This window comes from Sedimentitalea todarodis (assembly GCF_032595355.1).
Classification (GTDB): domain Bacteria; phylum Pseudomonadota; class Alphaproteobacteria; order Rhodobacterales; family Rhodobacteraceae; genus Sedimentitalea; species Sedimentitalea todarodis.
The window spans coordinates 1-56,082 of the sequence record NZ_JASMWN010000026.1 but is presented as its reverse complement, the minus strand read 5'-3'; the positions used below and the strand labels follow the sequence as shown (position 1 = coordinate 56,082).

60 protein-coding genes (1 of these 60 only partly in view) are annotated in these 56,082 nt (G+C 59.2%); 32 read left to right on the top strand and 28 right to left on the bottom strand.

Annotated elements, in window-relative coordinates:
- The 4 genes from QO231_RS22565 to QO231_RS22550 all read left to right on the top strand — a co-directional run.
- A protein-coding gene (locus QO231_RS22565; protein WP_316781842.1) for a methanol/ethanol family PQQ-dependent dehydrogenase crosses the window boundary here: on the top strand, positions 1-1,447 show its 3' portion. The gene continues 356 nt to the left of window position 1, outside the view; only the last 1,447 of its 1,803 coding nucleotides appear in the window; its start codon lies beyond the left edge, outside the window; it ends in the stop codon at positions 1,445-1,447.
- A 73-nt stretch (positions 1,448-1,520) separates the two neighbouring features.
- The gene (locus QO231_RS22560) at positions 1,521-2,027 is read left to right on the top strand and encodes a c-type cytochrome, methanol metabolism-related (protein WP_316781839.1); all 507 of its coding nucleotides are present in this window, start codon (positions 1,521-1,523) and stop codon (positions 2,025-2,027) included.
- A complete protein-coding gene (locus QO231_RS22555) occupies positions 2,020-2,844 on the top strand; it encodes a substrate-binding domain-containing protein (protein WP_316781837.1) in 825 nt (274 codons plus the stop codon). Before QO231_RS22560 ends, QO231_RS22555 begins: the two co-directional genes overlap by 8 nt.
- Positions 2,841-3,380: a PQQ-dependent catabolism-associated CXXCW motif protein gene (locus QO231_RS22550; protein ID WP_316781835.1), complete on the top strand. Its 540-nt coding sequence runs from the start codon at positions 2,841-2,843 to the stop codon at positions 3,378-3,380. Before QO231_RS22555 ends, QO231_RS22550 begins: the two co-directional genes overlap by 4 nt.
- A 102-nt stretch (positions 3,381-3,482) precedes the next feature.
- Here QO231_RS22550 and QO231_RS22545 read toward each other — a convergent pair whose 3' ends face one another.
- Genes QO231_RS22545 through QO231_RS22535 form a run of 3 tightly spaced genes read right to left on the bottom strand, consistent with a single transcriptional unit; the run spans position 3,483 to position 5,777 of the window.
- Positions 3,483-4,301 (bottom strand): quinoprotein dehydrogenase-associated SoxYZ-like carrier, encoded by an 819-nt coding sequence (locus QO231_RS22545; RefSeq protein WP_316781833.1) that lies wholly within the window; start codon positions 4,299-4,301, stop codon positions 3,483-3,485.
- 2 nt (positions 4,302-4,303) lie between these two features.
- Positions 4,304-5,272, bottom strand: a complete 969-nt coding sequence (locus tag QO231_RS22540) for a YVTN family beta-propeller repeat protein (protein ID WP_316781831.1) — start codon at positions 5,270-5,272, stop codon at positions 4,304-4,306.
- The gene (locus tag QO231_RS22535; RefSeq protein WP_316781830.1) at positions 5,238-5,777 is read right to left on the bottom strand and encodes an SRPBCC family protein; all 540 of its coding nucleotides are present in this window, start codon (positions 5,775-5,777) and stop codon (positions 5,238-5,240) included. The genes QO231_RS22540 and QO231_RS22535 overlap by 35 nt, the downstream gene beginning before the upstream one ends.
- 264 nt (positions 5,778-6,041) lie before the next feature.
- Between QO231_RS22535 and QO231_RS22530 the strand changes: the two genes are divergently transcribed.
- Positions 6,042-7,223: an ABC transporter substrate-binding protein gene (locus QO231_RS22530; RefSeq protein ID WP_394356677.1), complete on the top strand. Its 1,182-nt coding sequence runs from the start codon at positions 6,042-6,044 to the stop codon at positions 7,221-7,223.
- Between the two features lie 15 nt (positions 7,224-7,238).
- Positions 7,239-8,219 (top strand): YVTN family beta-propeller repeat protein, encoded by a 981-nt coding sequence (locus QO231_RS22525; protein ID WP_316781828.1) that lies wholly within the window; start codon positions 7,239-7,241, stop codon positions 8,217-8,219.
- 77 nt (positions 8,220-8,296) lie between these two features.
- Here the strand turns inward: QO231_RS22525 and QO231_RS22520 are convergent, their stop codons facing one another.
- Genes QO231_RS22520 through QO231_RS22510 form a run of 3 tightly spaced genes read right to left on the bottom strand, consistent with a single transcriptional unit; the run spans position 8,297 to position 10,774 of the window.
- Complete coding sequence (locus tag QO231_RS22520; protein ID WP_316781826.1) at positions 8,297-8,695, bottom strand: (deoxy)nucleoside triphosphate pyrophosphohydrolase; 399 nt, start codon at positions 8,693-8,695, stop codon at positions 8,297-8,299.
- The gene (argJ, locus tag QO231_RS22515; RefSeq protein WP_316781824.1) at positions 8,692-9,918 is read right to left on the bottom strand and encodes a bifunctional glutamate N-acetyltransferase/amino-acid acetyltransferase ArgJ; all 1,227 of its coding nucleotides are present in this window, start codon (positions 9,916-9,918) and stop codon (positions 8,692-8,694) included. The genes QO231_RS22520 and argJ overlap by 4 nt, the downstream gene beginning before the upstream one ends.
- A gap of 4 nt (positions 9,919-9,922) precedes the next feature.
- Positions 9,923-10,774, bottom strand: a complete 852-nt coding sequence (locus tag QO231_RS22510; RefSeq protein ID WP_316781822.1) for a foldase protein PrsA — start codon at positions 10,772-10,774, stop codon at positions 9,923-9,925.
- A gap of 173 nt (positions 10,775-10,947) precedes the next feature.
- On the opposite strand from QO231_RS22510, the gene secA reads away from it, so the two are divergent.
- Entirely contained in the window at positions 10,948-13,656 is a 2,709-nt protein-coding gene (secA, locus tag QO231_RS22505; RefSeq protein WP_316781820.1) for a preprotein translocase subunit SecA, read from the top strand.
- A gap of 10 nt (positions 13,657-13,666) precedes the next feature.
- Here the strand turns inward: secA and radC are convergent, their stop codons facing one another.
- The 3 genes from radC to dnaK form a co-directional block, all read right to left on the bottom strand.
- A complete protein-coding gene (radC, locus tag QO231_RS22500) occupies positions 13,667-14,425 on the bottom strand; it encodes a RadC family protein (protein WP_316781818.1) in 759 nt (252 codons plus the stop codon).
- Positions 14,426-14,581: 156 nt separating this feature from the next.
- Positions 14,582-15,733 (bottom strand): molecular chaperone DnaJ, encoded by a 1,152-nt coding sequence (gene dnaJ, locus QO231_RS22495; RefSeq protein ID WP_316781817.1) that lies wholly within the window; start codon positions 15,731-15,733, stop codon positions 14,582-14,584.
- A 76-nt stretch (positions 15,734-15,809) separates the two neighbouring features.
- Entirely contained in the window at positions 15,810-17,717 is a 1,908-nt protein-coding gene (gene dnaK, locus QO231_RS22490; protein ID WP_316781815.1) for a molecular chaperone DnaK, read from the bottom strand.
- Between the two features lie 215 nt (positions 17,718-17,932).
- Between dnaK and QO231_RS22485 the strand changes: the two genes are divergently transcribed.
- A complete protein-coding gene (locus tag QO231_RS22485; protein ID WP_316781814.1) occupies positions 17,933-18,535 on the top strand; it encodes an alpha-ketoglutarate-dependent dioxygenase AlkB family protein in 603 nt (200 codons plus the stop codon).
- A 112-nt stretch (positions 18,536-18,647) separates the two neighbouring features.
- Here QO231_RS22485 and QO231_RS22480 read toward each other — a convergent pair whose 3' ends face one another.
- Positions 18,648-19,469: an ABC transporter permease gene (locus QO231_RS22480; RefSeq protein ID WP_316781812.1), complete on the bottom strand. Its 822-nt coding sequence runs from the start codon at positions 19,467-19,469 to the stop codon at positions 18,648-18,650.
- Positions 19,470-19,585: 116 nt separating this feature from the next.
- Between QO231_RS22480 and cysQ the strand changes: the two genes are divergently transcribed.
- From cysQ to QO231_RS22440, 8 genes are all read left to right on the top strand, one after another.
- Positions 19,586-20,383, top strand: coding sequence for a 3'(2'),5'-bisphosphate nucleotidase CysQ (gene cysQ, locus QO231_RS22475; RefSeq protein ID WP_316781810.1), 798 nt, complete (start codon positions 19,586-19,588; stop codon positions 20,381-20,383).
- Entirely contained in the window at positions 20,383-21,183 is an 801-nt protein-coding gene (locus QO231_RS22470) for a 3-deoxy-manno-octulosonate cytidylyltransferase (protein ID WP_316781808.1), read from the top strand. Before cysQ ends, QO231_RS22470 begins: the two co-directional genes overlap by 1 nt.
- Positions 21,184-21,622: 439 nt before the next feature.
- Positions 21,623-22,516 (top strand): UTP--glucose-1-phosphate uridylyltransferase GalU, encoded by an 894-nt coding sequence (gene galU, locus QO231_RS22465; RefSeq protein ID WP_316781806.1) that lies wholly within the window; start codon positions 21,623-21,625, stop codon positions 22,514-22,516.
- Between the two features lie 19 nt (positions 22,517-22,535).
- Entirely contained in the window at positions 22,536-23,519 is a 984-nt protein-coding gene (gene galE, locus QO231_RS22460; RefSeq protein WP_316781803.1) for a UDP-glucose 4-epimerase GalE, read from the top strand.
- 4 nt (positions 23,520-23,523) lie between these two features.
- Entirely contained in the window at positions 23,524-24,552 is a 1,029-nt protein-coding gene (locus tag QO231_RS22455; RefSeq protein WP_316781801.1) for a glycosyltransferase family 2 protein, read from the top strand.
- Between the two features lie 189 nt (positions 24,553-24,741).
- Positions 24,742-25,728, top strand: coding sequence for a glycosyltransferase family 2 protein (locus tag QO231_RS22450; protein WP_316781799.1), 987 nt, complete (start codon positions 24,742-24,744; stop codon positions 25,726-25,728).
- A complete protein-coding gene (locus tag QO231_RS22445; RefSeq protein WP_316781797.1) occupies positions 25,725-27,419 on the top strand; it encodes a DUF5927 domain-containing protein in 1,695 nt (564 codons plus the stop codon). Before QO231_RS22450 ends, QO231_RS22445 begins: the two co-directional genes overlap by 4 nt.
- Positions 27,420-27,425: 6 nt before the next feature.
- Positions 27,426-28,862: a nodulation protein NodH gene (locus QO231_RS22440; protein WP_316781794.1), complete on the top strand. Its 1,437-nt coding sequence runs from the start codon at positions 27,426-27,428 to the stop codon at positions 28,860-28,862.
- Here the strand turns inward: QO231_RS22440 and QO231_RS22435 are convergent.
- The 7 genes from QO231_RS22435 to QO231_RS22405 form a co-directional block, all read right to left on the bottom strand.
- A complete protein-coding gene (locus QO231_RS22435; protein ID WP_316781793.1) occupies positions 28,850-29,314 on the bottom strand; it encodes a PTS sugar transporter subunit IIA in 465 nt (154 codons plus the stop codon). The genes QO231_RS22440 and QO231_RS22435 overlap by 13 nt on opposite strands.
- 53 nt (positions 29,315-29,367) lie before the next feature.
- Entirely contained in the window at positions 29,368-29,931 is a 564-nt protein-coding gene (hpf, locus tag QO231_RS22430) for a ribosome hibernation-promoting factor, HPF/YfiA family (RefSeq protein WP_316781791.1), read from the bottom strand.
- A 256-nt stretch (positions 29,932-30,187) separates the two neighbouring features.
- Entirely contained in the window at positions 30,188-30,946 is a 759-nt protein-coding gene (gene lptB, locus QO231_RS22425) for an LPS export ABC transporter ATP-binding protein (protein ID WP_316781789.1), read from the bottom strand.
- Positions 30,943-31,383 carry an LptA/OstA family protein gene (locus tag QO231_RS22420; protein ID WP_316781786.1) on the bottom strand — a complete coding sequence of 147 codons (441 nt, stop codon included), beginning with the start codon at positions 31,381-31,383 and terminating at the stop codon, positions 30,943-30,945. Before QO231_RS22420 ends, lptB begins: the two co-directional genes overlap by 4 nt.
- Before the next feature lie 57 nt (positions 31,384-31,440).
- The gene (locus tag QO231_RS22415; protein ID WP_316781784.1) at positions 31,441-32,040 is read right to left on the bottom strand and encodes a hypothetical protein; all 600 of its coding nucleotides are present in this window, start codon (positions 32,038-32,040) and stop codon (positions 31,441-31,443) included.
- Between the two features lie 13 nt (positions 32,041-32,053).
- Entirely contained in the window at positions 32,054-33,016 is a 963-nt protein-coding gene (locus QO231_RS22410; protein WP_316781782.1) for a KpsF/GutQ family sugar-phosphate isomerase, read from the bottom strand.
- A complete protein-coding gene (locus QO231_RS22405) occupies positions 33,013-33,627 on the bottom strand; it encodes a ribonuclease D (RefSeq protein ID WP_316781780.1) in 615 nt (204 codons plus the stop codon). Before QO231_RS22405 ends, QO231_RS22410 begins: the two co-directional genes overlap by 4 nt.
- Positions 33,628-33,778: 151 nt before the next feature.
- Here QO231_RS22405 and QO231_RS22400 point away from each other — a divergent pair, with 151 nt between their 5' ends.
- On the top strand, positions 33,779-35,515 hold the full coding sequence (locus tag QO231_RS22400) for an acyl-CoA dehydrogenase (RefSeq protein ID WP_316781779.1): 1,737 nt from the start codon (positions 33,779-33,781) through the stop codon (positions 35,513-35,515).
- Here QO231_RS22400 and QO231_RS22395 read toward each other — a convergent pair.
- Positions 35,512-36,855: a FliI/YscN family ATPase gene (locus QO231_RS22395; RefSeq protein ID WP_316781778.1), complete on the bottom strand. Its 1,344-nt coding sequence runs from the start codon at positions 36,853-36,855 to the stop codon at positions 35,512-35,514. The genes QO231_RS22400 and QO231_RS22395 overlap by 4 nt on opposite strands.
- An 88-nt stretch (positions 36,856-36,943) precedes the next feature.
- On the opposite strand from QO231_RS22395, the gene QO231_RS22390 reads away from it, so the two are divergent.
- The 9 genes from QO231_RS22390 to QO231_RS22350 are packed head-to-tail and all read left to right on the top strand — an operon-like array spanning position 36,944 to position 41,458.
- Complete coding sequence (locus QO231_RS22390; protein ID WP_316781777.1) at positions 36,944-37,327, top strand: FlgB family protein; 384 nt, start codon at positions 36,944-36,946, stop codon at positions 37,325-37,327.
- 13 nt (positions 37,328-37,340) lie between these two features.
- Complete coding sequence (gene flgC / locus QO231_RS22385; protein WP_316781776.1) at positions 37,341-37,730, top strand: flagellar basal body rod protein FlgC; 390 nt, start codon at positions 37,341-37,343, stop codon at positions 37,728-37,730.
- Positions 37,731-37,742: 12 nt separating this feature from the next.
- Positions 37,743-38,030 (top strand): flagellar hook-basal body complex protein FliE, encoded by a 288-nt coding sequence (gene fliE / locus QO231_RS22380; protein WP_316781775.1) that lies wholly within the window; start codon positions 37,743-37,745, stop codon positions 38,028-38,030.
- Between the two features lies 1 nt (position 38,031).
- Positions 38,032-38,304, top strand: coding sequence for a flagellar biosynthetic protein FliQ (locus QO231_RS22375; protein ID WP_316781774.1), 273 nt, complete (start codon positions 38,032-38,034; stop codon positions 38,302-38,304).
- On the top strand, positions 38,304-39,017 hold the full coding sequence (locus QO231_RS22370) for a flagellar hook-basal body complex protein (protein ID WP_316781773.1): 714 nt from the start codon (positions 38,304-38,306) through the stop codon (positions 39,015-39,017). Before QO231_RS22375 ends, QO231_RS22370 begins: the two co-directional genes overlap by 1 nt.
- Before the next feature lie 20 nt (positions 39,018-39,037).
- The gene (gene flgG, locus QO231_RS22365) at positions 39,038-39,823 is read left to right on the top strand and encodes a flagellar basal-body rod protein FlgG (protein WP_316781772.1); all 786 of its coding nucleotides are present in this window, start codon (positions 39,038-39,040) and stop codon (positions 39,821-39,823) included.
- Positions 39,823-40,239 (top strand): flagellar basal body P-ring formation chaperone FlgA, encoded by a 417-nt coding sequence (gene flgA, locus QO231_RS22360; RefSeq protein ID WP_316781771.1) that lies wholly within the window; start codon positions 39,823-39,825, stop codon positions 40,237-40,239. Before flgG ends, flgA begins: the two co-directional genes overlap by 1 nt.
- Positions 40,239-40,979 (top strand): flagellar basal body L-ring protein FlgH, encoded by a 741-nt coding sequence (gene flgH / locus QO231_RS22355; RefSeq protein WP_316781770.1) that lies wholly within the window; start codon positions 40,239-40,241, stop codon positions 40,977-40,979. Before flgA ends, flgH begins: the two co-directional genes overlap by 1 nt.
- A gap of 11 nt (positions 40,980-40,990) precedes the next feature.
- Positions 40,991-41,458, top strand: a complete 468-nt coding sequence (locus QO231_RS22350; RefSeq protein WP_316781768.1) for a flagellar basal body-associated FliL family protein — start codon at positions 40,991-40,993, stop codon at positions 41,456-41,458.
- A gap of 108 nt (positions 41,459-41,566) precedes the next feature.
- On the opposite strand, the gene QO231_RS22345 is transcribed toward QO231_RS22350, so the two are convergent.
- From QO231_RS22345 to QO231_RS22320, 6 genes are all read right to left on the bottom strand, one after another.
- The gene (locus tag QO231_RS22345) at positions 41,567-41,977 is read right to left on the bottom strand and encodes a hypothetical protein (protein ID WP_316781766.1); all 411 of its coding nucleotides are present in this window, start codon (positions 41,975-41,977) and stop codon (positions 41,567-41,569) included.
- Positions 41,974-43,065 carry an EscU/YscU/HrcU family type III secretion system export apparatus switch protein gene (locus QO231_RS22340; protein ID WP_316781765.1) on the bottom strand — a complete coding sequence of 364 codons (1,092 nt, stop codon included), beginning with the start codon at positions 43,063-43,065 and terminating at the stop codon, positions 41,974-41,976. The genes QO231_RS22345 and QO231_RS22340 overlap by 4 nt, the downstream gene beginning before the upstream one ends.
- Entirely contained in the window at positions 43,062-43,835 is a 774-nt protein-coding gene (locus QO231_RS22335; RefSeq protein ID WP_316781763.1) for a flagellar biosynthetic protein FliR, read from the bottom strand. Before QO231_RS22335 ends, QO231_RS22340 begins: the two co-directional genes overlap by 4 nt.
- Entirely contained in the window at positions 43,832-45,913 is a 2,082-nt protein-coding gene (gene flhA, locus QO231_RS22330; protein WP_316781761.1) for a flagellar biosynthesis protein FlhA, read from the bottom strand. Before flhA ends, QO231_RS22335 begins: the two co-directional genes overlap by 4 nt.
- 10 nt (positions 45,914-45,923) lie before the next feature.
- Positions 45,924-46,691 carry a transglycosylase SLT domain-containing protein gene (locus QO231_RS22325; protein WP_316781759.1) on the bottom strand — a complete coding sequence of 256 codons (768 nt, stop codon included), beginning with the start codon at positions 46,689-46,691 and terminating at the stop codon, positions 45,924-45,926.
- A gap of 120 nt (positions 46,692-46,811) precedes the next feature.
- The gene (locus tag QO231_RS22320; RefSeq protein WP_316781758.1) at positions 46,812-48,149 is read right to left on the bottom strand and encodes a hypothetical protein; all 1,338 of its coding nucleotides are present in this window, start codon (positions 48,147-48,149) and stop codon (positions 46,812-46,814) included.
- Positions 48,150-48,575: 426 nt separating this feature from the next.
- Between QO231_RS22320 and QO231_RS22315 the strand changes: the two genes are divergently transcribed.
- Positions 48,576-48,914, top strand: a complete 339-nt coding sequence (locus QO231_RS22315; RefSeq protein WP_316781756.1) for a hypothetical protein — start codon at positions 48,576-48,578, stop codon at positions 48,912-48,914.
- 134 nt (positions 48,915-49,048) lie between these two features.
- Here the strand turns inward: QO231_RS22315 and motA are convergent, their stop codons facing one another.
- The 4 genes from motA to QO231_RS22295 form a co-directional block, all read right to left on the bottom strand.
- Positions 49,049-49,918, bottom strand: a complete 870-nt coding sequence (gene motA, locus QO231_RS22310; RefSeq protein WP_316781754.1) for a flagellar motor stator protein MotA — start codon at positions 49,916-49,918, stop codon at positions 49,049-49,051.
- Between the two features lie 72 nt (positions 49,919-49,990).
- Entirely contained in the window at positions 49,991-50,587 is a 597-nt protein-coding gene (locus tag QO231_RS22305) for a MotE family protein (protein ID WP_316781753.1), read from the bottom strand.
- Positions 50,584-50,985 carry a hypothetical protein gene (locus QO231_RS22300; protein WP_316781751.1) on the bottom strand — a complete coding sequence of 134 codons (402 nt, stop codon included), beginning with the start codon at positions 50,983-50,985 and terminating at the stop codon, positions 50,584-50,586. The genes QO231_RS22305 and QO231_RS22300 overlap by 4 nt, the downstream gene beginning before the upstream one ends.
- A gap of 9 nt (positions 50,986-50,994) precedes the next feature.
- Positions 50,995-51,492 (bottom strand): flagellar basal body-associated FliL family protein, encoded by a 498-nt coding sequence (locus QO231_RS22295; RefSeq protein WP_316781750.1) that lies wholly within the window; start codon positions 51,490-51,492, stop codon positions 50,995-50,997.
- A gap of 119 nt (positions 51,493-51,611) precedes the next feature.
- On the opposite strand from QO231_RS22295, the gene fliF reads away from it, so the two are divergent.
- The 5 genes from fliF (at position 51,612) to QO231_RS22270 (ending at position 55,852) form a co-directional block, all read left to right on the top strand.
- Positions 51,612-53,240, top strand: a complete 1,629-nt coding sequence (gene fliF, locus QO231_RS22290) for a flagellar basal-body MS-ring/collar protein FliF (RefSeq protein ID WP_316781748.1) — start codon at positions 51,612-51,614, stop codon at positions 53,238-53,240.
- Positions 53,237-53,839 carry an ABC transporter ATP-binding protein gene (locus tag QO231_RS22285; RefSeq protein WP_316781747.1) on the top strand — a complete coding sequence of 201 codons (603 nt, stop codon included), beginning with the start codon at positions 53,237-53,239 and terminating at the stop codon, positions 53,837-53,839. The genes fliF and QO231_RS22285 overlap by 4 nt, the downstream gene beginning before the upstream one ends.
- The gene (locus QO231_RS22280) at positions 53,832-54,128 is read left to right on the top strand and encodes a FliM/FliN family flagellar motor C-terminal domain-containing protein (RefSeq protein WP_316781746.1); all 297 of its coding nucleotides are present in this window, start codon (positions 53,832-53,834) and stop codon (positions 54,126-54,128) included. Before QO231_RS22285 ends, QO231_RS22280 begins: the two co-directional genes overlap by 8 nt.
- Positions 54,125-54,868 carry a flagellar type III secretion system pore protein FliP gene (gene fliP / locus QO231_RS22275; protein WP_316781744.1) on the top strand — a complete coding sequence of 248 codons (744 nt, stop codon included), beginning with the start codon at positions 54,125-54,127 and terminating at the stop codon, positions 54,866-54,868. Before QO231_RS22280 ends, fliP begins: the two co-directional genes overlap by 4 nt.
- Before the next feature lie 105 nt (positions 54,869-54,973).
- Complete coding sequence (locus tag QO231_RS22270) at positions 54,974-55,852, top strand: LysR family transcriptional regulator (protein WP_316781743.1); 879 nt, start codon at positions 54,974-54,976, stop codon at positions 55,850-55,852.
- Positions 55,853-56,082 lie beyond the last annotated feature (230 nt).

The following is a 56,082-nucleotide window of genomic DNA, read 5'->3' as shown; positions in this document are numbered from 1 at the left end:
CATTCCGGTCATGTGCTGTGATACGGTGAACCGCGGTGTCGCCTATGCAGAAGGCAAGATCTTCCTGCACCAGGCCGACACCACAGTCGTAGCCCTGAATGCGGAGAGCGGCGAAGTCGAATGGTCCGCAGTCAACGGCGATCCGGCCAAGGGTGAAACCAACACGGCCACTGTTCTTCCTGTCAAGGACAAGATCATTGTGGGCATCTCGGGCGGTGAATTCGGCGTCCAGGGCCATGTGACGGCCTACAACATCGAAACCGGCGAACGGGAATGGCGGGCTTACTCGGTCGGCACTGACGACCAACTGCTGGTTGACCCGGAAAAGACCACGCATCTGGGCAAGCCGATCGGCAAGGACAGTTCGATCAAGACCTGGGAAGGCGACCAATGGAAAATTGGCGGCGCTACCACATGGGGCTGGTATTCCTATGACGCGGAGCTTGACCTGATCTACTATGGTTCGGCGAACCCTTCGACCTGGAACCCGGCACAACGGCCCGGCGACAACCGCTGGTCGATGACCATCATGGCACGTGACCCCGATGACGGCATGGCCAAGTGGTTCTACCAGATGACGCCGCATGACGAATGGGACTTTGACGGGATCAACGAAATGATCCTGACAGAACAGGATGTTGACGGTGAAAGCCGCAAGCTTCTGACCCATTTCGACCGCAACGGTTTGGCCTACACACTGGACCGGGCAACCGGCGAATTGCTGGTGGCAGAACCGTTTGATCCGGCGGTGAACTGGACAACCGGCGTCGACATGGACCCGGAATCCGACACCTACGGCCGTCCGGCCGTTGTCGCACAGTACTCCACCGAGCAAAACGGCGAAGACGTCAATTCGACCGGTATCTGCCCGGCGGCCCTCGGGTCCAAGGACCAGCAGCCGGCAGCCTACTCGCCGGAAACACAGCTGTTCTATGTCCCGACCAACCATGTCTGCATGGACTACGAACCGTTCCGCGTCAGCTATACCGCAGGTCAGCCATATGTTGGTGCGACCCTGTCGATGTACCCGGCACCGGACAGCCATGGCGGAATGGGCAACTTCATTGCCTGGGACAACATCGCTGGTGAAATCAAGTGGTCCTTGCCCGAGCAGTTCTCGGTCTGGTCCGGTGCCCTGGCAACGGCTGGCGACATCGTCTTCTACGGCACGCTTGAAGGCTATCTCAAGGCGGTGGATGCACAAACCGGTGAGGAGCTCTACAAGTTCCGGACACCGTCGGGCATCATCGGCAACGTGATGACCTATACCAACGGTGGAAAGCAATACATCGGCATCCTGTCCGGTGTTGGCGGTTGGGCCGGAATCGGTCTTGCAGCCGGTCTGACCAACCCGAATGACGGCCTTGGCGCCGTTGGCGGCTATGCCGCGCTCAGCGACTATACCGCCCTTGGCGGCCAGCTGACCGTGTTTGCGCTGCCCGACTGAACGACATCTGAATGAGACTGGAATTGGCACGGTATCTACCGTGCCAATTTTCCAATAAGAACAGGGGAAAACAATGAAGTTTCTGGGGAGCCTTCTGACAGCGAGCCTTTTCGCCGGGTTGGCAACATTTGTCAGTGCACAGGACAATATCACCGCAGCCTACAGCGAGGATGGTCGCTATTTCACAGAGGATGATATTCCGACCTACAATATCGGCGAAGACGGTGCCGTCGACTGGCTGACCTATTCCGGCTTTCGTCGGTATCACTCCGAATGCCATGTCTGTCACGGACCCGAGGGTGAAGGTTCCAGCTATGCGCCCGCGCTCAAGACATCCGCGATCGACATGGATTATTACGATTTCTATGACGTCGTGGTGAACGGGCGTAAAAAGATCAGCGCCTCGGAAAACTCGGTGATGCCGGCCTTTGGCGATAATCCGAACGTGATGTGCTATCTCAACGATATCTACGTCTACCTCAAAGGCCGCGGCACCGATGCCGTGCCACGCGGACGCCCCCCGAAAAAGGAAGGCAAGAGCGACGTCATCCGTGAGGACGAGGAAGCCTGTCTTGGCTAAGCGCCTCGCCGCATTGATCTGTGCGCTGATCCTGACCGGCAGCGCACAGGCACAGACATCCGATCTGGTTTCCAAGACCGCGCTTCGGGTCTGCGCCGATCCGGCCAACTATCCCATGTCCGACAAGGAGGGTACCGGGTTTGAAAACAAGCTGGCCGATCTGATCGCGGATCGGCTGGGCGTGCCGGTGCAGTACACCTGGTATCCCATGGCCACGGGCTTCATTCGCAACTCCCTGCGCGCCAACAAATGCGATCTCGTCACAGGCTATGCGCAAGGTCATGAACTGGTCCTGAACACCAATCACTACTACACCTCGGCCTATACACTCGTGGTGCCCCAGGATGGTCCGTTGGCCGGTGTCGAAACCCTGTCCGATGCGGCCCTTCAGGACAAGGTCATTGGAATTATCGCTGGCAGCCCGCCTGCAACTCATATGGCCCGCAACGGGCTGCTGCTCAAGGCCAGGGCCTATAACCTCGTTGTCGACCGCCGCCACGAATCTCCGGCGATTGACATGCTGGATGACCTTGCCGCTGGCACCACAGATGCCGCTATTCTCTGGGGGCCCCTCGCCGGCCCGCTTGTGAAACAGGGCTATCCCGGCCTCAAGGTTACGCCCCTGACACAGGAAGACCTGCCCCCGCGCCTGTTCTTCCGCATCACGATGGGCGTGCGCCAGGGCGAAAAGGTGTGGCAGCGCAAGCTGAATTCGCTGATCCGCCGCAATCAGGCCGAGATCAATGTCCTGCTCGACGAGGCCGGTGTCCCGCTGCTCAATGACATGGGCACCGAACCGCTGGATCTGTCAAAATGATCCGCGCCGCAATCCTCGTCGGCCTGCTTCTCGCGCCGGCGATCGCTGCTGCTCAGGTCGCCGAACCCGATGATTACCGCATGGATCACTTCCGCGCACCCGTGCCCGAGACTCTAGCCGGTGCCACGGTTGTGGAGGCCGAGACAGCCTATGAGTTGTGGAACGCAGGCAATGTCGCCTTCATCGACGTTCTTCCACGCCCTCCGAAACCCGCAAACCTGCCGGAAGGCACGATCTGGAGGGAAAAGCCGCGTCATTCCATTCCCGGTGCAATATGGCTACCAAACGTCGGGTATGGCGCGCTCGCCGAGGTGACGCATGACTATTTCCGCGCAGGCCTCAAACAAGCTACCAACGGCGACCTTGGCCACCCTATCCTGATTTTCTGTCTGGATGAATGCTGGATGTCCTGGAACGCCGCCAAGCGGGCGCTCGAATATGGCTACGAAACCGTCTACTGGATGCCGGACGGAACCGATGGCTGGACCTTCTTTGATTTTCCGACCGAAGAACTGATCCCGCAGCCTCTTCCCTGATCCGGCCAGCCTTTCATCTTTGCGAAAATACTCCGGGGAGTTTGAGGGGCAGCGCCCCTCATCCGAAATCCGCCGTGGACCGGGCCAGACAGGCAGTTCGCGCTAGTAGCCGGCCAACGATTTCTGCGCCTTGCTGACCGTTCCATCGGTATCGGTCATCGTGACATCGACGGTTTGCGTCCTTGCCGGAACCGACAGGCTGACGCGCGGGTTTTCCGATAGCGAGATGCTGCCGGTCATGTCGACATAACCCGCCCCGTCAAGATCGATATCGACGTTCTCGACATAGCGCATCGGGAGGAACAGCAGCGAGATCTGATCCATCTGCATCCCCGAATGGCTGGGATGGCTGATATCCACATCCACCTGTTTGTCGCGCAGCGCCGACCCTCCCAACAGGTCCAATGACGTGCCGTTGCCCGGCAGCGCGTCGATCCCGATGGTCATATTGCCAAGCGAGGCAAGCGCCTCCTTGGGGTCCGTGCCCGGCGGTGCCGCACAGGCCCCCTGCCCCGAGGTTTTCACAAAACTCTCGGCGACGAACAGCTGCCCGTCCGTTGTCTCGGCCACCACGTGCAGCGGCGTCGGACCGTTGATCCGCATGGTGGCCTGAAAAAAGAAACGAGGCATCGGCTCGTCAAAACTGAACACTGCGGAAACAGGCATCGGGTTCTCGTCCAGCACCAGGGTGACCTTGCCCAACATCCTGCCACTCGGGGCCTCGATCTGCGCGGCGATCAGGGTGCGCGAATCGTTGTCCGTGCGATAGGGGCTGTCGATGGCGATGATGTCCGAGCCGTCAAACAACGTCCGTTCATCAAAGATACTAGCGGACAGGTCTGACCAGCTCGGTTCTTCTACCGCCTGCGCGGGCACTGCCAATGGCAGCAGCAACAGAACGGACATAACCAAATTCTTCATCGTCATTCTCCCTTTACGACGAACTGGCCAAAGGCGCGCGGACCGTCCCCGGTGCCGATCTCGGAAATGACCTCCAGGTTGGCCGCATCGATCACGCTCACCGAATTCGAGAACCAGTTTGCCACGACAACGCGAGCATCATCTGTCGTGCTGTCGATGCCCTCAGGGTACTCACCGACATCAATCGTGGCAACCGGGCCAAGTGTAGCCAGGTCGATCACACTGACGGTGTCGGCATATTGATTGGTGACAAACGCACGATTCGCAGCAAAGGCAACCCCATAGGGGCGCGCGCCGACGGGGACGGTTGCCAGTACCTTGCCGATCACTGCATCAAGCACGGTCACATCATCCGATCCGACGTTGCCGACGAACAGCCGCCCATCCGGGGCAAACCCCAGCCCGAAAGGGCGCGCGCCGACTGGCACCCGATGCAACAGGGTCAGGGTTTCGAGATCAAAAACCGACACCGCATCTGCATCCCGATCGGCGCAGGCCAACAGTGTTCCATCGGGTGACACCGCCAGCCCCGCAGGCGCGCTCCCGGTTTCAAGTGTACCCTGCTCGCGCAGTGTCAGCACATCCAGAACCCAAACCCGGGCGTTGTACCAGTCGGACACAAAGACATGACCACGTTCCATGTCCAGCGCGATCCCGATCGGCCCGCCATCCAGCGCGACCTCTGCCAGAACCGCGTCCGTGGTCGCATCATACCGGCGCACCATCTTGCTGTCCGGCGACACCGCATAGAAATGCCCCTGCCCGTCCGCCGCGATCCCGGCGGGCTTTCCCGGCACGGATACCCGGCGCAGTTCGACCCTTGCCTCCAGATCCAGCACGCTGACCTCGTCACTGTTCTGATTGGTCACATAGGCTAAATCCCCCGCCGCCACGGACGTGGCAACGAGGGCGGGGAAGATCCAAAGGGCCAGTCGCTTAGTTACTGCTTCCAAAACGGGCAGCCAGCGCATCAAGACCCGCCTGATAGACGCCGGTCACGGCGGCAATCGCGGCCTCGTCATTCAGTTCGGGGGGCGGATCGTTGTTCGGGTATCCGCGATAAAAAGCCCCGCGCCATTCGATCTGCGACCCGCCATCGTCCAGCGGTTTGACCGTCAGGTGCGAAGAATAGTTGGTCACCGGCAGAACTTCGACAAGAACATCGGTGATCCGGTAGGAATAGCTCATCTTTTCGTCGCTGTACTTGTAGAGGATTTCCGAGATCGTCGGTCCACCCTCCTCGCCAAGCGTCAAAACGCGCGTGGCATCGACCTCGTTACCGCCGTCGCCAGTCGAAGAATGGACCGCGGGATGCCAACTCATATCCTGAAAATTGCCGATCACCTCCCAGACCTCTGCCGGGCTCGCCGCGACATCGATGGCCAGCGTCACCTTTTGCCGCGTTGGCCCATGGGCAAGCGCCATGGCGGGGATCAGGACCCCGATCAACACGCCCAGAAATTTCAGATAGCGCATATGTTCCTCGTGCCTCCCTTGATGTGGCGTTCGCTCCGCCACCTGCGCGTCGAAATCAAAATTGGGACCCCGGGGCCGCGTCGATGTGCGCAGACGTATTTCAGCGGCCTAATATTCATTGGTCCAGTGACCTATGGTCACTGTCGATCATATCGTAAATTGAAGCTGCCGTCCTGCAATGAGCCAAAAGTATCGGTTGGGCTGCGCCAAGCGTCTGGCACTATGGCGCGATATACGGCACAACGTCACCCAGGGGAGGACCTCTTGCGTCACATAGCAATCATGCTGCTGGCCTTCATTCTGTTGCTCAGCGCGGGCAAGGGACATGCCGTGGATGTCAGAACGGTGGTCTTTCGCATTGATTATCCGCAGGTTGCACCGATTTCACGCTACGATCTTGTGCCCGACGATCTTGGATTTGCGGGCGCGCTGCTCGCCACCGAAGACAATATGACCACCGGCGGATTTCTGGGACATACATACGCCCTCGAAACCGTCTCCGCATCGCCAGAGGCAGCGGACGCCGCGTTTGATGCCGTTCTGGCGGATGAAATCGACCTCCTTGTGATCCTGGCATCCGCAGATGACCTCTTGCGCCTCGCTGACCGGGCCGGACCGGATCGACTCATCATCAACGCAATGTCTCGCGATACCGCGCTACGAGATAGCGCATGCCGCGCCAACATCCTTCATGTCGCGCCAACCAATGCGATGATGGCGGATGCGATCACACAATTCACCATGTGGAAAAAATGGTCGCGCTGGTTTCTGATCCACGGGTCCAACCCGGCCGATCTGGCGCTTGGCGACGCCTACCGGCGGTCAGCTGCGAAATTCGGCGCAAAGGTCGTCGAGGAGCGCGAAGTTGAAGACACGGGTGGATCCCGGCGCACGGATACAGGTCACGTCCTGGTGCAGCGTCAGTTGCCCGTCTTTACCCAGGATGCCAGCACTCACGATGTGGTCATCGCCGCAGATGCCTCGGACGTCTTTGCCCCCTACCTGCCCTTTCACCTGTGGGACCCGCGCCCGGTCATGGGTTCTGCCGGGTTGCGCCCTGTCACGATTCATGCGGCGCACGAGGCCTGGGGCGCAACACAGTTCCAAAGGCGCTTTGAAAAAATGACCGGTCGCTATGTCCAGGAAGTGGACTACCAGGCGTGGCTCGCCCTGCGCGTTATCGGCGAGGCCGTCACCCGGACCGGCGGGGCCGACACGGCCGCGCTGCGCTCTTACATGCTGAGTGGTGCCTTTGAACTGGCCGCGTTCAAGGGCCAGAAGGTTACATTCCGATCCTGGAACGGGCAGATGCGGCAACCGGTTCTGCTCTATGACGGACGCATCACCGTGAGCGTCTCGCCGCAGGAAGGCTACCTGCACCCAAATTCGCCGCTGGACACACTGGGGCTGGACGCGCCCGAGACCAGCTGCACCGCCTTTAACTGATACGGGAACCTGTAGATGAAGCTTGCCTTAGCCACCTGCCTGTCCGCGCTGATCGCGACCGGTGCAACAGCGAACAACGTCTTTGTCACCAATGAAAAGGGCAATACCGTCACCGTGATTGACAGCGACACCTGGGAAGTCGTCACCGAATTTGCGGCCGGGAACCGACCGCGCGGCATCACCATCAGCCCGGACGGCAGCCTTCTGTATGTCTGTGCTTCGGATGACGACACGGTGCGGGTTTTTGACACCACGACATTCGAGGAGCTGTACACCCTGCCCTCCGGTCCGGATCCCGAACTCTTTGTGCTGCACCCGTCAGGCAACCCGCTTTTCATCGCCAACGAAGACGACAACCTCGTCACGGTGGTCGATACCGAAAGCCATACGGTCCTTGCGGAAATCCCCGTCGGCGTAGAGCCCGAAGGCATGGGCATCAGCCCGGATGCGGCGTTCGTGGTGAACACGTCCGAAACCACCAACATGGCCCATTTCATCGACACGACGGATTACGTGATCAAGCACAATATCCTTGTCGACCAGCGCCCGCGCTATGCCCAATACAATGCTGACGGAACAAAGCTCTATGTCACCTCGGAAATCGGTGGAACCGTCAGCGTGATCGACATCGCCGAAGATGGAACACCGACGCTGAGTACCAAGATCACGTTCGAGGTGCCCGGGGTGCTGCCCGAGTGGCTTCAACCTGTCGGCGCCAAAGTCACGTCGGACGGCAAATGGCTGTTTGTCGCCCTGGGACCGGCCAACCGGATCGCCGTCATCAATGCCGAAACCGACGAGGTTGTCGATTACATCATCGTCGGCCAGCGGGTCTGGCAACTGGCCTTCACGCCTGACGAAAAGTTCCTGATCACCACCAACGGCAATTCAAACGATGTCACGATTATCGACGTCGAAACAAAAAAAGCGCTGAAATCGGTCCCGGTTGGCCAACAACCCTGGGGTGTCGCGGTGACACCGGATCGGGATGGCTAGTCGGCAGAGCGCGCCCGGAACCACACTGCAGATCAGCCAAGAGCCGTTTCCAATGTTCAGCCACCAGTCCCGGTGAGCTACAACCAGTCTCGCAAAATCGAAATCAGCGGAATGTCAGCAGGCGGCATCGGATAGTCCCGCAGGTTTTCGGGCCGCACCCAGGCCAGCGCCTGCCCTTCGACGGATCGCGGAATGCCCTCCCATTTGCGGCAGGCAAAAAGCGGCATGAGCAGATGGAAACTGTCATAGCTGTGGCTGGCAAAGGTCAGCGGCGCGAGGCAAGACGCCCATGTATTGATCCCGATCTCTTCCTCAAGCTCGCGGATCAAGGCCACTTCGGGCGTTTCGCCGGGTTCGACCTTGCCACCGGGAAATTCCCATAGTCCGGCCATGGATTTGCCTTCCGGGCGCTGGCCCAGCAGCACGCGCCCGTCCACGTCGATCAATGCAACCGCGGACACCAGAACGGTTTTCATGACCGGTAATCGGCGTTGATGTCGATGTAGCCATGTGTCAGATCACAGGTCCAGACCGTCGCCTTGCCCTCGCCAAGACCCAGATCGACAGCGATCATTAGCGACTGACCTTTCATATGTGCTGCTGCGTCTTCTTCGCGGTAGTCCGGGCTGACCCACCCGTTCTCTGCAACAAGTGTCTCGCCAAATCGGATGCTCAGCAAATCGCGGTCGGCCGCGGCGCCGGATTTGCCGATGGCCATAACCACCCGACCCCAGTTGGGATCCTCGCCCGCGACGGCTGTCTTGACCAGTGGTGAATTGGCAATCGCCATGCCGTGCGTTTTGGCATCTGCGTCTGAGGCGGCCCCGGTCACGTGGATTTCCACGAACTTGGTCGCCCCTTCGCCGTCGCGCACGACCTGGTGCGCAATATCTAGCATGACATCGTGCAGCGCTTCCGCGAAGGCCGGGCTGTCCCCCGCGTCCACGCCGGATGCCCCGGTCGCGCACAGCATCAGGCTGTCGCTGGTCGAGGTGTCGCTGTCGACGGTGATGCAATTAAACGTCTTGTCGGCAAGTTCCGACAACAGCGCCTGCAGCCGATCCTGTGCCACGATCGCGTCGGTAAAGATATAGACCAGCATCGTTGCCATATCCGGCGCAATCATGCCCGAGCCCTTGGCAATCCCCGCGATGGTAACGGTGTGCCCGTCAAGTTCGATCTGAGCGCCCGAACCCTTGGCGAAGGTATCCGTGGTCATGATCGCCTCAGCTGCATCTTTGATGCGGTCGACATTCAGCCCATCGTTTAACTCGTCAAGCTTTTGAACGATCCGGTCATGTGCCAGCGGCTCGCCGATCACACCGGTTGACGCCGTAAACACCCGTTCGGACGCGACACCGCTGACGCGCGCGACAGCGTCGGTGATTTCCTGCACGGATGTCTGGCCGTAATGCCCTGTAAAGGCATTGGAATTCCCCGAGTTGACAAGGATTGCCGCTGGCCCGTCGGGGGCGCCGCCCAGCTTGGCCTGACAATCCAGAACCGGGGCCGAACGGGTCGCGGATTTGGTAAAGACGCCGGCAACGGATGTACCGTGATCGAGAACCGCCAGCATCACATCGGTGCGTCCCTGATAGCGCACGCCCGCAGCAACCGTCGCAAAGCGGACGCCCTTTACCAGCGGCAGATCGGGAAAACCCTTTGGAGCAAGGGGCGAGCGAGACGTGATCTTTGCCATGCGATCAGTTTCCGATCAGCCCGAGGTCCTTGATCATCTCGGGCTTCAATCCTTCGACGACAGGTCGTTCGATCTTGGCCTTGCTGGTCAATTCTTCAATTCTGTCCTCGATCGCGTTCTGGCGCAGTTCGGCGAGCAGTTCTTCTGTCACCGCTTCCAGTTCGGGGGCTTCCTTGTCGCGTTTGTCGTTCAGGATGATCACATGCCATCCGAATTGCGTCTGCACCGGATCCGATACCTGTCCGGCTTCCAGCGTGCTCACCGCCTCCTGAAATTCCGGAACCATCTGGCCATCGCTGAACCAGCCAAGTTCGCCGCCGTTTGGCCCCGACGGCCCGGTCGACCTGGCCTTGGCTGTTTCGGCAAAATCCGCGCCCTCGTCCAGTTCGGCCTTGATCGCGTCGGCCTGTTCCTTGGTTTCGACCAGGATATGCGATGCATTGAACTCGACTTCGCCGTCACCCTCGGAATATTTTGCATCATAGGCGGCACGAATGTCGGCTTCGCTCCCGATCCCGTCCATTGCGGTTTCGATGGCGTCAGCCGCGAGCAGCGACCGCCGTTCGTTGTCCAGCGAAATTTCGACCACGGCAGGGACATCTCCCTCTCGGGATTGAACCAAGGCGGTCTGCTGGATCAACTGGTCCAAAATCGCGTTGTAGAGAACGTCGGCGGGCACCTGCTGATACTGCTCGGGCAAGGTCGCACCCGCCATGATCACATGTCCCAGCGTGATCTCTTCGCCATTCACGCTTGCGACAACCGTGTCCGCGTCCGGAGCCGAGTCGGCCATGGCGGTGCTCGAAATCACGGCACTCAAGGCCAGCGCAGGCAGAAATGTGAGGTGTTTGGGCATGAAATCTTCCTATTCACGGGCCACGACGGGGCGTGGCGTTGACACTGTTTCACGCGGCCCTTACATCGCCTTGTGGCCTATGCAGCGCCGTCATTCTCTCGTGTATCTATGGGTTGCGGGCAGGACGGGCAAGACTGCACCAAAGAGTAAAAGTCAGATCGGCTGGAGTGATCATGCTGGGATTCGGAACAATCGCCAAAAAGGTATTCGGGACACCGAATGACCGCAAAGTAAAGGCGACACGCCCATTGATCGAACAGATCAACGCACTGGAAACCGAATTCGAAAAACTGACCGATGAAGGGCTCAAGGAAAAGACCGAAGAGTTTGCCAAGCGCGCCATGAGTGGCGAAAGCTTGGACGATCTGCTGCCCGAGGCCTTTGCCAACTGTCGAGAAGCCGCAAGACGGGCGTTGGGCCTGCGCGCATTCGATGTGCAGCTGATGGGCGGCGTGTTTCTGCATCAGGGCAACATTGCCGAAATGAAGACCGGTGAAGGCAAAACGCTCGTAGCGACCTTCCCGGCCTATCTGAACGCATTGACCGGCAAAGGTGTGCATATCGTCACCGTCAATGACTACCTCGCAAAGCGTGACTCGGAATGGATGGGCAAGGTATTTGCGGCCCTGGGTCTGAGCACCGGTGTCGTCTATCCGCAGCAGCCCGAGGCGGAAAAGAAGGCCGCCTATGCTTGTGACGTGACCTACGCCACCAACAACGAGTTGGGCTTTGACTATCTGCGCGACAACATGAAGTCGGATCTGGCCGAGGTGTTTCAGAAGCAACATAACTTTGCCATCGTGGACGAGGTCGACAGCATCCTGATCGACGAAGCGCGGACCCCGCTGATCATTTCCGGCCCGGCCGAAGACCGCTCCGAGCTTTATGTGGCAATCGATGCGGTCATTCCATCGCTGACCGAAGACCACTTCGCGATCGATGAAAAGACCCGGAACGTCACCTTCACCGACGAGGGCAATGAATTCCTGGAACAGCAGTTGCATGCGCGCGGCCTGCTTGAACCGGAGCAATCGCTTTACGATCCAGAAAGCACGACAATCGTGCATCACGTCAATCAGGGCCTGCGCGCGCACAAGCTGTTCCAAAAGGACAAGGACTATATCGTGCGCGACAATCAGGTCGTTCTGATTGATGAATTTACCGGTCGCATGATGGTCGGACGCCGCTTGTCGGAAGGGTTGCACCAAGCCATCGAAGCCAAGGAAGGCGCCAAGATTCAGCCGGAAAACGTGACCTTGGCCAGCGTAACCTTCCAGAACTATTTCCGCCTCTATGACAAGCTGTCCGGCATGACCGGAACCGCGCTCACCGAGGCCGACGAATTCGCGGAAATCTATGGTCTGGGCGTTCTTGAAGTGCCCACCAACAAGCCGATCGCACGGATTGACGAGGATGATCAGGTCTATCGCACCGGGCGCGAGAAACATGAAGCGATCATCAAGGAAATCGAAAAGGCCAATGAAATCGGCCAGCCGGTTCTTGTCGGCACCACGTCGATTGAAAAGTCGGAAGGGCTGTCGCAACTGCTGACCAAGGCCGGGATCAAGCACAATGTCCTGAATGCCCGCCAGCACGAGCAAGAGGCGCAGATCGTCGCCGATGCGGGCCGTCTGGGCGCCGTGACCATCGCCACCAACATGGCCGGCCGAGGCACCGACATCCAGTTGGGTGGCAACGTCGAACTGAAAGTGCTGGCCGCACTGGAAGAGAACCCCGATGCCGATCCGGTCGAACTTCGCGCCGCCGAAGAAGCACGCCATGCCGAAGAGAAACAAAAGGTGCTGGACGCCGGTGGCCTCTATGTCATGGCCTCTGAGCGGCACGAAAGCCGTCGCATCGACAACCAGCTGCGGGGCCGGTCCGGCCGTCAGGGCGACCCGGGGCGCACGGTGTTCTACCTCAGTCTCGAAGACGACCTGATGCGGATATTCGGGTCCGACCGCCTGGACAAGGTGCTGTCGACCCTCGGCATGAAAGAAGGCGAAGCGATTATTCACCCGTGGGTGAACAAATCACTGGAACGGGCGCAAGCCAAGGTTGAAGGCCGCAACTTTGACATGCGCAAGAACGTGTTGAAATTCGACGATGTGATGAACGATCAGCGCAAGGTGATCTTTGGTCAGCGCCGCGAGATCATGGCGGCCAAGGATTTGTCGGAAATCACTGCCGATATGCGGTATCAGGTCATCGATGATCTGATTGACACCTACATGCCGCCGAAATCCTATGCCGATCAATGGGATACGGAACGCCTGTATGGGCAGGTCATCGAGAAACTGGGCGCCGATGTTCCGGTCATGGAATGGGCCGCCGAAGAAGGCGTGGATGACGATGTGATCCGTGAGCGGCTGGTCAAGGCGACCGATGAACTGATGGCAAAGAAGGCCATCGACTTTGGCCCCGAATCGATGCGCAACATCGAAAAACAGATCCTGTTGCAGACCATCGACACCAAGTGGCGCGAGCACCTACTGACACTGGAACATCTGCGTTCGGTTGTGGGCTTTCGCGGGTACGCCCAACGCGACCCATTGAATGAATACAAGACCGAAGCCTTCCAACTCTTTGAGGGTCTTTTGGACGGGCTGCGGGAAACGGTGACAGAGAACCTGGCAAAGATCCGCCCGCTGACCGAGGAAGAGCAGCAGCAGATGATGGCCCAGATCGCTGCTCAGCAAGCCCAGTTGAGCAAGGGAGCGCCGACCCCTGCCGCCGATGAAGATGCGGCCGCCGAGCCAGTCGATGCCGCGCCGGGTTTTGATGAAAACAATCCCGAAACCTGGGGCAATCCGGGGCGCAACGCGAAATGCCCCTGTGGCAGCGGAAAGAAGTTCAAGCATTGCCACGGCAGCGTTCTGTAGCGGCGCGCTTTCAGAGATAGCCTTGTCCGCGAAAACTCAGTTCGCGTGATTTGCCGATGATCAGATGGTCGTGCAACGTCAACCCAAGGGCGGCGCAGGCATTCTGGATCTGTTGTGTCATGTCGATGTCGGCCTGTGACGGTGATGGATCGCCCGACGGGTGATTGTGCACGAGAATGAGCGCAGAGGCGTTCAATTCCAACGCCCGTTTGGCCACCTCACGAGGGTAGACGGGCACGTGATCGACCGTGCCCTTGGCCTGCTCTTCATCCGCGATCAGCACGTTCTTGCGGTCAAGGTAAAGCACGCGAAACTGCTCTGTCTCGCGATGGGCCATGATGGTGTGGCAATAGTCGATGATGGCATCCCAGCTTGAAATGACGTGTTTTTGCAGAACTCTTGCGCGCGCCATCCTGTGCGCTGCTGCTTCGACGATCTTGAGATCGGTGATGACCGCACTCGCAACCCCATCGACCTCGGCGAGCCGTTCGGCAGGGGCCGCCAGAACCCGGTTGAAGTCACCGAATTTTTCCAACAATGCGCGCGCCAACGGCTTTACATCGCGACGCGGGATTGAGCGGAACAGGATCAGCTCCAGCATTTCGTAGTCCGGCATCGCAGCCGCCCCGCCCTGCATGAACCGTGTCCGCAGACGCTTGCGATGATCGGCGATGCAGGAAGGCAGCTTTCCCTCCGGCAACGGCCGTGCCGGGGCCTCATCACTGTCGAACAATGACCGGGTTTCGTGAAAGGCATGACCGTTCTTCATGCCTCGACGATTACCCGGCAAGGTGAATTTTTGGTTAAGCACAGCTGGCAGCGGCGCGGTGAGGCACGCGCAGATATCGAAACGACAAAGGGCGCCAACAACAGGGTTGGCGCCCTTTACCAAGAATGCTCAGCCGCCGCTCGGCAGGAACCGCGATTAGCCCTTCATGCCATCCCAGAAGGATTTGACGGAGGAAAAGAACGATTTTGATTCGGGGTTGTTGTCCTCGCTGAGATCCTCGAATTCGCGCAACAGTTCTTTCTGGCGGCTGGTCAGATTCACCGGTGTCTCCACCGCCAGTTCGATGAACATGTCGCCCGTTCCGCCGCCGCGCAACGCAGGCATACCCTTGCTGCGCAGGCGCATCTGGCGGCCGGACTGGCTGCCCGCGGGGATCTGGACGCGGCCGCGTCCACCGTCGATTGTGGGCACTTCGATGGCACCGCCGAGGGCCGCCTTGGACATGCTGACCGGTACGCGGCAATAGAGGTTGGTGCCGTCACGCTCGAAGAGTTCGTGGGCCTGCACTTCGACAAAGATGTAGAGATCGCCCGGCGGCCCACCACGCATCCCTGCTTCGCCTTCGCCGGCCAGGCGAATGCGGGTTCCCGTCTCGACTCCGGCGGGAATGTTGACGTTCAGTGCGCGGTCCTTTTCGACCCGGCCCTGACCGCCGCAGGATTTGCAGGGGTTCTTGATGATCTGCCCCAGACCGGAACACGTCGGGCAGGTACGTTCGACGGTGAAGAAGCCCTGTTGCGCGCGCACCTTGCCCATGCCCGAACAGGTCGGACAGGTCGAGGGTTCGGCACCGCCTTCGGCTCCATTACCTTCACAGGCCGAGCAGGCGACGGCGGTGGGCACATTGATCGTTTTCTGGAGACCCGAATAGGCGTCTTCCATCGTGATGCGCAGGTTGTAGCGCAGATCGGCACCGCGCGCCGCGCGCCGGCCACCGCCACCACGTTGTCCGCCCATGAAATCGCCGAAAAGGTCATCAAAAACGTCGGAAAATGCCGAAGAGAAATCTCCTCCACCAAAGCCCTGCCCCGGTCGCTGGCCGCCTCCGCCGCCCATACCGCCTTCGAAAGCAGCATGACCAAAGCGGTCATACGCAGCTTTCTTTTCGGCGTCCTTGAGGATTTCGTAAGCCTCGTTGGCTTCCTTGAATTGGCTTTCCGCCTCAGGGTTGTCCGAGTTCCGGTCGGGATGCAGCTCCTTGGCCTTCTTGCGATAGCCCTTCTTGATCTCGTCGGACGAAGCGCCTTTGGACACGCCAAGCACGTCATAAAAGTCGCGTTTTGACATTCTGTTGTCCTCCTGTCTGAACGTCAGAGGGCCGGCGCCGTGATCGGGCCGGCCCGTCCAGGTTCAAACGAGCGCCTTAGGCGCGCTTGTTATCGTCCAGATCTTCGAACTCGGCATCGACGATATCGTCATCTGCCGGGCCCGCATCGGCGGCTGTCGGTTCTTCTTCAGCCTCCTGGCTGGCCTTGTAGATCGCCTCGCCCAGTTTCATCGCCGCCTCGGTCACATTCTGGATGCCCGACTTGATCTTGTCGGCATTTTCGGTTTCCAACTCGTCCTTGAGCGCGGCAATTGCCAGTTCGATCGCTTCGACAGTGGTCGGGTCGACCTTGTCGGAATGCTCTTCCACCGACTTTTCGGTCGAATGGATGAGGCTTTCTGCCTGGTTCTTGGCCTCGATCAGTTCCCGACGTTCCTTGTCTGCCTCGGCGTTTTCCTCGGCGTCCTTGACCATCTTTTCGATATCCGCGTCGGACAGGCCGCCCGATGCCTGGATCGTGATCTTCTGTTCCTTGCCGGTGCCCTTGTCCATGGCGCCAACCGACACGATGCCATTGGCGTCGATGTCGAAGGTCACTTCGATCTGGGGCATGCCACGCGGTGCGGGCGGAATGTTCTCAAGGTTGAACTGGCCAAGGATCTTGTTGTCCTGTGCCATTTCGCGTTCGCCCTGGAATACCCGGATGGTCACGGCGTTCTGGTTGTCCTCGGCGGTCGAGAAAATCTGCGACTTCTTGGTCGGGATCGTTGTGTTGCGGTCGATCAGACGGGTGAATACGCCACCCAACGTTTCGATGCCCAGCGACAGCGGTGTCACGTCGAGCAGAACCACGTCCTTCACGTCACCTTGCAGAACGCCGGCCTGAATCGCGGCCCCCATGGCGACGACTTCGTCCGGGTTCACACCCTTGTGCGGCTCCTTGCCGAAGAACTTGGTGACTTCCTCGACAACTTTTGGCATCCGGGTCATGCCGCCGACCAGCACGATTTCGTCCACGTCGCCTGCAGACATGCCGGCGTCTTTCAGAGCCGCCTGACAAGGTTTCAGCGACGCCTTGATCAGGTCGCCAACGAGGCTTTCGAGCTTGGCGCGGGTCAGTTTCATGACCATGTGCAGCGGCTGGCCGCCCTTGGGATCCATCGAGATGAACGGCTGGTTGATCTCGGTCTGGCTCGAGCTGGACAGTTCGATCTTGGCCTTTTCGGCAGCTTCCTTGAGACGCTGCAGAGCCATCTTGTCCTTGGTCAGGTCGACGCCGTTTTCCTTTTTGAACTCGCCCGCCAGGTAGTTGACGATGCGCATGTCAAAATCTTCACCACCCAGGAACGTGTCGCCATTGGTCGATTTCACTTCGAACAGGCCATCGTCGATTTCCAGGATGGTCACGTCGAACGTACCACCGCCAAGGTCATAGACCGCGATGGTGTGGGTGTTTTCCTTGTCCAGACCATAGGCCAGCGCAGCAGCAGTCGGCTCGTTGATGATCCGCAGCACTTCGAGACCGGCGATCTTGCCGGCATCCTTGGTGGCCTGACGCTGGGCATCGTTGAAATAGGCCGGGACGGTGATGACGGCCTGCGTCACCTCCTCGCCGAGATAGGATTCGGCGGTTTCCTTCATCTTGCCGAGGATGAAGGCCGAGATTTGGCTCGGGCTGTATTTCTCGCCTTTGGCCTCGACCCACGCGTCTCCGTTTCCGCCGTCGATCACGTTGAACGGCAGGTTCTTCTTGTCCTTGGCGAGATCTGTATCGTCATTGCGGCGACCGATCAGGCGCTTGACTCCGAAAATCGTGTTGTCCGGGTTGGTGACGGCCTGACGCTTGGCAGGTTGACCGACCAGCCGTTCATCATCCGTAAAGGCGACAATGGATGGGGTCGTGCGGGCGCCCTCGGCGTTTTCAATAACGCGGGGCTGGCTGCCGTCCATGATGGCCACGCAGCTGTTGGTGGTGCCCAGGTCGATTCCGATTACTTTGCTCATTTTTTTGATCCCTAGCTGTTTCAAGGCGATGACCCGAGGCCTGAACCCTTTATGGCATCCCGACCCCGATTGAGTTGCGCGATAGCGGGTCCCGCCATAGCGCGTCTCGGCGTATATAGGGAGCAGCAATGCAGCCTGCAACCGTCGTTGCATGTCTGAATTCACGAATCTTTGCGGAATTTTGATCGGGTTTGTTAAGGATTGGAGAACAGCCGATGACCTGTCTTGAAATTCGCGGGTTTCAGATATGGAAGGACAATCTGGATGTGGCCGAACAGAAGGTCCTTGTCGCGGCTGTGCGGCGGCTCGTCAAAGTGGCGCCGTTGCGTCAACCGGATACGCCGTACGGCCGGCCAATGTCGGTGCGGATGACCTCGGCCGGCACCTTTGGTTGGCATTCGGATCGGCGTGGATATCGATACACGTCAAGACATCCAGATGGCATGGAGTGGCCCGCGATCCCGCAAGAGATTCTGGCGATCTGGGATCGTGTGACCGGGCTGGCGCGGCGTCCTGATTGCTGTCTTGTCAACTGGTATGACGAAGGGGCCCGAATGGGGTTGCACCAGGATCGGGACGAAGCGGACTTTACCTGGCCGGTGGTTTCGATATCGTTAGGAGATGACGGGCTTTTTCGCATTGGAAATCAAACCCGGGGCGGTACGACCGAGTCGGTCTGGCTGGCATCGGGCGACGTCGTCGTTATGGGCGGCGGAGCACGGCTGACCTATCATGGTATCGACCGGATTCGGTTTGGGTCGTCCCGGTTGCTGTCGCAAGGCGGGCGATTGAACCTGACGCTCCGTGTTGTGACCTAGAGCGTTTCGGGGTGTCTAATGTTGTGCGGATCGCCTGTGTTGACGAGGGGCGCTGCCCCTCAAACGCCCCGGAATATTTGACCAAAGATGAAAGGGCGGCGATTGGGCAGGGTCAGCGCCGGGCTGACCAGCTGACTGAAACGTGGCGGCGGGTATAAAATTCCCCCATGAGGCCAATCACGATAAAGACCACTCCGAGCCACCACGCATAGTGCCAGTTGCTGAAATGCGGGTTGTAGTTGATGAACACGAAACCGCGCGCCTGATCGATCGCGTGGAACAGCGGGTTCCAGTCAAACATTGCAAGCATGTAGCCCGGCAGCGTGTTGGCCAGGAACATCTTGCCCGACGCGATCATGTTGGCGCGCTGATAGATCGTCACCATGATACCGACCGCCAGCGGAAACCACGGCCTGAGAACCAGGAACAACAGACCGACCCCGCAGCCGGTAAACCAGGCCAGCAGCAGCATGCCAAAGGCCGCGGCTGGCTGATCGATTTCGATCGGCGTGAACCCGATGTGGTAAACGAGCAGAATGAGAAACATCGACAGCGTCTGAACATAAAGCGAGCCCAGCGCCGCTGCCGAGATGGTAACGATGGTGTTCATCGGCGCGTGCTGCATCATCGCCGAATTCGGGCCTTCAGCACTGGCCACTGCGCCGACCGCCTTGGTGTGACAGATGAACAGGAAGATGCCTGACATGACATAGAGGAGAAAGTCGCCGCGGACAGCCGAGCCGCGGAGCCCGAGCACGATGAACATGAAGTAGAACACCAGTACGAACACCACGATCTGCACCATGTTCAGCAGGATCGCGACAAGCGCGTTGTTGTGCCGCTTGCGTACGCTGCGCGCGACCGCATGGTAAATCAGTTCGGCGATTTGCGCGGCGCCGGCGAGCCGTGTTTGACGTCTGGGCTGTACGAACATTGACCTGTGATCCTGTGACGCTGGCAAACCTGACACGGAAATCTTGCCGAACCGTTGCCGCCGCATCATAAGGGGTCGGCAATCGCTAATCAACAAAACGGATCGGAGTGAACCGAGTGACCCATGAAGAGCTGATCCCCGTCATCCGCCGACTGTCCATCGAGGCCGGCACCAAGATCATGGAGATCTACAATTCGGATGATTTTGAGATAAAGGTCAAATCCGATGACAGCCCGGTGACCGCAGCCGACGAGGCCGCCGACGCCATCATCTCGGCAGGGCTGCGCGCCGCGTTTCCCGATATGATGCTGGTGACAGAAGAGCAAGCCGATAGCCACAGCGAAAAAGGTGACACCTTTCTGATCGTCGATCCGCTGGATGGCACCAAGGAGTTCATCCATCGTCGTGGTGACTTTACCGTGAACATTGCGCTCGTCGAGAAGGGTGTGCCGACGCGCGGCGTGGTCTATGCACCGGCCAAGGGCCGCATGTTCTATACGAAGGCCAACGGACAGGCGGTCGAAGAAACCGGCGATCTGAGCCCGGAGACCATTGGCCCGATCCGCCCGATCACTGTCGCAACGTCTGACAACAATGCGCTGATGGTCGTGGCGAGCAAATCGCACCGTGATCAGGCCACTGACGACTATATCAACAAGTACAAGGTGCAGGACATGAAGAGCGCCGGATCGTCGCTGAAATTCTGTCTGGTGGCGACGGGCGAGGCCGATCTCTACCCACGCGTGGGGCGCACGATGGAATGGGACACGGCCGCCGGTCACGCTGTCTTGCAGGGTGCCGGCGGCAAGGTCGTGCGCTTTGACGACCATTCACCGCTGACCTATGGCAAGGATGGTTATGCCAACCCCTTCTTTATCGCCTACGCACCCGGCGTTGAGCTGAAGAGCGCCTGATGGCGGTTCTGGTCGCCATCCCCGCACGCTATGCCTCGTCCAGGTATCCGGGCAAACCTCTGGTGCCGCTGACAGGGGCAGGTGGTAGGTCGCGGACCTTGATCGAGCGGTCCTGGCTGGCGGCGCAGGCGGTTGACGGGGTGGATCGTGTCGTGGTGGCGACGGATGATGATCGCATCCGTGACGCCTGCGAGGGATTTGGCGCCGAAGTCGTCATGACGTCTTCGGATTGTTTCAACGGAACGGAGCGCTGTGCCGTGGCGCACGAGGCCCTTGGTGGCGGGTATGAGATCGTCGTCAATCTTCAGGGCGATGCGCCGCTGACACCACATTGGTTCATCGAAGACCTCGTAACCGGGCTGCGCGCGGCACCCGACGCAGGTGTGGCGACGCCGGTCCTGCGCTGCGATGGGGCGGCGCTGAACGGATTTCTTGCGGATCGCAAGGCGGGACGGGTCGGTGGCACAACAGCGGTTTTTGCCGCCGACAAAACCGCGATGTATTTTTCAAAGGAAGTTGTCCCCTTCACCTCGCAAACCTATGCCGACGATGCCGAAACACCCGTGTTTCATCACGTCGGGGTCTACGCCTACCGGCCGGACGCGCTCGCGGCCTACCCCACCTGGCCCACAGGGCCGCTTGAACGCCTGGAGGGGCTTGAACAGCTTCGGTTCATGGAAAATGGGCGCAAGGTCTTGTGCGTGGAGGTGGAGGCCCGGGGCCGGCAATTCTGGGAACTTAACAATCCAGAAGACGTGACGCGATTGGAAACAATGATGAAACAAATGGGCCTGCAATGACCATCTGTTCACATCAAACTAGATGCCGAGGATGGCGATTCTGACGTGGGCGCGGCGATCTCGTGTGTCAGATGCCCGCTCGACTCCGGGTTTGGCAACATGCCGCCCGGTTGTGGCGGATTGTTTGCGATCGCCCCGAAAGCAACCTAAAGTGGACTCAATGAGACCGATTGTTCAGTCCCGAGCAGAAATCGGTTTGGCAGCATGACAGGAGTTGGCGATTTTTCCCCTTTTGACGCTCTGCTATTACATATGTTGTAAGGCAGGCGGTTGTAGGTCGCTTAAGAACGGCATACCGAACCAAGAGAGCATGAATCAGCGATGGCTTCAGGTGTTTGGTAAAACCGGGATGGAGTGCATGTGACACCAGGTTCGAGCCATGTACTATGGCACAGGTGGTGCATTCCAAGTGTAGAAATTTTTGATTTGAGAGAAACCCATGGGCAAGAAAGTAACGAAGGCAATTTTTCCCGTCGCGGGAATGGGGACGCGGTTCCTTCCGGCAACCAAATCAGTGCCAAAAGAAATCATGACGCTGGTCGACCGTCCGTTGGTCCAATACGCCATTGACGAGGCGCGCGCTGCGGGGATCAAGGAATTCATCTTTGTGACGTCCAAGGGCAAGGGTGCTCTGGAAGATTACTTCGATCATTCTCCCATTCTTGAACAAGAGCTGCGTCGGAAGGGGAAAACCGAACTTCTGGAAGTTCTCAAGGCGACCAACATGGAAAGCGGCGCAATTGCATATATTCGCCAGCACCGGGCGTTGGGATTGGGTCACGCGGTCTGGTGCGCGCGGCGGCTGATTGCGAATGAACCCTTTGCGGTCATCCTGCCCGATGACGTGATCGCGGCTGAAACGCCCTGCCTGCAGCAGATGGTAGAGGCCCACGAAGAAACTGGCGGTAACATGGTTGCCGCGATGGAGGTTCCTCCCGAAGCGGCATCTTCCTACGGCGTGCTGGATCTAGAAGAGGACATGGGTTCGATCGTCAAGGTGCGCGGCATGATCGAAAAGCCCAAGCCGACCGAGGCACCGTCGAACCTTGCAGTGATCGGTCGCTATATTCTCAGCCCGTCGATCCTGCGCAACCTGAACAAGATGAAAGAAGGCGCCGGTGGCGAAATCCAGTTGACCGACGCGATTGCACAGGACATCGGCACCGAAAATCCGGTCTATGGGTTCCGTTTCCGGGGGCAGCGGTTCGATTGCGGCTCCAAGGCTGGCTTTCTGCAAGCGACCGTGGCGTTCGCCCTAGAGCGTGACGACCTGCGCGATGATCTTTCGCGGTATTTGCGCGACGTGGTGCAATTGGACAAAGCAGCCGAATAGGGCTGCGCGTGGATCAAACATGATTTCCGTTCTGGTGACCGGCGGTGCCGGCTATATCGGGTCACACGCCTGCAAGGCATTGAGGGCCGCGGGCTATACGCCGGTGACATTCGACAATCTGGAGACCGGCTGGCAAGACGCGGTCAAATTCGGCCCGTTTGAAGAGGGCGAGCTGCTGGATCGGGCACGGCTGGATGAGGTGTTCGCCACCCACAAGCCCGTGGCTGTCATGCATTTCGCCGCACTCAGCCAGGTTGGCAAGGCGATGAGCCAGCCGGGCCGCTACTGGCGCAACAATGTCCAGGGATCACTGACCCTGATCGAGGCAGCCGTGGCGGCGGGCTGTCTGGATTTCGTGTTCTCATCCACCTGTGCCACCTATGGTGAGCATGACAATGTCGTGCTTGACGAAGACACGCCACAGATGCCGCTCAACGCCTATGGCGCGTCCAAGCGTGCGATCGAGGATATTCTGCGCGATTTCGAGGCGGCCCACGGATTGCGCCATGTGATCTTCCGGTATTTCAACGTCGCCGGAGCGGACCCCGACGGAGAAGTGGGAGAACATCATCGCCCCGAAACCCACCTGGTTCCGCTGATGCTCGAGGCGATAGACGGCAAACGCGATGCGTTGACCGTGTTCGGTACGGATTATGACACGCCCGACGGCACCTGTATCCGCGACTATGTGCATGTCAGCGACCTGGTGGATGCTCATGTTCTGGGGCTCAAATGGCTGAAGGACGGCAGGGGCAGCAAGGTTTTCAACCTGGGCACAGGCACAGGCTTCTCCGTGCGTGAAGTGATCGACCATTCCCGCACCGTTACCAATCGCGAGGTGCCGCATGTCATCGGGCCCCGTCGTGCTGGGGATGCGACCAAGCTGGTGTCAGGCTCTGTTCGGGCCGAACGGGAACTCGGCTGGAAACCGGCACGGTCCGATCTGCGCACGATGATCGCGGATGCCTGGCGTTGGCATGAGACGGGTCATTACGACAAGTGACCGCATGAGCGGCGACAGCGCCCAGATCAGCGCCTATGCAGCCTATCGCCTGCGGTGGAGGCGACGAGGTCTGTTATGGCGCTCGTTTCGCAGTCGCCGCCAATTGCGCCCCGTCAAGAATCGTACGGCAGGGATCAGACCTGGCGCCATCCTGGCATTCAGCACCATCCGAAACGAGATCGAGCGCATGCCCTGGTTTCTTGACCATCACCGGAAATTGGGGGTCGACCATTTTCTGATCGTCGAGAATGACAGCGACGATGGCACTGACAGGTATCTCGCCGCGCAGGCGGACGTCTCGCTCTGGACCACCGATCGGAGCTATCGCGATGCCCGCTTCGGATTGGACTGGGTGACATGGCTTCAGATGCGCTACGCGCATGATCATTGGTCCCTGATGGTCGATACCGACGAAATGCTGATCTATGCCCAGCATGAAACACGCCCCCTGCAAGAGTTGACCCGCTGGCTCGAGGCACAGGGTCACAGCGTTTTCGGTGCGCTGATGCTCGATCTGTATCCAAAGGGGCCGCTGGACAGCCAGCAATACGAGTCGGGCGACGACCCGATCTCGGTTCTGCCATGGTTTGATCCCGGACCCTACCGGGTTCAACGACAGCACCCGCTCGGAAACTTGTGGGTGCAGGGCGGTGCGCGCGAGCGCGTGTTCTTTGCCAACAACCCGCAACGATCCCCCACGCTGAACAAGATACCGCTGGTGCGATGGTCGCGCAGATACGCCTATGTCAATTCATGCCATTCGATGTTGCCGCGCCCCTTGAACTTTGGCTATGAAGGGCCCGGCGCGGATGCCCCGTCCGGTGTCCTGCTACACACCAAATTCCTGCCCCAGTCGGTAAAGCGCGCCACGATCGAAAAGGCCCGTGGTCAGCATTTTCATGCGCCGGACTCGTTTGCAGACTACTATGACGATGTCGCTGCGGGGCCGGATATGTGGTCACCAGAATCCATCCGATACGAAGGCTGGCGGCAACTCGAAAGGCTGGGTTTGATGCGCACCGCAGGCTGGTAGCGGCGGCATACGTTTCAAATAGGTAACAATTTTAACAAAGCTCCCCGTAAGTTTTTGAAAATTCTTTGATATGGATAACCAAACGGTGACTATGCGTCAGGTACTTCGGAACCGACAACAGTCAAACGGATAAAACGCGTCGTTCAATCAGGGACTGGCCACGACATGAGCCTGTGGAGTTCTTATCGTATGAGACTGCGGCGCCGGCGCCGGCTGTTTCGCTGCCTTCGCAAGTCCCGCGAATTGTCGTCGGTACAGGACAACACGGCGGCCATCCGCCCCGACGACATCCTCTTGTTCAGCACCTTTCGCAACGAAGGCGCAAGGCTGCCCTACTTTCTGAAATATTACCGTGATCTGGGTGTCGATCACTTCCTGTTCGTTGACAATGACAGCGACGATGACACCCGCGACCTGATTGCAGAGCAACCGGATATCTCCGTCTGGCATACCACGAGCAGTTACAAGACGTCGAACTTCGGAACCGACTGGGTGAATTATCTCTTGCGAACCTATGGGCACGGGCATTGGACCCTGGTCGTGGATCCGGACGAGTTCTTTGTCTATCCCTTCTGCGATACCCGCCCCCTGCGCGCATTGACCGACTGGCTTGCGGCCTCTTCGGTGAAGTCCTTTGGCGCGATGTTGCTCGATATGTATCCGCAGGGTCGGCTGGATGCGCAGCATTACGAGCCCGGCCAGAACCCGATGGAAATCGCGGCATGGTTCGACAGCGGCAACTATACGCTGAAACGAAACCCCGAATTGGGCAACCTCTGGATTCAGGGCGGTCCGCGAAGTCGTATGTTCTTTGCCGACAATCCGGAAAAGGCCCCCGCCCTGAACAAGATACCCCTGGTAAACTGGGATCGGCGGTATACCTACGTCAGTTCGACACATATGTTGCTGCCCCGCGGGCTCAACCTTGTCTACGACGAGACCGGAGGCGAAAAGGCAAGCGGTGTCTTGCTGCATGCCAAATTCCTGGACAATTTCTCGGCAAAGGCATCAGAGGAACTGACCCGCAAGCAACACTTTTATGGCTCGGTGGAGTATCGCGCCTATCTGGACAAGCTCGAAGACGGTGCGGGGCCGTGGAACGAGTGGAGCGAAAAGTACATCAACTGGCGGCAAATCGAGATTCTGGGATTGATGTCCAAGGGTAACTGGGCATGAGCGTTGGTATCGCCATGCTGGTTCATACGGCGTTGGACCGGGTTGAACAGGTGGCCCGGCACTGGGCGGCGGCGGGCTGTCCGGTCGCGCTGCATGTGGATCTGAACGTACCCCAGGATGCTTATGACAGGCTTGAAGCGGCTCTGGCCGATCAGCCGATGATCCGTTTCTGCAAACGGCACCGGTGCGAGTGGGGCCGTTGGGGGATCGTCGCCGCGTCGCAATCGGCCTCCGAACTTTTGCTCGCAACCTTTGATGACATTCATCATGTCTACCTCGTGTCGGGGTCCTGCGTTCCACTGCGCCCGGTGCATGAACTGGTTGACTATCTGGCCGAGCGCCGCCGCACCGACTTTATAGAAAGCGCGACGACGGCCGATGTGCCCTGGGCCAAGGGCGGCCTTCAACAGGAGCGTTTCACCTTGCGGTTTCCCTTTTCGTGGAAACGCCAACGCGCTCTGTTTGACTTCTATGTGCGGTTTCAGCGCCGTCTGGGCCTCAAGAGGACAATCCCCGACGGATTGGTGCCACATATGGGCAGCCAATGGTGGTGCCTGACGCGCCAGACTCTTTCGGCGATCCTTCAGGATCCGAACCGCACCCGGTATGACCGCTATTTCCGCAGGGTCTGGATTCCGGATGAAAGCTATTACCAGACGCTTGCCAGACGATTTTCAAGCAACATCGAGAGCCGCTCTCTGACCCTCTCCAAGTTTGACCATCAGGGAAAACCGCATGTCTTCTATGACGACCATCTGCAGCTGCTTCGCAGGTCCCACTGCTTTGTGGGACGCAAGATCTGGCCACATGCAAACCGGCTGTACGCGGCGTTTCTGAACAACACCGGGGCGATGAACCAGGCAGAACCAAATCCCGCCAAAATTGACCGTGTGTTTGCCCGTGCCGTCGAACAGCGGACACGAGGACGTCCGGGCCTGTACATGCAGAGCCGAATGCCGCGACCGGGCGCTGCCAATGCGCCGACATCGAACCCGTATTCGGTGTTCCAGGGGTTTGCCGACCTGTTTTGCAACTTCGAGGATTGGCTCGCCAGAACCTCGGGGACACAGGTGCATGGTCGCCTGTTTGCACCCGATCGGGTGGAATTCGCGGGGCGGGCATCGTTGGTCAATGGCGGGCTCAGCGACAGCGCGGCCAAGCGTGACTACGCGCCCGAGACCTTTGTCACCAGCCTCATCTGGAACACGCGGGGCGAGCGGCAGTGTTTCCAGTATGGCCCTGCCGACAAACAGAGCGCGGCCGGCTTCATTGCGCGTGATCCGAATGCCCAGATATCAGTCATTGCCGGCGCCTGGGCGATCCCACTGTTTCATTCCAACCGCAATTTCGCCGACCTTCGCAAGCGCGCGGCAAAGCTGCAAAAGATCGAGACCGAGCAACTGAAGTTGCTGAGATCGGGAGAGGCCAAGGCGCAAACGCGGATCTGGTCACTGGCGGAGTTCGTGGACTCTCCGATGGAGGCATTGCAGGAAATCGTCGACGAGATCGGACAGACCAACAGCCGCATTCTGACGGAAGCACCGACAATGGCCGATCTGGCAGGCTTTGGCCAATTCCTGCAAAATCTGAAGAACCAGGGGATGCATCCGCATCTCATGGGTGATTTCCCGCTGGATGAACCACAAGTCGTACTGCCAAAACGACCAAGCAAACCCTACCTGGTTCAATAGATCAGGATGACAGGAAAGTTTGACTATTTCGTTCTGTTTGCCGAGATGCGGACTGGGTCCAACTTTCTGGAGGCGAATCTGAATATCCTCGCCGATGTCCAATGTCATGGCGAGGCGTTCAATCCCAATTTCATCGGCTACCCCAAACGCACGGAACTGATGGGCATGACGCGGGCGGATCGCGAAGACTCGCCCGAAAAGCTGGTCGCCGCCATTCAGTCGGCACCCGGTAGGCTGAACGGATTTCGGTATTTTCACGACCATGATGCTCGAGTATTCGAGCCGGTCATCGACGATCCGCGCTGCGCAAAAATCGTGCTGACCCGCAATCCGCTGGACAGCTATGTTTCATGGAAGATCGCGGCAGATACCGGACAGTGGAAGCTGACAGACGTCAAGCGCCGCAAGGAGGCTATGACCCATTTCGACCCGGCCGAGTTTGCCCGGTACATGGGCGCGATACAGACTTTTCAGGCAAGAATCCTGAACCGCCTTCAAACCAGCGGCCAGACCGCCTTCTACCTGGCCTACGAGGATCTGCGAGATATCGACGTGCTGAACGGTCTGGCCAAATGGCTGGGGGCAAAGGACCGTCTCAAGAAACTGGACCAGAGCCTGAAGCCACAGAACCCCACTGCGCCTATCGAACGTGTTGATAATCCGGCCGAGATGGAACAGGCGCTGGAGAAATTCGACCGGTTCAACCTGTCCCGCACGCCGAATTTCGAGCCACGCCGGGGACCGGCTGTGCCAAGCTATGTCGCCGCGGCCAACGCGCCCCTGCTGTTCATGCCAATTCCCGGCGGACCACAACCAGAGATTGAGAGATGGCTCGCTGCGCTGGATGATGTTTCGGCGGATTCGCTGGAAACAGGCATGAACCAAAAGCGTCTGCGCCAATGGATGCGGGCGCACCCGAACCACCGCTGTTTCACGGTGTTGCGCCATCCGCTGGCCCGCGCGCATTCAGTATTCTGTTCGGCCATCCTGTCAGACGGACCCGATGCCGAACCAAAGATGCGCGAGGGGCTGGAGCGTCAGTTCAAGCTGAAACTCCCTCGCGATCTGCACGCGGCACCGGTGGACGGGCATCGCCACGCCTTTTCTGTCTTTCTCGATTTTGCGAGGGCCAATATCGCCGGGCAAACGGCTCTCGGTCCGCAGGCCGCGCTGTGCAGCCAATCCAGCGCACTCTCCGGGTTTGGAGAATTCGCGCTGCCGGATCTTGCCCTGCGAGAGGAGGAGCTGCCGCGTATGTTGCCACTGCTGGCAGAGCTTGCCGGATACAGGTCCAGCCCGGAACTGCCCGTGCAAGAGGCGGATGCCCCGTTCTCGCTGTCAGAAATCTACGATGAGGACCTGGAGAAGAAAGCCGCGCAGGTCTACCGGCGCGACTATCTGCTTTTTGGCTTTGGATCTTGGCGCGCGCTTCAGGCCGCCTGAACCGACTGCGCCTCTGACAGCAGCGCGTAAAGCGTCGTAGCGTCCAGATTGGCCCGCAGTTTCGAACACAAGGAAGGTTCGCGCAGCGTGCGCGAAACCAATGCCAAGGCCTTCAGGTGTTCAACGCCTGCGTCTTCGGGCGCAAAAAGGGCAAAGGCAATGTCAACCGGCTGGCGGTCCACCGCGCCGAAATCTATCGGCTTTTCCAGCATCACGAAAGCGCCCACAACCTTAATCAACCCTTCCATTCGCGCATGCGGCAGCGCGACGCCATGGCCCACGCCCGTGGGGCCAAGGTTCTCGCGTTCCAACAGGGCGTTCACAGTCACAGAAGCGTCCAGCCCATAGGCACTATGAGCCACGTCGCCGATCTCCTGGAACAATCGCTTCTTGCTGGAAGCGGCCGAGAAGACCTTGACGGCCTCAGGCTTGAGGATGCTGGTCAAGTCCATGTCTTACTGTCTCCGCTTGGGCGCTGCGGCGCGCACAGGGTAAATCGCTCAGGTCAGGGATCTATCCAGCCGATATTGCCGTCTTCGCGGCGATACACGACATTCAGCCCTTCCTTGCCTTCGTTGCGAAAGATCAGCACCGGTGCGCCGGCCAGTTCCATCTGCATCACCGCTTCTCCCACAGACAACGACGGTATCTGGGTTTCCATTTCGGCAACAATGATCGGCTGGAGCGTGTCGGGTTCGGCATCCTCGGCCTGTTCTTTCGAGGCGAGGATATAAGAGGAGGCGCCGAAGAGTTCAACCGGTTGCGATCGGTCGCGGTGATGATCCTTCAACCTCCGCTTGTATCGGCGCAGCTGCTTCTCCAATTTCTCGGAACAGGCCTCAAATGCCGCATAAATCTCGTGGGCATGTGCCTTTGCGGTCGCGTTCAGGCCGGTCGACAGGTGAACCGTTGCTTCGCAGACATACTCGCTCGCTGAGCGGGAAAAGATGACGTTGGCTCCGGTCGGCCGTTCGGCGTATTTCTCAACCACCGTATTCAGGTCCGTCTTGACATGTGTTTGCAAGGCCTCGCCGATGTCGATCTGTTTTCCGCTGATTTGGTAACGCATATGTTCTCCTTCTCTGTTTCAACCGGCAATGCGGCACAAGAACGGCCGCACAGAAGTCAGGTCCGGTTGAGGGGGGTTGGCAATCTGTCTTGCTGTTGAGTTCGCTTTGCACCTTCTAGGAAGGGCGGATCAAAAACTGCATCAAACTGGAGTTTTGCCATGACACCATTTGAGGCGACAGTCGGGGTCGGTGTCAATGCAAAGCCGCGTCAATAATGTCGGAAATTGCGCTTGGCAGAGCAAAAGCGTTGCCACGTCAGTAGATTCTGAAGTTTTCGCCCAGATACACGCGACGCACGTTTTCGTTTTCCACGACTTCGGCGGGCGTGCCCGACATCAAGACCTGGCCATCATGCAGGATATAGGCGCGGTCAACGATCTCCAGCGTCTCACGCACGTTGTGGTCGGTGATGAGCACACCGATTCCCCGCTTCTTCAGGTCGGCGACCAGGTGGCGAATGTCACCGACGGAAATCGGGTCAACGCCTGCAAAAGGTTCATCAAGCAGCAGGTATTTGGGATTTGCGGCCAAACAGCGTGCGATCTCGACCCGTCGGCGCTCGCCGCCCGACAGCGCCAGTGCCGGGGCACGCCGCAAGTGTTCGATCGAAAAGTCCGACAGCAGTTCTTCGAGCCGCTCGCGGCGCTTGTGGTGATGCGTAACCGTGATGTCGAGTACGGCAGAGATGTTGTCTTCGACGCTGAGGCCGCGAAAGATCGACATTTCCTGTGGCAAGTACCCGATACCAAGCCGCGCGCGCCGATACATTGGCAACCCGGTTACGACCTGGCCGTCAATCGCGACGCTGCCGGCTTCGGGTATGACCAGCCCGGCAATCGCGTAGAACGTCGTGGTCTTGCCCGACCCGTTCGGCCCCAACAGTGCAGCAACCTCGCCGCGATTGACGGCCATCGTCACGTCGCGAATGACGAGTTTCTTGCGATAGGACTTGCGCAACCGCTCGATCCGCAGGCCCGATTCCCCGTCGGTGACGGTCAGTTCGGGCGCGCTCATTCCGATTTGTCCGGTTGTAGAATGGTCTTGACCCGTCCAACCATGTTGGCCGTGCCAGTGGTCAGGTTCACGGTCATCTTTTCCGAAGTCAGCGCATTGGTCCCCTGCGTCAGCAGCACGTCGCCCGTCATCACCACGACACCGCTGTTGATCGAATAGTCGGCCCGCTCGGCGCTCGCGGCGTCGGGGCCATTGACAAGAACCACATCACCGACCGCCTCGAGCCGCTCGACCCCGCCTGTTGCCTCTGCGTAGATCACCAGAACCCGCCGTGCGGACAGGCGCATCTCTCCCTGCCCCACCAGCACGTTCCCCTTGAACTCGGCCGAGCCATCAGCCTGGTTGACGTCGAGCGTATCGGACGTCACCTCGACGGGCAGGGTCGGATCGGCCTTGATCGTGCCGAACGCAACCTGGGTACCCTGTGTCTGAGCCATCGTGGCGCCCGGGGCGAGCACGACGCACAAAAGAAGGGCAGCAATACGGTTCACTCGTTATCTTTCTGACTGTTTCGGGTCGTATATCAGCTTTACGCCGTTCTTGAAAAGCATGTGCACATCACCCTCACCGCTTTTTGCTGAAAACTCCATGTTTCCGGCGGTGAAGTCGCCCATCGGGCCAGACCCGGTCACCGTACCCGGCGTGTTCCCCTCGATATCGTCAAGCGCGGTGTTCATCATCTCCGTCAGCACCACCAGGCCGGTTGACGTTTCGATGCGAACATTGCCCTCGAATGTCGCGATATCGCCAACAGGGTTGAGCGAACCCGCATCCGAGCGCAGCTTAATCAGCTGACCGCCAGCAAGCTTGAGGCGGGCGCTCAGATTGTCCGCATCACCGGGCGTCGTATCGTTTCCCGGGCGGGCGCTGTCCGCTGTCACGATGATCTCTTCACCCTTGGTGGTCGTACCGGAAAAAACCGGCCTGGTGACCTGCTGGCCCTTGGTGCGGGCCGAGACATCCGCTTCGGAGAACGGAATTACGGCCACTTGATCCTGGCTGCGCGACAGCAGGAACAGCGTCGCAAGGATTGCCAGCGCCGAGAGGGGCAAGAGCACCCTCAGAAAGGCAACCGTGCGCGAATATCGATCCACCGATACCTCCGGCTCAGCCCAGGCCAACGCGCAGGCAGTCATGAATATGCAAGAGCCCAAGCGGTTTCGCCGGCCTATCGGGATCGACCACGAACAGACAGGTGATCTTGCGGTGATTCATGACGGCCACCGCCTCTTCGGCAAGGGCATCAGGGCCGATCACGGTCGGATCTGCGGTCATGACCTCGCCCGCCGTATGGGAAAGCAGCCCTTCCATCTTGCGACGCAAATCGCCATCCGTGATGATCCCCGCAAGGGTTCCGTCATCGCTTCGGACACCGGCGACCCCAAACCCCTTCTGGCTGATCTCGATCAGCGTATCGCTCATCGGGGCATTGGCATCGACCAAAGGCAGTGCGTCGCCCTTGTGCATCAGGTCGCGCACCTTGGACAGGCGTGCACCCAGCTTGCCGCCGGGATGGAACTCGCGGAAATGTTCGGGCGTGAAGGCGCGATGCTCCATCAAGGCAATGGCCAGCGCATCGCCCAGCGCCAGTGTCATGGTTGTCGAGGTGGTTGGAACAATCCCCGTTCCGCACGCCTCTTCCGCCGTCGGCAGGACCAGCGCCACGTCGGATTGGCGCAGCAATGTCGAATTCTGGCGGCTGGCGACACCAATCAGTGGAATTCCGAAGCGGCGGGTATAGGCTACCAGATCGGCAAGTTCCGGCGTTTCACCCGAGTTCGACAGGACCAGAACGACATCGCCCTGCGCCATCATCCCAAGGTCTCCATGACTGGCCTCGGCCGGATGTACGAAATGGGCGGGCGTTCCGGTGCTGGCAAAGGTCGCGGCAATCTTGCGCGCGATATGGCCAGACTTGCCCATGCCGCTGATGATGACGCGCCCTTTTGCACCCAACAACAACTCGACGGCCCGGTCGAAGTCTTCATTCAGGCTCTGCTCAAGCAGGGTCAGCGCTTCGGCCTCGATGCGGATGACCCGGCGGGCCGTGGTGTGGAATGTGCTGCTCATGAGTGGGCAAAGATGTCGGTTTCGGGCCAGCCTGCAAGGTCCAGCCGCGACCGTGTCGGCAAGAAGTCAAAGCACGCTAGCGCCAAGTCGCTGCGCCCTTCACGCGCCAAGCGCTTGTTCAGTTCCTCGCGCAGCCGGTGCAGGTGCAGGACATCGGATGCGGCATACTCAAGCTGGGCCGCCGTCAGGTCCGTTGCGCCCCAGTCGCTCATTTGCTGCTGTTTCGAAATATCCACGCCGATCAGCTCTTGTGTCAGGTTCCTCAGACCGTGCCGATCGGTATAGGTGCGGATCAGCCGCGAGGCGATCTTGGTGCAATAGACCGGCGCAGCGAGCGCACCAAAGGCGTGGTACATCGCAGCAATGTCAAAACGCCCGAAATGGAAGAGTTTCAACACCTTGGAGTCTTCCAGCATGGCGCAGAGATTCGGGGCTTCGGTCTGCCCCTTGGCGACCTGAACGATATGGGCATCTCCATCGCCACCCGACATCTGAATGACGCAAAGGCGGTCCCGATGCGGGTTCAGCCCCATGGTCTCGCAATCGATGGCGACCACCGGCCCCAAGTCAAGCCCGTCGGGCAGGTCGGTCTGATAGAGATGGTTGGCCAAGCTGAAGTCCTTTGAATTACCACATGTGCTTTCTGGCCGAGATAGGTGGTTTGCGGTGTAAACTCAACTGCCGCAGGGTCATACGCGGCAACAACTGGCCCAAAGGCAGGGTCTTCCGCTAGGGTGACTTCATCAGGGATGGAGGAAACGGATGCGCGCCTATGATCGTGAAGACCTGCAGTTTCAACTGTGGGACGTCGCCGGCCTGTCCGATGTGATCGCGAAGACCGATCTTGATCGGGAAACGGTGAATGGCATTCTGGACACCGCAGACCAGATCGCGGCCGATTTCTTTCTGCCGATCGGGCGCGAAATCGACGAGCAGGAACCAGCGTTCATCGACGGTCGGGCGGTGCTGCCCGACGTGGTGAAGCCAGCAGTGGATGCGTATGTCGATGCCGGGTTCATAGCTGCCGGGTTCTCGCCGGAACACGGTGGTATGGGCCTGCCCGAGACGGTGCATCAGGCGGCGGCCTTTGTCTTTGCGGCATCAAACGTGTCGCTGTCCGGTTATGGGTTTCTGACTGTCGGCGCGGGTCGTTTGATCCAGAGCTTCGGGACCGAAGAACAGAAACGCACCTGGCTCGCACCCATGGTCGAGGGGCGTTTTTTTGGCACCATGTGCCTGAGCGAACCGCAGGCAGGTTCGTCCCTGTCCGACATCACCACCCGCGCCGAACCGATGGACGATGGCCGCTATCGGATCAGCGGACGCAAGATGTGGATATCTGGTGGCGAGCATGGCCTGAGCGAGAACATCGTGCATCTGGTCCTGGCCAAGATTCCGGGCGGGCCGCCGGGTGTCAAAGGCATCTCGCTGTTCATCGTGCCCAAGCTGCGCATCGATGGCAGCCGCAATGACGTGGTGCTGGCAGGTCTCAACCACAAGATGGGATATCGCGCGACCACCAATTGCGCGTTGAATTTCGGGGACTCCGGTGAATGTTCGGGTGAATTGCTCGGCGAGCCACACATGGGGCTTTCCTATATGTTCCAGATGATGAACGAGGCGCGGATCGGTGTGGGCATGGGGGCCACGGCACTTGGTCAGGCAGGGTATCAAGCATCGCTTGCTTATGCGCGCGAACGCCCGCAGGGCCGCGCACCGGGCAGCAAGGATCCAACGGCCCGGCAGGTCGCCATTATCGAACATGCAGACGTGCGGCGCTTGCTGCTGGCGCAAAAGGCAAGCGTCGAGCCTGCGCTGGCTCTCGCTATTCTCTGCGCGACGCTGGTTGACCGTGAACGTCAGGGCGACTGTACGGTCGGCAGCCTGCTTGGCATGCTGACCCCGATCGCGAAATCCTGGGCTTCGGAATTCTGTCTGGAGGCGAACAAGCATGCCATCCAGGTCCTCGGAGGCGCAGGATATACCCGCGACTACCCGGTCGAACGCTATTACCGTGATAACCGGCTGAACCCGATCCACGAGGGCACGCACGGCATTCAGGGCATGGATCTCTTGGGGCGCAAGGTTCTGATTGATGGTGGCGCAGGATTCGCCGCAGTCACGGCCGCGATCCGCGAGGATATCGCCAGCGCCGGAGAGTCAGACCTCGCCGAACCGCTGGAACAGGCGGTGCGCCGGTTGGAACAGGTGACCCGCCATCTGGCCGGGCAAGTTTCCGAGAACCCGGACAAGGGGCTGGCAAACGCGACGCTTTACCTCGACTGTTTCGGCCATGTGGTCATGGGGTGGATGTGGCTACGGATCACGCTAGCTGCCATTCGGGTCGCTGCTCGTGACGGAGACAGCGATTTTCTGCGCGGCAAGCATCAGGCCGCACGCTATTTCTATCAGCGCGAACTGGTGCGAACACAGGGCTGGTCGCAAACGCTGATGTCCGATGAGGCCAGCGCCTATGACATGCAGGACGGGTGGTATTAGGGCGCGCGACCGCCGCCCGGCCCCTGGGCCCGGCGCAGGATGAGCCCCAGCCTGTCAAAGCTGTTGCGCACGCCGTCCGGTTCAGGCTTGGCAAAGAATGCGTCCAGTTCAGGCCAGACCTTCACCGCCTGATCCAGCACAGGATCGGCACCTTCGGCATAGAGGCCGGCCTTGATCATGACCTCGGATTGTTCATAGGTTCCAAGCAGTTTGCGCACCTCGCCTATGATTTCGTTCTCGGCCTCGCTTGCCGCATCCGGCAGGCTGCGCGACACCGATTTTCCGACATCGATCGCCGGGAAACGCCCGCGTTCGGCAATCTCGCGGTTCAGAACGATATGCCCATCCAGCACCCCGCGCATGATGTCGGCCACCGGTTCATCCATGTCCGACCCCGCGACCAGAACGCTGAAGACAGCGGTAATGTGCCCCTGCCCCAGTTTGCCCGGCCCTGCCCGCTCGCAGAGCGCCGTGATCAGCGGTGTGACCGAAGGGGGAAAGCCACGCAAGGCCGGCGCTTCGCCCCCCGCAACCGCAATTTCGCGATGCGCTTCGGCAAATCGTGTCACCGAATCGGCGAGAAACAGGACATTCCGGCCCTGGTCACGGAAATGCTCTGCAACCGACATCGCCGCCCAGGCACAGCGGCGCCGCGTCAACGCGGATTGATCCGAGGTCGCGGCCACAACCACGGCCCGTTTCATCCCTTCGGGACCCAGCACCCGGTCGACAAAATCGTTGACCTCGCGCCCCCGTTCACCGATCAGCGCGATGACCACAATATCGCTGGCCATGTGGCACGCCAACTGCGCCAGCAGCCGTGACTTGCCAACGCCAGAGCCCGCGAACAAGCCAACCCTCTGGCCTTCGACAATCGGCAGCATGGTGTTCAAAACGGACAGCCCGGTCCCGACGCGCGCGCCCAGGGGCAGCCGGTCTACCGCCGGCGGGGGCGCGGCCATGATGTTGCGTGCATCGCTCCCCCGCAACAGCGGCTTGCCATCCAAAGGCGCGCCATAGGGATCGACAACGCGACCGACCCAATGATCTCCGGGCGCAAAGGCCGGCATCGGGTACAGAATCGCGCGATCCCCGATTGCGACCCCGTCGGCAGCGCTGTCAGGCAGCATGTAAACAATATCCTGGTCAATCTGCAGAACCTCTCCGGCAAGTTCAGGACCCGGACGCCGACGCAACGCCAGATGATCGCCGATATGCGCCACATCCGCCAGGCCCGCGATTTGCACCGCTCCGCCTCGGACCCCGACAACCCGTCCGACCGGACGCGCGAGTTCGGCATCTGCAAATGACTCGCCCAGCAATTTCAGATCAATCGTCACGTTGCGATCTCTTTTTGTTCTCCGACAACGCTTTCTTAAAGGAATCAGGGTTAAGCCTTGATTGAAATTGATCGAGGGAGAAGCCCCGATGTTCCAAGGGTTGAACGTCTTTAAAGCAGCGCACGCCATGGCAACACACGCCGGACAGCGTCAGGCACTGGTGGCGCAGAACGTCGCGAATGCCGATACGCCGGGCTACAAGGCGCGCGACATGCACAGCTTTGCCGAGGTGTTTGATGGCGACGCGGCAAGCGGTATGCGGGCCAGCCGTACAGGGCACCTGAACGCCCCGGACAGCGCGGGCAATCTGCCCACGTTTCAGACTGAAACACCAACTGAACCGAACGGCAATTCGGTGTCCGTGGAATTGGAACTGATGAAAGGTGTCGAGATCAAGCGAGAGCACGATCGCGCGCTCGCAATCTACAAATCCTCGCTGTCCGTTCTGCGCACCAGCCTCGGCCGGATCTGAGGAGGATTGCACCATGAGTGAGTTTTCCAATGCCCTTTCGGTGTCGGCCCATGCCCTGCAGGCACAGGCCACGCGGCTGCGCCATGTTTCCGAGAATATTTCCAACGCCGACACGCCCGGCTACCGGCGCAAGTCCGTATCGTTCGAGACGATGCGCGGGCCGGAAGAGACCGAACTGCTCTCGGTCGGGCGCGTTCAGCTTGATAAATCTGCTCTGGATCGTGTGTTTGATCCAGCCCATCCGCTGGCGGATGACAGCGGCCACTACGAGGGCTCAAACGTCGACCTGATGCTCGAGATCGCCGACGCCCGCGAGGCCCAGAGAAGTTACGAGGCAAATCTGAAAATGTTCGATCAGACCCGGCAGATGTCTGCCGGCCTGATGGACCTGTTGCGCAAATAAGGGAGATCCAGAATGGATATTCGCAGCCTATCAGCGGTACAGAATTATGGTGCAGCGCGCCCGGCAACCCAACCTGACCCAGAAGGCGGGGCCGGAGCACAGCTCAAAACCGCTTTCCAGGATTTCGCAGCGACGATGCAGCACGGCGAAAACACCGCCATGGCGGCGATGACGGGCGATGCCGACCCACATGCGCTGGTGCAGGCGCTGGCGCAAACGGAACTGGCCGTGGAAACCGCCATTACCGTGCGCAACAAGGTGGTCGAAGCTTATCAGGAAATCCTGAGAATGCCGGTCTGATATGCTGAGCGAGGGCGTCTTTTACGACACGCTGCGGCAGGGGTTGTGGATCGCCGTGACGATCTCGATCCCGATCCTGACCGTGGCACTGGTCACCGGGCTCGTGATCGGCCTGTTTCAGGCGCTCACGTCGATCCAGGAAATGACCCTGACCTTCGTTCCAAAACTCGCGGCCATCGTTGTCGTGTTCTGGCTGTCGATGGGCTTCATGACCCAGACACTGGTGTCGTTCTTTGACGGGCAAATCATCCCGCTGATTATTGGAGGTAGCTGATGGAAGCCGCCGGATATGTAACCCTGTCTCGTCAGTCCGGGCTGATGAGCGAGATGCGGATCATCGCCAACAACATCGCCAACGCTGCAACCAGCGGATACCGGCAGGAAGGTCTGATCTTCTCGGAATATGTTCAGGCCGCGCAGGACCAGTCGTCGCTGTCGATGAGCCGGGCACGCATACGCAACACGTCGCACGATCAAGGGGCATTGACCCAGACCAACGGCAGCTTTGACTTTGCGATCGAGGGCGATGGCTTCTTTCTCATCGAAACCCCTGCAGGCGAGCGGCTGACCCGCGCGGGCAGCTTTTCCCCGAATGCGGATGGTGATCTGGTCACGATGGACGGATACCGGGTGCTGGATGCGGGCGGCGCGCCCGTTTTCATTCCCCCGGATCAAACCGGCATCAGTGTCGCCGCCGATGGCACGCTCAGCGCGAACGGGCAACTTCTTGGCGAGATAGGTCTTGTTCAGCCCTCCGATCCGTTGGGTCTGGTGCGTGAAGACGGCGTGCGGTTCCGCGCCGATGCCGGGGTCGAACCCGCCGAAAGCGCAACCATCCTGCAAGGCTTTGTCGAGGGCTCCAACGTCAACCCGATCCTGCAGGTGTCGCGGATGATCGAAGTTCAGCGCGCCTATGAGATGGGGCAGAGCTTTCTGGAAACCGAAGATCAGCGGATCCGCAACGCGGTGAAAACGCTGATCAAGTGAACTGAACAAAGGAGAGCCTCATGCGGGCCTTGAAGATTGCAGCAACCGGAATGAGCGCGCAGCAACTGCGTGTCGAGACGATTTCCAACAACCTGGCGAACATGAACACGACCGGCTACAATGCCCGCCGGGCCGAGTTTTCCGATCTCCACTATCAGCAGGTCTCGCGTGCGGGTACGGTGAGCGCATCCGATGGAACCGTGCTGCCCACCGGCATTCAACTGGGCCTGGGAGTACGGCCAAGCTCGGTGACGGTGCATCTGGCACAGGGCGCACTCGAAGCGACCGGCAACGATCTGGACATCGCAATCGAGGGCAAGGGCTATCTTGAACTGGCGCTGCCCAATGGCAATTCCGCCTATACGCGGGACGGCAGCCTGAAGCGGTCTGCAGAGGGCGTGATCGTCACATCCGACGGGCACACGGTCGCACCTGAAATTGTCATTCCGACAGATGCACGCAGCATTTCGATCAACGCGGCGGGCGAGGTTTATGCCTATTTTGATGATTCCGCAGAAGGTCAGTTGCTGGGGCAGCTTTCGATCGCCGGATTTTCAAACGCCAAGGGGCTGGAAGCAATGGGCAGCAACCTCTTTCTTGAAACCGAGGCGTCAGGCCCTGCCCTGACCTCGACCGCAGGCGAAGACGGGCTTGGAACGCTGCGGCAGGGTTACCTCGAGGCGAGCTCGGTCGACGCCGTACGCGAGGTGACCGAACTGATCGAAGCCCAGCGTGGATATGAAATGAACGCCAAGGTCATTTCCGCAGCCGATCAGATGATGGGCGCAACGACACAGGTGCGATGATGAAACGGCTGACCCTCGCAATCCTGATGCTGGCGGCACCCGACCTGGGGGCCGAAATCCTTGTGCCTGTGCGCACGATCCGGGCAAAAGAGATCATCGGCGCCGCAGATTTCGTGACCAAGGACGTTTCGGTGGCCGGTGCCCTGACCGAACCCGATGACTTGATCGGGCAAGAGGCGCGCGTGGCCCTCTATCCGGGGCGCCCGGTACGCGCCGGTGATATCGGCCCGCCGGCCATTGTCGGCCGAAACGACATCGTAACCCTTGTATTTGCACAAGGTCCGCTGCGGATCATGACCGAAGGCCGGTCTCTGGGCCGGGGTGCGGCAGGGGAAACCGTTCGGGCTATGAACCTGTCATCACGAACAACAGTGACCGGTCGCATTCAGAGCGACGGCAGCATCGAGGTATACTGATGAAACGAACGAAACTCGCTGGAATTCTCACATGTTCTGGGCTGCTCCTGGTGTCGGCCTGCGGTCGTATCGATCACCTTGGCAAACCGCCGTCCTTTTCAGCCAACACCGAGACGACGGAACATGTGGCAATGCTGATGCCCGGATTGCCGCTGCAGACAACGCCGCACCGCACCGTTGATCAGTCGTCGCTGTGGAGTGCGACCCCGCAATCTCTGCTGGGCGACCGGCGTGCGGTACGAAAGGGCGATATCATGACCGTGGTTATCGAGATCGACGAAAAGGCTGAAATCAGCAACGATACCGCCCGATCGCGCAGTGGCGAGGAAACCATGGAGGTTCCAAACCTGTTGGGATTGCCGCAAAGGCTGGACGAAAAGCTGCCGGCGGGAGCGTCGATGGCCGATGCAGTCGGGCTGGGTTCTACCAGCTCCACAAAGGGCAAAGGATCGGTCAAGCGAAAGGAAAAACTGACGCTGCGGATCGCCGCGACCATTGTCGACATTCTGCCCAATGGGGTGCTTGCCATTTCAGGGTCGCAGGAGTTGCGAGTGAACTTCGAACTGCGCGAACTGTTGGTGACGGGGTATGTGCGCCCCGAAGATATCTCGCGCCAGAACGAAATCACCTATGACAAGATCGCCTCTGCGCGGGTGTCCTATGGCGGCCGTGGGCAGATCACGGATGTCCAGCAACCTCGCTATGGCCAGCAAATCCTGGACACGATTCTGCCGTTCTGAAAGGGGTCGCAATGCTCAAGATACTTCCCCTGCTGCTGTTGCTCGTTGGGGCCGGTGCCGGAATTGCGGCGGGCCGCTTCATGGCTCACGAACCGGTTTCCGACGAGGCGATGGAGTCGAAAGAGACGCCCGGCCACGAAGAGGAAGAGGCCGGGCAAACCGAATTCGTCAAGCTCAACAACCAGTTCGTCGTACCGGTCGTGCAGGCGGATCGGGTTGCTGCCCTGGTCGTCATGTCGCTCAGCCTGGAAACCAAGACTGGCGCCCGAGAGCGGGTTTTCGAGCGTGAGCCCAAACTGCGTGACCTGTTTCTCCGCGTCCTCTTCGACCACGCCAACATGGGCGGGTTCGACGGATCGTTCACCCGGCCCGGCAAGCTGGACATCCTGCGACAGTCTCTTGCGGATGTCGCCCAGAAGGAGTTGGGCGACGATGTCGAAAGTGTGTTGATCACGGATATCGCTCGCCAGGACAACTGAGGCGATTTGAAACCAGCCGAACGCCGCGGGCGATCGCTCATCGTTCGGGGCGCGCGCATGCTCAAACAGCCGGCCTGCCCGATTAAGGCTGTAGGTTACATCAACGGATCAAACGCCACCGTTGATTTGCAATAGGCGCTCAAGTTGCGCCTTGCGCCGTGTTGTCACGCGGTCTGCGGTGAACTGGTCACTCATGGATTGTACAGCGTTGCGGCGTCCGAACGCATGGCGGACGCCCTCCATAACAGTCGCCTTTTTCGCAAGCACCTGAGACAGTTCTATGTTGAGCTGCCTTTGGCTCCGCACGAGCCAAGCCTGCCACAGCAGGTCCGCGCCAATGGTTTGCATGGGCATATCCATGGACAGCGCCTTTCGTTCGGAATCCGCCTGTTCCTTTAGCTGCGCAAGGGCGCCGCGAAGCCGTGCCTCCTCTTGCAACAGTGCATGAACCTTGCGGAATTCGGCGAGATAGACCGCTTCGGTTACCTGGGACATCTGTGCGAGCTTGTCCTGCTTCATCCAACACCTTCCCGCGCGCGGTGGCGCATTTTCTCCGCAAACTGAATCGCAGCGGCAACGGCCATGTAATGTTCCTCGAGGATCTCTTGCCCCAGATCGACGGTTGCGTGCAGCGCGCGCGCGGTCGGAGGATCCGAGTGAATCGGCACACTTGACGCCTGTGCGGTCTCTCGAATCCGCGCCGCAACTTCATCTACGCCCTTGGCGACGCAAACCGGCGCAGCCCCGGGTTTGCGGTTCCACTTGAGAGCAACGGCATAGTGGGTCGGATTGACGATGACGACATCCGCAGTCGGCACATCGGACATCATCCGGTTCATGGCGATTTCCTGTCCCCGCTGGCGGCGCTGCTGCTTCATATGCGGATCACCTTCGGCTTCCTTGGATTCGTCAGTAATTTCCTTGCGCGACATCATGTTCTTTCGCAGATGTTCCTTGTGCTGCCAGACCGCATCGATTCCGCCGATGACCGTGGCGATCAACAGGACCAGAAACAGGAATTCGATGCACAGATGCAGAAGTTGCGATACCGCGATCATCGCGCTCGTACCGGTGATCGCAACAATGTCGGTAAGTCGCCAGTCAAGAAACAGACCAAGACACACCGAATAGAGAACCAGCTTGCAGAAACTCTTGGTAAATTCGAACAGCCCCGATCGACCGAACTTGTTCTTGGCGTTGGAGATCAGCGAAATGCGCGACAGCTTTGGCTTGATCCGATCCGTCGCCACGACAAAGGCCCGTTGGGCGAAAACGGAAAGCAGGACCAGGACGGCAGGGATGAGAAACCAGGGCGTCAGCGATCGGGTCAGGGCCAACAGCAAACCGCCGACCGGAGCGCTGGCCGGACCCTCCAGCATCAGCACACCGAGACGATCCGGCTGATCGAGCAGGACCATCAGCGCCGTACCAAGCGAATGCAGCGATCCTGCGCCGACTGCCATCGCCGCGAGCAACAGGCCCGCATAGGACGCGGCGACCATCAGGTCATTGGATTTTGCGACTTCGCCCTTTTCCCGCGCCTTCTGGAGCTTTTGTGGCGTTGCCTCGTGGGACTTTTCCGCCTCGTCCTGCTGTTCGCCGCTCATCGTGGAATGGCCAGCGGGTTCGCAAGGAAGGCCATCAACGCCTCTGTCCAGACTGACAACATGAATGGGGCGCAGAGAAACAGCATCAGAATTCCGCCAAGCGTGATGACCGGCGCACCGACAAAGGCAACCATCAACTGAGGCATTGCCCGGTTGATGACGCCGAGTGTCAGGTTGTAGAGGACCGAAGTGATGACGAATGGCGCCGCCAGCATGAATGCAAGCGAGAACGCATGCGCGATACGCCCCACCCCCCAGGCCGATAGGTCCCGCCCAAGGGGAAAGTTGCCGGTCGGGAAAATCTGGTAGGAAAATATCATCAGCTCTGCCGCCCTCACATGCAGCCCGGCCATCACCGCCAAAGCCAGCCCTCCGACGACCAGGACGTAGCCCATTGCCGGGATCGGTTCGACAGCCGCGCCGCCGAGGATCTGCGACAGCGAGGTAGATTGCGCCGCGATCGAGCCTGCGGTTTGCAAGGCCAGCACAAACAGCCGGATACCCAGGCCAAGCGCCAGCCCAACCACAACCTCGGTCAATGCAAGGCGGGCGAGCACCAAGGGGTCAGGTGGCGCGGATTGCAGCGGCAACGCAGGCATGACGACCAGGGTAAAGGCCACCGCGATCCCCAGTTTGACTCGCATAGGCACAGCTCTTTCGCCAAAAGCAGGCATCACTGAAACCATCGCGGACATGCGCAGGAAGACGACGATCCCATGCCAAAGTGTCGCTGACAACAATGGCAGAAGATCGTTCAGCGTTGCGATCACGCCGCAACCATCCCGACCAGCGCGGGACGTGCCTCAAGCCCGATTTCCTCGAAGGAGAGAACAGGATTCGCAATCCCGCGGGCGCGTAGGATCGTGCGCAGGAACCGGCGCCTGCGCGTCGATGTCACAACGGCGGGAAACAATCCCTGATGCGATGTCTGGCTCAACCGTTCGGACACACCGTCGGCTAGCTTGTTGAAAAGGTCAGGGGGCAACGCAATGTCAAAACCTCCCTGTTTGGTCTCGACCTGATAGGTCAGAAACGCGTCTTCCCATTCCGGTGCAAGCTGAACGAGGGGGATGCTGCCATCGTCTCGCTTCAACTCCGAAACCAACTGAAAGCCCATGCGCTGGCGCACATGCTCGCAGATTGCTTCGGGTTGGGTCGTGCTCAGGCGGGCTTCGGCGATCGCCTCGAGGATCAGAGGCATGTTGCGGATCGAAACCCGTTCCTCCAGCAGGAGGCGCAACACCGCGTGCAGTGTATCGATCGGCACTTTGTCAGGTACGATTTCATCCAGCAACTTGCGGTTGGCCTCGGCCCGCGCGGGATCGGACAGCCTGGTCATCTCATTCAACAAACGCCGCAAGGATTTGAGGGTCAGAAGCCGGGCGAAATTCTGTTTGATCACCTCCAGCAGATGCGTGGCAAGGATCTCCGGTGGGCTGACGATGGAGGCCCCCACCAACGCCGCGGATTCCTGGTCCTTCGGGGCGATCCATCGCGCAGGTGCGCCATAGACCGGTTCAGTGACATCGGTGCCGTTCGGCAAGGATTGCGGATCTTCTGGCATGAGCGCCAATACAAGATCCGGATGCAATACTCCGCGCGCCTGTTCGACACCCTGGACGCGGATGACATAGGTCCCGACAGGCAATTCCGGCTGATCAGTCAACCTGATATCTGGCATGATCAGCCCGAAGACCGTGGCGACATGCGTCCGCATATTGCCAATCCTCGTGTCCAGACCGGTACCGGGATCCAGCACCATGCTGACAAGGTCGGGCGCGAATTCCAGATGTACATCGTCAAGATCAAGAACATCCCCGAGCGCTTTCCGGGCAGGCTCGAGGTTTTCGACGGACTCGTCATCCAAACCTGCCGCCGTGGTGCGCCGCTTCATGGCGTAGGCGGCAAACCCCAGAATGCTGCCTCCGGCCATGAACGGTAGAAAGGGCAGACCGGGGACAAGCGCGAACAGAACCATCAGCAGCGCAACTGTCGCCAGCGCCGCGGGATGTTTGCCAAGCTGGTCAAACATCGCAAGATCGGTCGCACCGCGATTGCCACCGCGGGCCAGCAAGAGCGCAGATGCAATAGAGATGATGACGGCCGGAATTTGCGATACCAGACCATCACCGACCGTGAGGATAGCATAGGATTCAAACGCAGACCCTATGGGCATCTCATGGACGACGACGCCCATGATCAGGCCCATCATCAGGTTAAGCAGCGTTATCAACAGGCCGGCAACCGCGTCTCCCTTTACAAACTTCGATGCCCCGTCAAGTGATCCAAAAAAGGTGGTTTCCTGCTGTTCCCGCTCGCGCCGCTCGCGCGCCTCTGTGTGGTCGATCGCGCCAGCGGACATGTCGCTGTCGATTGCCAGCTGCTTGCCCGGCATTCCATCGAGGGCAAATCGGGCGCCAACCTCTGCCATCCGTGCGGCGCCCTTGGTGATGACCATGAAATTCACGATCAACAGGACGCCAAATACAACCAGACCCAGGAACACACTGCCGCCCATAACAAACTGGGCAAAGCCTTCGATCACGTCGCCGGCAGCATTCGGGCCGGTATGCCCCTGCCCGATGATCAGCTTGGTAGACGACACATTCAATGACAGTCGCAGCATCAATGACGCCAGCAAGATTGTCGGAAAGGCCGAAAAATCCAACGGTCGCTCGATGAACAAGGTCACTGTGAATATCAGGATGGCGAGGGCAAACGATGCGGCTAACCCGACATCCAACACCCAGGCCGGCATCGGCAGGATCATCATGACAATCACCGCCATCAGCGCGAGTGCCAGCAAGACTGTGGGACTGAAAATATCGTTGGCTGAGAATTTCGGCATTCCGGATACCCTAGTTGATCAACACAAAGGATCGCCCGGTCGAGACTGCGGTACGCGAAATTGGCACAAGCGAGCCCATCCTCGCGGCGCCCCCCGATATAAGCGGTGCCGGCGCACCACTCGCAAAGACCGTTGAAGGCCCTCGAACGGGAGCATGCTCGGCGACGACCGGGATCTGCCGCTGCCCCGCAGTGGCCGCCCTGATTTCATCAAATCGGGCAGCGTAAGTACGGGCATGTGTTTGGGTGCGCGAATGATAGGCGCCGGCCGCAGCGGACCAGCTGCCGAATTCATCATAGAGTTCGAGCAGGAATTTCGCGGCGTAGTCAGCGTTGATGACTGGATCGAACATGTCATCGATCGATCGAAATGCAGCGCCATGCCATTTGTAATTGACCTGAAAGCAACCGACGTCGAAGCTGCGCGCGCCCCGTTTGAAGTGCCGGAATACATAGGCGCGGGCCTCGTCTTCGGAAGCGAACCATTTGCCGGTTCCCTCCATGTTTACGGTCCACGGCCAGGGTTCCAATCGGCCTTCGGCGGTTCGTCCGGTCTCTGCACGCGAGATTGCCTGCAACACATCGTAAGGCACATTCCGCGATTTGGCCGCGAGCCGTGCGGCGCGATCACACAGGCGAGAAGTCTCGGCCGAATGCTCGGCACTGACCCCAGGCGCAGTTGAGAGGACCAAAGCGAATGTCGCGGCAAAGAGGTGCCGACCGACGCTCTGCCCAAGCCGACTGGCGGCGCGCTCAAAAATGTTCGGGTATTCAGGCATTCTGCCCCTTCCCAGCGTGGGTTCATCACGAGTCCGACGCTAGGGACGGCTTATTGAGATTCGGTTATCAAGTTCAGTCAATTGGGGATGCGGATCAGTTTCATGAACCTGTGTCTGACATCACTCGAGACGACCAGGCACCTGCAGAACCCCCAGTATCTCGTCGATACCCGAGCGCGTGCTCAGACTGTCATCCAGAAGTGTCCTGGCATCGGCGAGAGGTGGCGATGCATCGTCTGTTTCGATTTGCTTTGCGAGTTGAGCAGACAATTCGGCCAATCGTGTGTATCGTGGATCTTCGGTAGTGGGCAGCCTGTCCCATGCGTCGCCGAGCCAGAGGTTTCTCGCAGCGATTTCCGGGCGCTCCGCTTCAAGCAGCACCTGCCCTGCGGTTTCAAAATCACCATTCGCTCGCATCGCACGCGCCCTGATTTCTGAGGCCTCGCGACTCGTGAGGTTGAGCACTTCGATCATCGCACGATGCGGCAACCCGTTGGCCAAGGCGATTTCTGCGCGTAGCAATCGATCTTTCTCGGACAGCGGCCGAGACTTTGCATGATCCAGGATCGCATAAGCCTGTTCTGCGAATCCGAGGGCGAGCAGGCGTTCTGCAATCCTGATGTCAAGCGGTGCCGAGACTGCTGTTCCGCCCGATTTGGCCCGGGGAAGGACAAAGGTCAGGAATGTCACGTCATCAGCATTGTCAGTCAGCAAATCAAGAACCGAATTTGTGCCGGAATCGCGCGCCACTTCGGTACCGGGATCGGAGATTCCTGCTAGAGCTTGGAATGCCTCGTCGAACCGACCAACCATAGCAAGCGAAACCGCATGAACGCGTAGCAGGTCAGTCCCCAACTCGCCCAGGCGATGCTCGGCAGCGTAGGCACCCGCAAGCTCTGGCATATCCGGACGCAACGGTCGACGCTTTGCCTCGTGAGCGTCGATCAGCTTTATCAGAGCTTCCGGAGAAAACTCTGAATCGGTGGCAACCACTTTCTCCATCTTTTCAACCGCGGCCTCGGTGTGACCGGTTGCAGTTTCTATTTCAGCTGCGGCAAGATCGTGCGACGGCCCGATCGTATCAGTACTCCGGTCGACAGCACGCAAGATACCGCTCGCAAGATCGTGTTGTCCCAGGCCGTTGAACTGCCGACTGAGCCTTGGGCCGAGTTGCTGGCGCAGATGTCGGGGCAAATGAGAAAAGCTCTGCAGCACTGCATCGGCGTCGGTTTCTTCGACCTGATCGGGCTGCGCAAGTGCAGACCACAGGGCCAGGCCCGAAGGGCACCCCGATTGCCCGGTGAACAGACCGTCGGGCGCGACGCGGCGATCATCCAGGACGTCGGCGAGTACGAGCAGGACGTCGGTTTTCTGGTCTCTTTCCGGAAGCAATCCGAGAACCGCCCGCGCTTCTGGTCCGAACCCAAAATGCAGGTAGGTCTTCGCGAGCGTAGTCACAGCTGCAGCGTTAACCTCGTCGAACTCCTCAAACAATTGAACACGGTGCTGGCTCACTTGTTCCGCAAAGGGCCGATCGTCGCCCCAGTCAGAGATTGAAACAAACTCCGACGGCAAACACTCGTGTTGCCTCGCAAACTGATCAATCACACTGGCAACGCCCGGCATATCCCTGTCGATCACAGTTGTCGTTGCAATGTTGATCTGCGGCTTATCCGGACGTGAAGGCGAGCGGACAGGGTCGGTGTTTTTGGGAACAGGGTCTGCATCTCGCGGATTCAACTGCATGACCGGTGTAAGGAGCCCTTGTGAAGCAGCGCGTTGAATTTGTGCAAGTAGGCGCTGCTCTGACAATCCATGCCCGACAACCACTCCGCCTCTGGATTTGCCGGGCGGTGTCGGATCAGACGGAATCGTTGGCTCAACATGCCGCCGACCACCGCCAACGGGCGGGCTTGCCTGCGCGTTGCCGCGGCCAAGGTTGAAACGATACGATCCCACATCAGACGGCAGCACTACTGGATGGAGGCGAAAATCAACTGGCTTGGGATCGCCAATATCGATGACCAGATAGTCGCCGGATTGGACAAAACCCTCGACTTCACAGTTGCAATTCAGGGCCAACTCCAATGGGGCGCCCTTTCCCTCTTGCGTCAGTCCAAGGAGCCGTTTTCGCGGAATCCTCTGAAAGACCTCCTCGGTATTGAACCGGATTTCAGGTTGGTCAATGTCGATGCGCGCCAGGCGATTGCTACGGCGGATTGACCAGTCCGCACCGCCTTTCAGCTTCATCACGAGTCGGGTAAATGTCTCGTGCTCGCCCGAACGAACGACCACCGACTGCGCAGAAGCGGCCGCTGCGACAATGATCAAAGGCGTGCAAAGCAGGAGAAACCGTTTCATGCTGCATCCTGTTTCACTGCCTTGAGCGCCTGCTCCAAATCGGCAAATTCAGGACGACAATGCGCCGGTGTATTCTGACGCCCGACCTCGATGCAGATTGCTGCAGCATGGTTGTGCAGATTTGCAATCAACACTTCACGGATCAGAAGATAGAAATGATTGTCTTCTTCGACCACTGTCTTGACACGTGCAGCAAACGGACCAACGAGGCCGTAGGCTAGAAAAACACCCAGAAACGTGCCGACCAATGCGCCACCGATCAGCTTGCCCAACACCTCGGGCGGCTGGTCGATCGACCCCATCGTCTTGATCACACCCAAAACGGCTGCAACAATACCCAACGCGGGCAACCCATCAGCCACAGTCTGCAACGCATGACTTGAATGCAACGCGTGATGCAGATTCACCTCCATACGTTTGTCCAGCACCTCTTCGACCTGATGGGGATCGTCATAGTTCATAGAGGCGGATCGCATCGTATCACAGATCAGGTTGACCGCTTCCCGGTCTGCCTGAATTCTTGGGTATTTCGAGAAAATGGGTGAAGTATCAGGATCCTCGATGTGCTGCTCAACCTCCACCGGATTTTGCCGAGCGATTCGGATCAGTTCAAACAGCAGACAAAGCAGATCGCTATAGTCCTGGGGTTTCCATTTCGGTCCCTTGAACACTTTTCCGATATCCTTGGCCGTGTGTTTGACTGCAGACATGTCATTGCTGATCAAGAACGCACCAGTAGCTGCGCCGCCAATCATGATCATCTCAAACGGCAGCGTCTTGAGAATGATCGCCATTTTGCCACCGGCCAGAAGATAGCCGCCAAACACCATCCCAAAGATCGTGACAATACCGATTATGCCAATCATTTCGCGACTCCGTGTTGCAAGGGCTCTGAGCAGTTTGGCGTTTCCGCCTTAACAAACGTTGACCGGGCGAAATTATTCCTTCGGAACCGACGCGTTTCGCCCAGCGAGAACGACGCTGATCGAGTAGGCAGCCATCGGACTGAGGCCTGCCATCACGCTGGCTGCCGAATCTGGTCGCATACGCGCGAGGAAACCCGCAGCGAATTCAGGGGCCATCGCCTCAAAAAGCGCAGCTGCTTGTTTTGGCTTCATTTTTTCATATACGTTTGTAAGGCGCTCAAGGTCTTCCTCGGTTGCGCCGTCTGCGAGTGCAAGCGTGGCAGAAAGACGTTGCTCGGCACCGATCAGAGCTTCTAGTCGTCGCCCAATCGCCTCTTCCGCGATTTCCAGAGCTTTCATGCGATCTTGAATCTGCGCTTCGCGCGTATCCAATGCATGTTCACGGTGTTGAAGGGCTTCGATCAGGGTTTGCAATTCTGCAGACGACGGTGCACTGCGCTGTGGTTCTGTGGCTGCTGGTTCGTTCAGATCTCCCTCGACAGGAGATTCGCGTGCGATGGCCGGTCCGGCCTGCATCCCCAGGCGCACCAGTGCCGAGCCGATCAGCAAGACCGAAATAACCACGAGCGCACCGCCACGCACGCGGGGCACTTTCCGCTTACCTGTCATTGTTGTGCCCCTTGCTGCGCCCGTTCGTGCCGAACAAACATCGGACCGGCCGGATGCACAGGTTTTGCAGGCTCGACGCGTTCTGGTTTTGTCAGCACCTCAGCAGAAGGCATATCCGGGAGATCATGCATCGATGCCATCATCAGTTCCAATCGCGCAGCGACTGCTTCAGCCCGACCGGTCAAATCCTCCAGCGCTGCGTTAGAGCCGTCAGACGCGGCGCGCGCGCTGGCGAGGGTCTTGCTTAGATCATCGACCTGCGCGGAAAGAACTGCGACGGCGCCGCCCACTCCCTTCTCAAGGTCATTGAACCTGTTCAGCCTGCGCGCGAGGACAAAACAGTACAGCCCCGCCCCCAATGCGCCTGCGACCAGAAAGATATCTGCAACCAGTTCCAACTTTGCCTCCTAGTTCAGCACAAATTCCATGACCAGAAGGTCACGCACCCGACCCTGCCCCGCGACAACCTGCACGCGCCGCAGCATCTGGCCACGCAGCTTTGACAGCGCCTGTGGTTCTTCGAATTCCGTGACATCCAGGGCCCGCAGGTAGCTGTTCAACACGTCCACGATCCTGGGCAGAATCAGTTCTACGTCCTCTTGGTGCGCGCCGTTCACCTCCAGCTGAGAGCGAAAGCGCAGGTGACGCACATGCTTGTTTCCGGTCAGCGAAATCGTGATCGGTTCTATTGCGACAAATGCGATGTCTGGCAGTGGTTCTGTATGTGCATCAGGCGCACCATGACCGTCGGCATCGATTGATTCGCCGTGGCCAAACAACAGCCCCGACGAACTGACATAGAATCCGCCGCCCGCTCCCGCAATCGCGAGCACCAGGCCAAGGATCAACGGCAATTTCTTCGATTTGACCGGAGCGTCCGGCGCATCTGCTACGGCATCCGCCATGGTAATTCCTATCGTTTCGTTCGGAGCCTTCATAACCGGGCAGGAACTAACCGATTGTTAAGGCCAATCGACCAAACAAGAGAGAACGTTGGCAGAACGTCGGCGACACGGAGGATATCGTGCAACAGATCAAAACGCTTTGGGTCGAACTCGACCGACGCAAGCAGATGGTGGTGATTCTCGCCACCGTTGCGGTGATCGTGACACTGGTGGTGATGTCGCGCATGGCGGCGGCGCCCTCAATGCAGCTCTTGTATGCGGGCCTTGAGAACGGCTCTGCCGGGGATGTGGTCCGCGCGCTGGAACAGCGCGGCACACTCTACGAGGTGCGCGGAGGATCGATCTATGTCCCCGCAGAAAACCGCGACGAATTGCGCATGATGCTTGCGAGTGAAGGGCTGCCCGCAAATGGAGGGCGCGGGTACGAACTGCTTGATTCGTTGAACGGATTTGGCACGACATCGCAAATGTTCGATGCTGCCTACTGGCGGGCCAAGGAAGGCGAACTCGCGCGCACGGTCGTCGCCAGCCCGCACGTGGCGCAGGCGCGTGTGCACATTGCACATAATGGCTCTGGTCCGTTTCAGCGCAGTGTTGACCCGACAGCATCTGTGTCGGTCGTGCCCGCTGGTGCCCCGGTGACACCTGCGCAGGCCAATGCGCTGAGGTACCTCGTCGCTTCGGCAGTTGCGGGTCTGACGGTCGAGAATGTTGCCATCATTGACGCGAACGGAACCCTGATTGGCACCGCCGACACCTCGACGTCACCCAATATCGCAGATGACCGGGCATCACTGTTGCGCGATCGGGTTCTCAGGTTGGTCGAAGCACGCGTCGGGGCCGGCAATGCAGTGGTGGAAGTGAGTGTCGATACGATAACTCAGACTGAATCCATTCGCGAACGGCGCTTTGATCCAGAGGGCCGCGTCGCCATTAGCACGGACACTGAGGAACGGACCGATTCCTCGACAAACGCAGCCGGCGGTGATGTCACGGTCGCTTCAAACCTGCCGGACGGCGACGGAGCTGGCGGTGAAGGGTCCAAGGCGCAGGGCAGCGAAACCCGCGAACGGATCAATTATGAAGTGTCCGAAACCGAGCACGAGATCGTGCGCGGGCCAGGTGATATCCGACGGCTGACGGTTGCCGTTCTCGTCAACGGTCTGGATGTCATCGACGAGACAGGTTCCCCGACGTTCCAGTCCCGCCCCGATGAAGAACTGACCGCGCTTCATGATCTTGTCGCCTCGGCGGTTGGCTATGACGAGTCCCGCGGCGATGTCATCACGCTGAAATCCATGGAGTTGCCTACCATTGCACCGTTGGGAACAGCAGCGGCGGGGGGCATGTTCCAGGGGCTTGATCTGGATGTCATGTCACTGATTCAGCTGTCGGCGCTGGCTCTGGTTGCGCTGGTTCTTGGACTGTTTGTCGTGCGTCCGATTTTGAGCAATGCACGGAACCTGCCCCAGGCAGATCTTGCGGCTCTACCGCCTGCTGCCCCCGAGCACGGAGAGACTCGCGGTGAGGGTCCGGTGCTGACGGGAGAGATCGACGATGGTCCGTCCGATCAATTTCAGCCGGCAGCGCTCACGGCGGATCAGACCACATCTGACACCGGCCTTCCGGCGCTGGCGAACAGCTCCGACTCACCGGTTGAACGTCTGCGGTCGATGATCGGCGAGCGGCAGGAAGAAACTGTCGAGATTCTGCGCAGTTGGCTCGAAGAGAGCGAGGAGAAAGCATGATGGCAATCGCACATCTTTTGGAAGATTTCAGCGTTGTCGACCGCCCGGAGCAATCAGTGACGGAGATGAGTGACGATGCGGTCGAGGATATCCGCCTCGCGTCGTTCGAGCAGGGCTATACTGCGGGCTGGGACGACGCCATTCGCGTACAGTCTGAAGACAAGAGCCGCGTCATCGCGACTTTGGCCCAGAATCTCGAAGATTTCTCGTTTACCTATCAAGAGGCATTGGCCCAGATGACTAGGGCGGTCGAACCGGTGTTTCAGACTCTGATGCAAAAGGTTCTGCCCGAAGCCATGACGCAAAGCACCGCGGCCCGAATTGTCGAACAATGCCTCTCCCTTGCGCGCGATCAGATCGAACAACCGGTCGTGCTTGTCGTGCCCGTGGGGGCTGGTGGAGCTCTCAAACCGATCCTGCAAAAGGAACTGCCGATGCAGATCGCAATTCGCGAAAGCAACGACATTGACCCCGGCCAAATTCAACTGCGTATCGGCGACAGCGAACGCGAGATCGACACAGATCTGCTGTTGGCGTCGCTGAATGAGTCAGCCGAAGCGTACTATCATACTCTGACAGAGGATTCCCTATATGGATAACGACTCCGATGCCCGCCCCAAGACGAATGGATCGGCCAACCCGTTTGTCTCTGTGCCGATTGAAATCACCGTCTCTGTTGGCAAGGCCAGACCACTGATACGCGAACTCGTGAGTCTTGGAGAGAATGCGGTTCTGACACTGGACAAGCGGATAGAGGACCCGGTGGAATTGTTTGTCGGCGATCGCCTTGTTGCACGCGGACAACTTGAGGAACTCAGCGGCGATAACGCCGGGCAACTTGCGGTTCGTCTCACGGAAATCGCCGATTTTCAGAACGGCCTGGGATGACTCTCCGGGCAGGTTTGCTTCTGGCGGTATCGTTCGCGATAGCCGTCGCGCTACCGCAATCGGCGGTGGCGCAGGAAATCTCCTTGTCGCTCGGCGATGGCGAGTCCGTATCCGCGCGCTCCATTCAGCTGATCCTCCTGATTACCGTACTCAGCCTCGCGCCTGGGCTGGCGATCATGATCACCTGCTTTCCGTTTCTGGTGACAGTGCTCGCGATCCTGCGCCAGGCCATCGGCCTTCAGCAGTCACCACCCAATATGCTGATCGTCAGCCTCGCGTTGTTTCTCACCTATTTCGTAATGGAACCTGTCTTTACCGCAGCCTGGGAGACAGGGATCAGCCCGCTCATGAACGAACAGATCGAGATTGAGACCGCGCTCATCCGCAGCCTTGAACCGTTCCGCGTGTTCATGTCTGACCGCGTCGATCAAGATACCTTCGTGGCCATGGCCGAGTTGCGCCCGGACGCGGCAACAATCCGCTCCGGTCCCGATGCGCCATTGTCGGTACTGGTCCCGAGCTTCCTGCTCTCCGAAATTGCACGCGCCTTTCAGGTCGGGTTTCTGGTCTTCCTTCCGTTCCTCATAATCGACCTTGTGGTCGCCGCGATCCTGATGTCGATGGGCATGATGATGGTTCCGCCTGCCATCGTTTCGCTGCCATTCAAGCTCGCCTTCTTTGTCGTCGCGGACGGGTGGAGCTTGATCGCGAGCGCCTTGGTCCGAAGTTACTTTCCCTGATCTACCCGCACTCAGGTCTGAACGAATGTTCTGGCGCATTTGGCGCACGATGCTTAGCCTCGGTACCTGCCCATCGGGAGGCATATCGGGACCTATGGTGAACACATGTCGGATATCCGTGATCTAAAGCTCCTGCTGTCGCTGGCGCGTCACAAGCATTTTTCTCGCGCGGCCGAAGAGTGCGGCATATCTCAACCCGCCTTCTCCGCGCGCATCCGAAAGATGGAAGATGAGTTCTCAATTCCTCTGGTGCGGCGCGGCAACAAATTCCTCGGCTTTACCCGCGAAGGCGAGGTTGTTCTGAAATGGGCACGCCGATTGCTGAGCGATGCTGAAGGCATGCGACAGGAAATCGGCATATTGCGCAATACCCTGCGGGGCAAGCTCGTTGTTGGAACGGTTCCAACGGCGTTGCCCTTTGCCGCCATCGTCTCGTCGCAATTGCGCAAGACGCATCCCGATCTGTCGCTTGAATTGCAATCGCTGTCGTCCCGCCAGATCGAACTGAGGCTCAACGACTATACGCTGGACACCGGCCTGACCTATGTGCAGGAGGCCGACCCCGAGCACACCGAGACTCTGTACAACGAAAGCTATGTGCTCATCGTTCCGGCACATATGGCACCGCGCCCGACCGGGCAGGCCCGGTGGAGCGAAGCGGCCGAACTCCCGCTTTGCCTACTGACCCCGGACATGCGCAACCGGCAATTCGTGGATGAAATCTTTCAGCAAATCGGAGCGGAACCGAACATCGTCATGGAGGCCAACGGCTTTACCGCACTCCTGGCGCAGGTTGTGAGCGGCAACGCAGCGACCATCGCGCCCAAAGGTGTTGCCGAAACCTACTTCTCCGCGCAAACCGCGACCCGGCTCGATCTGGTTGAACCATTCCGGACGCAGGCCATAGGTCTCACGATTCGGGAACAACAACCGGAAACACCGATTATCAAGGCATTCCGCCGCGCGGTTCAGAAGTCATTATAACCAAATCAAATGATGTGTTAGGATATGGCGATTTGACCAAATATTGACGGGTTGGGATACCAGATCCAAATCAGGGAGTGCATCTATGACCGTCATAAACACCAAACCCGGTGTCTGGAAATCTGGGCGAGGGAAGGGTCGTGTGGCGCCGAAGGGTCGTCAGTACGAGGATTCTTCGGTTGCGGATGTTCGTGGGTTGCTGGGCGATGTGGCGGTTCGGCGGGATTTGC

Bases quoted from the DNA above. Each gene is read 5' to 3' on its own strand.
- QO231_RS22445 (WP_316781797.1), top strand. From the start codon at position 25,725: ATGAGCGTTGGTATCGCCATGCTGGTTCATACGGCGTTGGACCGGGTT.
- QO231_RS22280 (WP_316781746.1), top strand. From the start codon at position 53,832: ATGGATAACGACTCCGATGCCCGCCCCAAGACGAATGGATCGGCCAAC.
- hpf (WP_316781791.1), bottom strand. From the start codon at position 29,931: ATGCGTTACCAAATCAGCGGAAAACAGATCGACATCGGCGAGGCCTTG.
- QO231_RS22545 (WP_316781833.1), bottom strand. From the start codon at position 4,301: ATGAAGAATTTGGTTATGTCCGTTCTGTTGCTGCTGCCATTGGCAGTG.
- dnaJ (WP_316781817.1), bottom strand. From the start codon at position 15,733: ATGTCAAAACGCGACTTTTATGACGTGCTTGGCGTGTCCAAAGGCGCT.
- QO231_RS22455 (WP_316781801.1), top strand. From the start codon at position 23,524: ATGAGCGGCGACAGCGCCCAGATCAGCGCCTATGCAGCCTATCGCCTG.
- QO231_RS22435 (WP_316781793.1), bottom strand. From the start codon at position 29,314: ATGGACTTGACCAGCATCCTCAAGCCTGAGGCCGTCAAGGTCTTCTCG.
- QO231_RS22315 (WP_316781756.1), top strand. From the start codon at position 48,576: ATGCCGCCGACCACCGCCAACGGGCGGGCTTGCCTGCGCGTTGCCGCG.
- QO231_RS22470 (WP_316781808.1), top strand. From the start codon at position 20,383: ATGGCGGTTCTGGTCGCCATCCCCGCACGCTATGCCTCGTCCAGGTAT.
- QO231_RS22520 (WP_316781826.1), bottom strand. From the start codon at position 8,695: ATGAAAACCGTTCTGGTGTCCGCGGTTGCATTGATCGACGTGGACGGG.
- galE (WP_316781803.1), top strand. From the start codon at position 22,536: ATGATTTCCGTTCTGGTGACCGGCGGTGCCGGCTATATCGGGTCACAC.
- QO231_RS22420 (WP_316781786.1), bottom strand. From the start codon at position 31,383: ATGGCTCAGACACAGGGTACCCAGGTTGCGTTCGGCACGATCAAGGCC.
- QO231_RS22485 (WP_316781814.1), top strand. From the start codon at position 17,933: ATGACCTGTCTTGAAATTCGCGGGTTTCAGATATGGAAGGACAATCTG.
- flgA (WP_316781771.1), top strand. From the start codon at position 39,823: ATGAAACGGCTGACCCTCGCAATCCTGATGCTGGCGGCACCCGACCTG.
- QO231_RS22525 (WP_316781828.1), top strand. From the start codon at position 7,239: ATGAAGCTTGCCTTAGCCACCTGCCTGTCCGCGCTGATCGCGACCGGT.
- dnaK (WP_316781815.1), bottom strand. From the start codon at position 17,717: ATGAGCAAAGTAATCGGAATCGACCTGGGCACCACCAACAGCTGCGTG.
- QO231_RS22480 (WP_316781812.1), bottom strand. From the start codon at position 19,469: ATGTTCGTACAGCCCAGACGTCAAACACGGCTCGCCGGCGCCGCGCAA.
- QO231_RS22285 (WP_316781747.1), top strand. From the start codon at position 53,237: ATGATGGCAATCGCACATCTTTTGGAAGATTTCAGCGTTGTCGACCGC.
- QO231_RS22295 (WP_316781750.1), bottom strand. From the start codon at position 51,492: ATGGCGGATGCCGTAGCAGATGCGCCGGACGCTCCGGTCAAATCGAAG.
- QO231_RS22390 (WP_316781777.1), top strand. From the start codon at position 36,944: ATGTTCCAAGGGTTGAACGTCTTTAAAGCAGCGCACGCCATGGCAACA.
- flgG (WP_316781772.1), top strand. From the start codon at position 39,038: ATGCGGGCCTTGAAGATTGCAGCAACCGGAATGAGCGCGCAGCAACTG.
- flhA (WP_316781761.1), bottom strand. From the start codon at position 45,913: ATGCCGAAATTCTCAGCCAACGATATTTTCAGTCCCACAGTCTTGCTG.
- QO231_RS22560 (WP_316781839.1), top strand. From the start codon at position 1,521: ATGAAGTTTCTGGGGAGCCTTCTGACAGCGAGCCTTTTCGCCGGGTTG.
- QO231_RS22400 (WP_316781779.1), top strand. From the start codon at position 33,779: ATGCGCGCCTATGATCGTGAAGACCTGCAGTTTCAACTGTGGGACGTC.
- QO231_RS22510 (WP_316781822.1), bottom strand. From the start codon at position 10,774: ATGCCCAAACACCTCACATTTCTGCCTGCGCTGGCCTTGAGTGCCGTG.
- QO231_RS22440 (WP_316781794.1), top strand. From the start codon at position 27,426: ATGACAGGAAAGTTTGACTATTTCGTTCTGTTTGCCGAGATGCGGACT.
- QO231_RS22370 (WP_316781773.1), top strand. From the start codon at position 38,304: ATGGAAGCCGCCGGATATGTAACCCTGTCTCGTCAGTCCGGGCTGATG.
- QO231_RS22375 (WP_316781774.1), top strand. From the start codon at position 38,032: ATGCTGAGCGAGGGCGTCTTTTACGACACGCTGCGGCAGGGGTTGTGG.
- QO231_RS22535 (WP_316781830.1), bottom strand. From the start codon at position 5,777: ATGCGCTATCTGAAATTTCTGGGCGTGTTGATCGGGGTCCTGATCCCC.
- QO231_RS22270 (WP_316781743.1), top strand. From the start codon at position 54,974: ATGTCGGATATCCGTGATCTAAAGCTCCTGCTGTCGCTGGCGCGTCAC.
- secA (WP_316781820.1), top strand. From the start codon at position 10,948: ATGCTGGGATTCGGAACAATCGCCAAAAAGGTATTCGGGACACCGAAT.
- QO231_RS22340 (WP_316781765.1), bottom strand. From the start codon at position 43,065: ATGAGCGGCGAACAGCAGGACGAGGCGGAAAAGTCCCACGAGGCAACG.
- QO231_RS22410 (WP_316781782.1), bottom strand. From the start codon at position 33,016: ATGAGCAGCACATTCCACACCACGGCCCGCCGGGTCATCCGCATCGAG.
- lptB (WP_316781789.1), bottom strand. From the start codon at position 30,946: ATGAGCGCGCCCGAACTGACCGTCACCGACGGGGAATCGGGCCTGCGG.
- flgC (WP_316781776.1), top strand. From the start codon at position 37,341: ATGAGTGAGTTTTCCAATGCCCTTTCGGTGTCGGCCCATGCCCTGCAG.
- QO231_RS22345 (WP_316781766.1), bottom strand. From the start codon at position 41,977: ATGAAGCAGGACAAGCTCGCACAGATGTCCCAGGTAACCGAAGCGGTC.
- QO231_RS22450 (WP_316781799.1), top strand. From the start codon at position 24,742: ATGAGACTGCGGCGCCGGCGCCGGCTGTTTCGCTGCCTTCGCAAGTCC.
- fliP (WP_316781744.1), top strand. From the start codon at position 54,125: ATGACTCTCCGGGCAGGTTTGCTTCTGGCGGTATCGTTCGCGATAGCC.
- fliE (WP_316781775.1), top strand. From the start codon at position 37,743: ATGGATATTCGCAGCCTATCAGCGGTACAGAATTATGGTGCAGCGCGC.
- flgH (WP_316781770.1), top strand. From the start codon at position 40,239: ATGAAACGAACGAAACTCGCTGGAATTCTCACATGTTCTGGGCTGCTC.
- argJ (WP_316781824.1), bottom strand. From the start codon at position 9,918: ATGGCAAAGATCACGTCTCGCTCGCCCCTTGCTCCAAAGGGTTTTCCC.
- QO231_RS22325 (WP_316781759.1), bottom strand. From the start codon at position 46,691: ATGCCTGAATACCCGAACATTTTTGAGCGCGCCGCCAGTCGGCTTGGG.
- QO231_RS22305 (WP_316781753.1), bottom strand. From the start codon at position 50,587: ATGACAGGTAAGCGGAAAGTGCCCCGCGTGCGTGGCGGTGCGCTCGTG.
- radC (WP_316781818.1), bottom strand. From the start codon at position 14,425: ATGAAGAACGGTCATGCCTTTCACGAAACCCGGTCATTGTTCGACAGT.
- motA (WP_316781754.1), bottom strand. From the start codon at position 49,918: ATGATTGGCATAATCGGTATTGTCACGATCTTTGGGATGGTGTTTGGC.
- QO231_RS22550 (WP_316781835.1), top strand. From the start codon at position 2,841: ATGATCCGCGCCGCAATCCTCGTCGGCCTGCTTCTCGCGCCGGCGATC.
- QO231_RS22540 (WP_316781831.1), bottom strand. From the start codon at position 5,272: ATGCGCTGGCTGCCCGTTTTGGAAGCAGTAACTAAGCGACTGGCCCTT.
- galU (WP_316781806.1), top strand. From the start codon at position 21,623: ATGGGCAAGAAAGTAACGAAGGCAATTTTTCCCGTCGCGGGAATGGGG.
- QO231_RS22350 (WP_316781768.1), top strand. From the start codon at position 40,991: ATGCTCAAGATACTTCCCCTGCTGCTGTTGCTCGTTGGGGCCGGTGCC.